The organism is Salinicola sp. RZ23 (assembly GCF_003206675.1).
Taxonomy (GTDB): Bacteria; Pseudomonadota; Gammaproteobacteria; order Pseudomonadales; family Halomonadaceae; genus Salinicola; species Salinicola endophyticus.
In genome coordinates this window covers 284,437-340,931 of record NZ_PZJK01000015.1, presented here as the reverse complement: position 1 = coordinate 340,931, position 56,495 = coordinate 284,437, and the positions used below count along the sequence as shown (strand labels likewise).

Annotated in this window: 51 protein-coding genes and 1 pseudogene (2 of these 52 only partly in view); 30 read left to right on the top strand and 22 right to left on the bottom strand. The window is 65.7% G+C overall.

What is annotated here, in order from left to right; translation table 11 throughout:
• From ruvB to DOM67_RS16370, 9 genes are all read left to right on the top strand, one after another.
• Positions 1-761: the 3' portion of a Holliday junction branch migration DNA helicase RuvB gene (gene ruvB / locus DOM67_RS16410; protein WP_110677858.1), read on the top strand. The gene continues 271 nt to the left of window position 1, outside the view; only the last 761 of its 1,032 coding nucleotides appear in the window; the start codon falls outside the window, past its left edge; it ends in the stop codon at positions 759-761.
• The gene (gene ybgC, locus DOM67_RS16405; RefSeq protein WP_280951072.1) at positions 758-1,168 is read left to right on the top strand and encodes a tol-pal system-associated acyl-CoA thioesterase; all 411 of its coding nucleotides are present in this window, start codon (positions 758-760) and stop codon (positions 1,166-1,168) included. Before ruvB ends, ybgC begins: the two co-directional genes overlap by 4 nt.
• Positions 1,169-1,193: 25 nt before the next feature.
• Positions 1,194-1,871 carry a protein TolQ gene (gene tolQ / locus DOM67_RS16400; RefSeq protein ID WP_188115125.1) on the top strand — a complete coding sequence of 226 codons (678 nt, stop codon included), beginning with the start codon at positions 1,194-1,196 and terminating at the stop codon, positions 1,869-1,871.
• 14 nt (positions 1,872-1,885) lie between these two features.
• Positions 1,886-2,329 (top strand): protein TolR, encoded by a 444-nt coding sequence (gene tolR, locus DOM67_RS16395; protein ID WP_110677854.1) that lies wholly within the window; start codon positions 1,886-1,888, stop codon positions 2,327-2,329.
• Between the two features lie 9 nt (positions 2,330-2,338).
• A complete protein-coding gene (gene tolA, locus DOM67_RS16390) occupies positions 2,339-3,367 on the top strand; it encodes a cell envelope integrity protein TolA (protein ID WP_110677852.1) in 1,029 nt (342 codons plus the stop codon).
• Between the two features lie 11 nt (positions 3,368-3,378).
• On the top strand, positions 3,379-4,689 hold the full coding sequence (gene tolB, locus DOM67_RS16385) for a Tol-Pal system beta propeller repeat protein TolB (protein ID WP_110677850.1): 1,311 nt from the start codon (positions 3,379-3,381) through the stop codon (positions 4,687-4,689).
• A gap of 48 nt (positions 4,690-4,737) precedes the next feature.
• Positions 4,738-5,253, top strand: coding sequence for a peptidoglycan-associated lipoprotein Pal (gene pal, locus DOM67_RS16380; protein WP_110677848.1), 516 nt, complete (start codon positions 4,738-4,740; stop codon positions 5,251-5,253).
• An 18-nt stretch (positions 5,254-5,271) separates the two neighbouring features.
• Entirely contained in the window at positions 5,272-6,135 is an 864-nt protein-coding gene (ybgF, locus tag DOM67_RS16375; protein ID WP_110677846.1) for a tol-pal system protein YbgF, read from the top strand.
• A 168-nt stretch (positions 6,136-6,303) separates the two neighbouring features.
• Positions 6,304-7,062, top strand: coding sequence for a YciK family oxidoreductase (locus DOM67_RS16370; RefSeq protein WP_110677844.1), 759 nt, complete (start codon positions 6,304-6,306; stop codon positions 7,060-7,062).
• A 25-nt stretch (positions 7,063-7,087) separates the two neighbouring features.
• Here the strand turns inward: DOM67_RS16370 and DOM67_RS16365 are convergent, their stop codons facing one another.
• The gene (locus DOM67_RS16365; RefSeq protein WP_110677842.1) at positions 7,088-8,101 is read right to left on the bottom strand and encodes an L-idonate 5-dehydrogenase; all 1,014 of its coding nucleotides are present in this window, start codon (positions 8,099-8,101) and stop codon (positions 7,088-7,090) included.
• Positions 8,102-8,218: 117 nt separating this feature from the next.
• Entirely contained in the window at positions 8,219-8,983 is a 765-nt protein-coding gene (locus tag DOM67_RS16360; protein ID WP_110677840.1) for a glucose 1-dehydrogenase, read from the bottom strand.
• A gap of 299 nt (positions 8,984-9,282) precedes the next feature.
• On the opposite strand from DOM67_RS16360, the gene DOM67_RS16355 reads away from it, so the two are divergent.
• Genes DOM67_RS16355 through DOM67_RS16330 form a run of 6 tightly spaced genes read left to right on the top strand, consistent with a single transcriptional unit; the run spans position 9,283 to position 15,068 of the window.
• Positions 9,283-10,383: a D-2-hydroxyacid dehydrogenase gene (locus DOM67_RS16355; protein WP_110677838.1), complete on the top strand. Its 1,101-nt coding sequence runs from the start codon at positions 9,283-9,285 to the stop codon at positions 10,381-10,383.
• A complete protein-coding gene (locus DOM67_RS16350) occupies positions 10,383-11,201 on the top strand; it encodes an IclR family transcriptional regulator (RefSeq protein ID WP_110677836.1) in 819 nt (272 codons plus the stop codon). The genes DOM67_RS16355 and DOM67_RS16350 overlap by 1 nt, the downstream gene beginning before the upstream one ends.
• 27 nt (positions 11,202-11,228) lie before the next feature.
• Positions 11,229-12,206 (top strand): NAD(P)-dependent oxidoreductase, encoded by a 978-nt coding sequence (locus tag DOM67_RS16345; RefSeq protein WP_110677834.1) that lies wholly within the window; start codon positions 11,229-11,231, stop codon positions 12,204-12,206.
• Positions 12,207-12,245: 39 nt separating this feature from the next.
• Complete coding sequence (locus DOM67_RS16340) at positions 12,246-12,764, top strand: TRAP transporter small permease (RefSeq protein ID WP_110677832.1); 519 nt, start codon at positions 12,246-12,248, stop codon at positions 12,762-12,764.
• Positions 12,761-14,041: a TRAP transporter large permease subunit gene (locus tag DOM67_RS16335; RefSeq protein WP_110677830.1), complete on the top strand. Its 1,281-nt coding sequence runs from the start codon at positions 12,761-12,763 to the stop codon at positions 14,039-14,041. Before DOM67_RS16340 ends, DOM67_RS16335 begins: the two co-directional genes overlap by 4 nt.
• 22 nt (positions 14,042-14,063) lie before the next feature.
• On the top strand, positions 14,064-15,068 hold the full coding sequence (locus DOM67_RS16330; protein ID WP_110677828.1) for a DctP family TRAP transporter solute-binding subunit: 1,005 nt from the start codon (positions 14,064-14,066) through the stop codon (positions 15,066-15,068).
• Positions 15,069-15,150: 82 nt separating this feature from the next.
• On the opposite strand, the gene DOM67_RS16325 is transcribed toward DOM67_RS16330, so the two are convergent.
• Together DOM67_RS16325 and ubiG are read right to left on the bottom strand one after the other, a co-directional pair.
• On the bottom strand, positions 15,151-15,816 hold the full coding sequence (locus DOM67_RS16325; protein ID WP_110677826.1) for an HAD-IA family hydrolase: 666 nt from the start codon (positions 15,814-15,816) through the stop codon (positions 15,151-15,153).
• The gene (ubiG, locus tag DOM67_RS16320; RefSeq protein ID WP_110677824.1) at positions 15,813-16,598 is read right to left on the bottom strand and encodes a bifunctional 2-polyprenyl-6-hydroxyphenol methylase/3-demethylubiquinol 3-O-methyltransferase UbiG; all 786 of its coding nucleotides are present in this window, start codon (positions 16,596-16,598) and stop codon (positions 15,813-15,815) included. The genes DOM67_RS16325 and ubiG overlap by 4 nt, the downstream gene beginning before the upstream one ends.
• Positions 16,599-16,935: 337 nt before the next feature.
• Between ubiG and galU the strand changes: the two genes are divergently transcribed.
• The gene (gene galU / locus DOM67_RS16315; protein WP_110677822.1) at positions 16,936-17,823 is read left to right on the top strand and encodes a UTP--glucose-1-phosphate uridylyltransferase GalU; all 888 of its coding nucleotides are present in this window, start codon (positions 16,936-16,938) and stop codon (positions 17,821-17,823) included.
• Positions 17,824-17,827: 4 nt separating this feature from the next.
• Positions 17,828-19,108, top strand: a complete 1,281-nt coding sequence (locus DOM67_RS16310; RefSeq protein ID WP_110677821.1) for a nucleotide sugar dehydrogenase — start codon at positions 17,828-17,830, stop codon at positions 19,106-19,108.
• Positions 19,109-19,141: 33 nt separating this feature from the next.
• On the opposite strand, the gene DOM67_RS16305 is transcribed toward DOM67_RS16310, so the two are convergent.
• Positions 19,142-19,771, bottom strand: a complete 630-nt coding sequence (locus tag DOM67_RS16305) for a Fe-Mn family superoxide dismutase (RefSeq protein WP_198651843.1) — start codon at positions 19,769-19,771, stop codon at positions 19,142-19,144.
• A gap of 195 nt (positions 19,772-19,966) precedes the next feature.
• On the opposite strand from DOM67_RS16305, the gene DOM67_RS16300 reads away from it, so the two are divergent.
• From DOM67_RS16300 to msrA, 4 genes are all read left to right on the top strand, one after another.
• Positions 19,967-20,986, top strand: coding sequence for an ATP-binding protein (locus DOM67_RS16300; protein ID WP_110677817.1), 1,020 nt, complete (start codon positions 19,967-19,969; stop codon positions 20,984-20,986).
• A 3-nt stretch (positions 20,987-20,989) separates the two neighbouring features.
• Positions 20,990-22,831, top strand: a complete 1,842-nt coding sequence (locus tag DOM67_RS16295) for an autotransporter assembly complex family protein (RefSeq protein ID WP_110677815.1) — start codon at positions 20,990-20,992, stop codon at positions 22,829-22,831.
• Positions 22,795-27,015 carry a translocation/assembly module TamB domain-containing protein gene (locus DOM67_RS16290; RefSeq protein WP_157958887.1) on the top strand — a complete coding sequence of 1,407 codons (4,221 nt, stop codon included), beginning with the start codon at positions 22,795-22,797 and terminating at the stop codon, positions 27,013-27,015. Before DOM67_RS16295 ends, DOM67_RS16290 begins: the two co-directional genes overlap by 37 nt.
• 74 nt (positions 27,016-27,089) lie before the next feature.
• Positions 27,090-27,728: a peptide-methionine (S)-S-oxide reductase MsrA gene (gene msrA / locus DOM67_RS16285; protein ID WP_110677811.1), complete on the top strand. Its 639-nt coding sequence runs from the start codon at positions 27,090-27,092 to the stop codon at positions 27,726-27,728.
• Positions 27,729-27,839: 111 nt separating this feature from the next.
• Here msrA and DOM67_RS16280 read toward each other — a convergent pair whose 3' ends face one another.
• The 9 genes from DOM67_RS16280 to can form a co-directional block, all read right to left on the bottom strand.
• Positions 27,840-28,889 carry a hydrolase gene (locus DOM67_RS16280; protein ID WP_110677809.1) on the bottom strand — a complete coding sequence of 350 codons (1,050 nt, stop codon included), beginning with the start codon at positions 28,887-28,889 and terminating at the stop codon, positions 27,840-27,842.
• Positions 28,889-30,220, bottom strand: coding sequence for a Xaa-Pro dipeptidase (gene pepQ / locus DOM67_RS16275; RefSeq protein ID WP_110677807.1), 1,332 nt, complete (start codon positions 30,218-30,220; stop codon positions 28,889-28,891). Before pepQ ends, DOM67_RS16280 begins: the two co-directional genes overlap by 1 nt.
• Positions 30,198-31,127 carry a LysR family transcriptional regulator gene (locus DOM67_RS16270; protein ID WP_110677805.1) on the bottom strand — a complete coding sequence of 310 codons (930 nt, stop codon included), beginning with the start codon at positions 31,125-31,127 and terminating at the stop codon, positions 30,198-30,200. The genes pepQ and DOM67_RS16270 overlap by 23 nt, the downstream gene beginning before the upstream one ends.
• A gap of 41 nt (positions 31,128-31,168) precedes the next feature.
• Positions 31,169-32,239 carry an oligopeptide/dipeptide ABC transporter ATP-binding protein gene (locus tag DOM67_RS16265; RefSeq protein ID WP_110677803.1) on the bottom strand — a complete coding sequence of 357 codons (1,071 nt, stop codon included), beginning with the start codon at positions 32,237-32,239 and terminating at the stop codon, positions 31,169-31,171.
• Positions 32,223-33,257, bottom strand: coding sequence for an ABC transporter ATP-binding protein (locus DOM67_RS16260; RefSeq protein WP_110677801.1), 1,035 nt, complete (start codon positions 33,255-33,257; stop codon positions 32,223-32,225). The genes DOM67_RS16265 and DOM67_RS16260 overlap by 17 nt, the downstream gene beginning before the upstream one ends.
• Before the next feature lie 6 nt (positions 33,258-33,263).
• A complete protein-coding gene (locus DOM67_RS16255) occupies positions 33,264-34,157 on the bottom strand; it encodes an ABC transporter permease (RefSeq protein WP_232825293.1) in 894 nt (297 codons plus the stop codon).
• Between the two features lie 53 nt (positions 34,158-34,210).
• Positions 34,211-35,179, bottom strand: coding sequence for an ABC transporter permease (locus tag DOM67_RS16250; RefSeq protein WP_110678017.1), 969 nt, complete (start codon positions 35,177-35,179; stop codon positions 34,211-34,213).
• Positions 35,180-35,212: 33 nt separating this feature from the next.
• The gene (locus DOM67_RS16245; RefSeq protein WP_110677799.1) at positions 35,213-36,871 is read right to left on the bottom strand and encodes an ABC transporter substrate-binding protein; all 1,659 of its coding nucleotides are present in this window, start codon (positions 36,869-36,871) and stop codon (positions 35,213-35,215) included.
• 177 nt (positions 36,872-37,048) lie between these two features.
• Complete coding sequence (can, locus tag DOM67_RS16240) at positions 37,049-37,681, bottom strand: carbonate dehydratase (protein WP_110677797.1); 633 nt, start codon at positions 37,679-37,681, stop codon at positions 37,049-37,051.
• Positions 37,682-38,023: 342 nt separating this feature from the next.
• On the opposite strand from can, the gene gorA reads away from it, so the two are divergent.
• The 4 genes from gorA to DOM67_RS16220 all read left to right on the top strand — a co-directional run bounded on the left by gorA (position 38,024) and on the right by DOM67_RS16220 (position 42,139).
• The gene (gene gorA / locus DOM67_RS16235; protein ID WP_110677795.1) at positions 38,024-39,397 is read left to right on the top strand and encodes a glutathione-disulfide reductase; all 1,374 of its coding nucleotides are present in this window, start codon (positions 38,024-38,026) and stop codon (positions 39,395-39,397) included.
• 277 nt (positions 39,398-39,674) lie between these two features.
• Positions 39,675-40,253, top strand: a complete 579-nt coding sequence (gene ectA / locus DOM67_RS16230) for a diaminobutyrate acetyltransferase (RefSeq protein ID WP_106420690.1) — start codon at positions 39,675-39,677, stop codon at positions 40,251-40,253.
• Between the two features lie 86 nt (positions 40,254-40,339).
• Positions 40,340-41,605, top strand: coding sequence for a diaminobutyrate--2-oxoglutarate transaminase (gene ectB / locus DOM67_RS16225; protein ID WP_110677792.1), 1,266 nt, complete (start codon positions 40,340-40,342; stop codon positions 41,603-41,605).
• A 138-nt stretch (positions 41,606-41,743) separates the two neighbouring features.
• Positions 41,744-42,139, top strand: coding sequence for an ectoine synthase (locus DOM67_RS16220; protein ID WP_035473384.1), 396 nt, complete (start codon positions 41,744-41,746; stop codon positions 42,137-42,139).
• 235 nt (positions 42,140-42,374) lie between these two features.
• Here the strand turns inward: DOM67_RS16220 and cyoE are convergent, their stop codons facing one another.
• The 5 genes from cyoE to cyoA are packed head-to-tail and all read right to left on the bottom strand — an operon-like array spanning position 42,375 to position 47,112.
• On the bottom strand, positions 42,375-43,268 hold the full coding sequence (gene cyoE, locus DOM67_RS16215; RefSeq protein WP_110677790.1) for a heme o synthase: 894 nt from the start codon (positions 43,266-43,268) through the stop codon (positions 42,375-42,377).
• Positions 43,269-43,276: 8 nt separating this feature from the next.
• Positions 43,277-43,609, bottom strand: coding sequence for a cytochrome o ubiquinol oxidase subunit IV (cyoD, locus tag DOM67_RS16210; RefSeq protein ID WP_110677788.1), 333 nt, complete (start codon positions 43,607-43,609; stop codon positions 43,277-43,279).
• A 2-nt stretch (positions 43,610-43,611) separates the two neighbouring features.
• Positions 43,612-44,229 (bottom strand): cytochrome o ubiquinol oxidase subunit III, encoded by a 618-nt coding sequence (cyoC, locus tag DOM67_RS16205; protein ID WP_106420190.1) that lies wholly within the window; start codon positions 44,227-44,229, stop codon positions 43,612-43,614.
• A 2-nt stretch (positions 44,230-44,231) separates the two neighbouring features.
• Positions 44,232-46,214 (bottom strand): cytochrome o ubiquinol oxidase subunit I, encoded by a 1,983-nt coding sequence (gene cyoB, locus DOM67_RS16200; protein ID WP_110677786.1) that lies wholly within the window; start codon positions 46,212-46,214, stop codon positions 44,232-44,234.
• Positions 46,215-46,218: 4 nt separating this feature from the next.
• Positions 46,219-47,112, bottom strand: coding sequence for a ubiquinol oxidase subunit II (cyoA, locus tag DOM67_RS16195; RefSeq protein WP_232825286.1), 894 nt, complete (start codon positions 47,110-47,112; stop codon positions 46,219-46,221).
• A gap of 931 nt (positions 47,113-48,043) precedes the next feature.
• On the opposite strand from cyoA, the gene DOM67_RS16190 reads away from it, so the two are divergent.
• The 3 genes and pseudogenes from DOM67_RS16190 to yidD all read left to right on the top strand — a co-directional run.
• Entirely contained in the window at positions 48,044-48,487 is a 444-nt protein-coding gene (locus DOM67_RS16190) for a transcriptional repressor (RefSeq protein WP_110677782.1), read from the top strand.
• A 67-nt stretch (positions 48,488-48,554) separates the two neighbouring features.
• Complete coding sequence (hisI, locus tag DOM67_RS16185; protein ID WP_198651842.1) at positions 48,555-48,998, top strand: phosphoribosyl-AMP cyclohydrolase; 444 nt, start codon at positions 48,555-48,557, stop codon at positions 48,996-48,998.
• 4 nt (positions 48,999-49,002) lie between these two features.
• Positions 49,003-49,227: pseudogene (yidD, locus tag DOM67_RS20180) on the top strand (membrane protein insertion efficiency factor YidD); the annotation flags it as partial.
• A 195-nt stretch (positions 49,228-49,422) separates the two neighbouring features.
• Here the strand turns inward: yidD and DOM67_RS16175 are convergent.
• Positions 49,423-49,839: a SufE family protein gene (locus DOM67_RS16175; protein ID WP_110677778.1), complete on the bottom strand. Its 417-nt coding sequence runs from the start codon at positions 49,837-49,839 to the stop codon at positions 49,423-49,425.
• Positions 49,840-50,081: 242 nt separating this feature from the next.
• Here DOM67_RS16175 and DOM67_RS16170 point away from each other — a divergent pair, with 242 nt between their 5' ends.
• On the top strand, positions 50,082-51,053 hold the full coding sequence (locus DOM67_RS16170) for a DNA-binding protein (RefSeq protein WP_110677776.1): 972 nt from the start codon (positions 50,082-50,084) through the stop codon (positions 51,051-51,053).
• A gap of 36 nt (positions 51,054-51,089) precedes the next feature.
• Here the strand turns inward: DOM67_RS16170 and DOM67_RS16165 are convergent, their stop codons facing one another.
• Together DOM67_RS16165 and nfuA are read right to left on the bottom strand one after the other, a co-directional pair.
• Positions 51,090-52,091, bottom strand: a complete 1,002-nt coding sequence (locus DOM67_RS16165) for a TAXI family TRAP transporter solute-binding subunit (RefSeq protein ID WP_110677774.1) — start codon at positions 52,089-52,091, stop codon at positions 51,090-51,092.
• A gap of 266 nt (positions 52,092-52,357) precedes the next feature.
• On the bottom strand, positions 52,358-52,945 hold the full coding sequence (gene nfuA, locus DOM67_RS16160) for a Fe-S biogenesis protein NfuA (protein ID WP_110677772.1): 588 nt from the start codon (positions 52,943-52,945) through the stop codon (positions 52,358-52,360).
• A gap of 280 nt (positions 52,946-53,225) precedes the next feature.
• Between nfuA and metH the strand changes: the two genes are divergently transcribed.
• A protein-coding gene (gene metH / locus DOM67_RS16155) for a methionine synthase (protein WP_110677770.1) crosses the window boundary here: on the top strand, positions 53,226-56,495 show its 5' portion. Its footprint extends 480 nt past the window's final position; only the first 3,270 of its 3,750 coding nucleotides appear in the window; the start codon lies at positions 53,226-53,228; the stop codon falls past the right edge of the window.

The following is a 56,495-nucleotide window of genomic DNA, read 5'->3' as shown; positions in this document are numbered from 1 at the left end:
TGGAGCGTGCCGGCGATCTCGCCGCCATGCTGACCAACCTGCAGCCGGGCGACGTGCTCTTCATCGACGAGATCCACCGTCTGTCGGCCGCGGTCGAGGAGGTGCTCTATCCGGCGATGGAGGATTTCCAGCTCGACATCATGATCGGCGATGGACCCGCGGCGCGGTCTATCAAGCTCGACCTGCCTCCGTTCACGCTGGTTGGCGCCACCACTCGCGCGGGGCTGCTGACCTCGCCGCTGCGTGATCGCTTCGGCATCGTCCAGCGCCTGGAGTTCTATGCCATCGACGAGCTGAGCGAAATCGTCGCCCGCTCGGCGCGGCTGCTCGGGGTGACTGCCGATGCCCAGGGCGCCCGCGAGATTGCGCGGCGCGCCCGCGGCACACCGCGTATCGCTAATCGTCTACTCCGGCGCGTGCGCGATTTCGCCGAAGTGAAGGGCGACGGCACGCTGAGTGCGGAGATCGCCGATCAGGCCCTGAACATGCTCAACGTCGACAGTCACGGCCTCGATCACATGGATCGCCGGCTGCTGCTGGCGATGATCGAGAAGTTCGACGGCGGGCCGGTGGGGGTAGACAGCCTGGCGGCGGCGATCAGCGAGGAGCGCGACACCATCGAGGATGTCATCGAGCCCTATCTGATCCAGCAGGGGCTCATGATGCGCACCGCCCGGGGGCGGGTGGTGACCCGCTCGGCCTATACCCACTTCGGCCTGGCGGTGCATGATCAGGCGCCCGAGGGAGGCGAGAGCGGGTGAGTGAATTTCATCTGCCACTCAAGGTATACATCGAAGATACCGACGCCGGCGGCATCGTATACTACGTTAACTACCTGAAATTCATGGAGCGTGCCCGCAGCGAGTGGCTGAATGCTCAGGGCTTTGCCCAGCACGAGCTGCTCGAACAGGGCGTACAACTGGTGGTCCATAGCCTCAGTTGCCAATATGCACGCCCGGCGCGGCTCGACGATCGGCTGGAAGTGAGCGCCGCCGTCGAGAAGCTTGCCGCCTGCTCGGTGCGATTCACCCAGGCGGTACGGCATCGCGGGGAAACATTATGCGAAGCGGTGGTCGATATAGCATGCGTCGACGCGCAGCACCTGAAACCCAGGCGGTGGCCCGCAGCGCTTCGCGCGGTGCTGACGCCAGACATTCAAAGCCAGTGATTCGAGGATTCACGTGAACGACTCCATGTCCATCCCCCATCTGATCATGAACGCCAGCCTGGTCGTCCAGGTGGTCATGCTGCTGCTGCTGGCCGCTTCCGTCGCCTCCTGGGTGGTGATCTTCCAGCGCAGCTTTGCACTGGCGCGGGCCAAGAAGGCGCAGCGCGAGTTCGACGAGCGCTTCTGGTCCGGCATCGATCTCAACGAACTCTACCAGGATGTGCCGGAGAACCACGACGCCCAGGGTGCCGAACATGTCTTCCGCGCCGGCTTTCGCGAGTTCAACCGGCTGATGCCCAAGACCCGCAGCAGCGAGGCGGTGCTCGATGGCGTGCAGCGCTCGCAGCGTGTGGCACTGTCGCGGGAAGAGGATCGTCTCAACGCCAATCTGACGCTGCTGGCCACGGTGGCCTCGGCAAGCCCCTACATCGGCCTGTTCGGCACCGTTTGGGGCATCATGGGATCGTTCCAGAGTCTCTCCATGGCCCAGCAGGCCACGCTCTCCACGGTTGCGCCGTGGATCGCCGAGGCGCTGGTGGCAACCGCCATGGGTCTGTTCGCGGCCATCCCCGCGGTGATCTTCTACAACCGTCTCTCTTCCATCGCCAGCCGTCTGCTCGGCGAGTACGAAGATTTCGCCGAAGAGTTCCACTCGATCCTGCATCGCAATCTGCAGGGTCGCGGCAACAGTCAGTCGGCCTGAGCCGGAGGTGAGTCATGGGTGGACCCTATAGCCGACATCAGCGGCGCAAGCCGATGGGCGAAATCAACGTCGTGCCCTTTATCGACGTCATGCTGGTGCTGTTGGTGATCTTCATGATCACCGCACCCATGCTGACCCAGGGTGTCAAGGTCGATCTGCCGCAGGTCACCTCGGAGCCCATCGATACTCAGGAGCAAGAGCCGATCATCGTCTCCGTCGACAGCAAAGGTGAGTACTACATCTCACTGGGTGACAAGGACAAACCGGTGACCCTGCAGACCGTGGGTGATCAGGTCGTGGCGATTCTCGAGCGCAAGCCCAACACGCCGGTCATGGTGCGGGGCGACAAGAACGCTTCCTACGGTCAGGTGGTGACGTTGATGAGCACGTTGCAGATGGCCGGCGTGGCGAACGTCGGATTGATTTCCGAACCGCCCTCGGGTGACAACAAGGGGTAAGGAGTCAGCATGGCGAAGCGAACGCGCCGTGTCGGCTACGGCTTGCCCGTTGTCCTGGCGATCGGGGTGCACATTGTGGCCCTGCTGTTGACGATGCTGCGCCTGCCGGAGAGCGAGCCGATCCCGAGCTCCTCGTCGGTGGTGCAGGCGACGCTGGTCAGCGATGTGACCGCGACCGACAAGGCTCAATACGCCAAGGAGGCCAAAGCGCGTACTGCCAAGCGTCAGGCCGAGGAGGCCGCGCAGCAGGCCGCCGAGCAGCAGGCGCAGGAAGCTGCCCGCGAACAGGCCGAACAGCAGGCCGCCCAGGCACAAGCCGAACAGCAGGCAGCGGCCGACGCCGCCCGGGCCGAGGCCCAGCGGCGTCAGCAGGCGGCCGAACAGGCAGCCGCGGAGCGTGCCGAAGCGGCACGTCAGCAGAAGGCCGCAGAAGCCGAGCAGCAGCGGCAGGTGCAGGTCCAGAAGCAGAAGGCCGAGGCAGCCAAGAAACAGGCCGAAGCGGAAAAACAGCGTCAGGCCGAAGAGGCCAAGAAGCAAGCCGAGGCGGAGAAGAAACGCGAGGCGGAAGAGGCCAGGAAGAAGGCTGAAGCAGAGAAGAAGCGCAAGGCGGAAGAAGCCAAGAAGAAGGCGGCTGCGGAGGCCAAGAAAAAGGCCGAAGCGGCAGCCAAGGCGGCGAGCCAGAATGCGCTCAACGATTCGATTGCCAACGAGCAGGAGCGCATCGCCAACGCTCAGCAGTCGAACCAGGCTTCCAACAGCTTCATCAACCTGGTCAAGAGTGCGGTCGAGGCGCAGTGGCACTTGCCGCCCAATGCCGATGGCGCGCTGGTGACACAGGTGCGGGTGCGGCTGGGGCCGTCGGGGGAACTGCTCGCGGCGACCGTGACGCGCAGCAGCGGCAACCCCAGTTTCGACCGCTCGGCGACGCAGGCGGTAGAGGCGGCGGCACCGTTCCGTGAGCTGCAGCAGCTGGATGCCGGACTGCAGCGACGGTTCCGCGATTTCAATCTCAAGTTCACACCCGGGGATATACAGTGATGAAACAACGGATGTCTCAAAGCTTGCGACGACTGGCGGCTGCCTGGCTGGCCTCGCTCGTCGCGCTGTGTCTGACGGCGAACGCCCAGGCTCAGAATCTCACCATCGAGATCAACCGCGGCAGCGACCAGGCGATTCCGATTGCCGTCGTGCCGTTCGAGTCCCAGGCGCCGGGCGGGCTGCCCCAGGATGTGGCACAGATCGTCAGCGACGACCTCGAGCACAGCGGCCAGTTCGATCCGCTCAGCCGCAGTGCGCTGATCTCGCTGCCGAGCAGCAGCAAGGACGTGTTCTACGATGACTGGAAGCGCGTCAACGCGCGTTATCTGGTGGTCGGCAAGATCGAGCCCCAGGGTAGCGACTATCGCATCCAGTACGAACTGATGGACGTTGCCGGTGGCAAGCGCATGCTCGGCGAAACGCTGACTTCCAGCGCCAGCGATCTACGTGCCAGCGCCCACTACATCAGCGACCAGATCTTCGAAGCGATCACCGGTATTCGCGGTGCCTTCTCGACCCGTATCGCCTATGTCGCTGCCTCGGGCAGCGGTGACAACGCGCGCTATGCGCTCTACGTCGCCGACGCCGATGGCCACAACGCCCAGCAGATTCTGTCTTCCGACGATCCGCTCCTGTCGCCGGCCTGGTCGCCGGATGGCACCAAACTGGCCTACGTCTCCTTCGAGTCCGGCAACTCCGCCATCTATGTGCAGAACGTGGCCACCGGCGAGCGCCTGCGCCTGACCTCTTTCCCCGGTATCAACGGTGCCCCGGCGTGGTCGCCGGACGGACGTAAGATGGCGATGTCACTGTCCAAGGATGGCCAGCCGGAGATCTACGTGATGGATCTGGCCTCGCGCCAGCTCACTCGGCTGACCAACAACCGCGCCATCGAGACCGAGCCCGACTGGTCGCCGGACGGGCGCTCGCTGATCTTTACCTCCGACCGTAGCGGGGCGCCCCAGCTCTATCGCATGCCAGCCAGTGGCGGTCAGGCAGAGCGGGTCACCTTTACGGGCAGCTACAACTCTGACGGGCGTTTTTCGCCGGACGGTAAAACGCTGTTCATGATCACCCGTGACGATACCGGTTTTCATGTCGCAAAACAGGATCTGGACACCAGCCGTGTAACAGTCTTGACTGATACACGATGGGATGAATCACCCAGTGTCGCGCCGAACGGCGCCATGGTAATCTTCGCTACCCAGCAAGGGTCGCAAGGGGTGCTGGGGGCAGTCTCTTCAGATGGACGCGCGTCCTTCCGACTGCCCTCGCAACAAGGTGACGTGCGGGAACCCGCATGGTCGCCATATTTGAACTAAACGACGAAAGTCGACAGTGTCATTCGACATCTGAGCAAGGAGATGACAATGCAATTCAAGACTTACGCCAAGACGCTAACGGTCGCGCTGTCACTGGCAGTGGTCGCGGGCTGTTCTAGCAGCGGCGGCACCCAGGAAGGGAACATGGATGGCACCTCCGGTAACATGTCCGGTCAGGGCATGACTTCCGGCCAGGGCGCAAACGGTTCGCAGATGAACGCCAACCAGCAGCGTCCCAGCGTCGACACGATCTACTTCGCGTTCGACAGCGACGAAATCCGCCCGGAATTCGAGTCCGTCCTGCGCGGTCACGCTCAGTACCTGATGGCCAACCCGAGCGTCAACGTGACGCTGCAAGGCTACGCCGACGAGCGCGGCACGCGTGAATACAACCTGGGCCTCGGCGAGCGTCGTGCGCAGTCGGTCGAGCAGTACCTGACCGTCCAGGGCGTGTCCCCGTCGCAGATCTCCATTGTCAGCTACGGTGAAGAGCGTCCTGCCGTTCAGGGCCACACCGAAGAAGCCTACGCGAAGAATCGTCGCGTCGTGTTCGACTACAAGTAATAGTCGACGGAGATCAGCATGAAACACGGTCTGAAAAGACTGTGCGGCGCGGGAGCCCTGGTGCTCCCGCTGTCCGTATGGGCTCAGCAGCCGGTCGTGGATGACCTCACGGGTCAGTCGTCGGGCGGTTTCTACAGTCAGACGCAGGCCCGCGAAAGCGGCGGCGGCACCCTGACGATCCTCAACGAATTGCAGGACAACCGCCAGCAGATACAGCAGCTGCGCGGCCAGGTCGAGGAGCTGCGCTATCAGCTGGAGCAGCTGAAGCAGCAGACTCAGAAGCAGTATCTCGATCTCGATGACCGTCTCTCGGGTAGCGGGAGCGGCAGTAGCGGTGACATGTCGAGTGGCAGCGTCGATAGCGGCGCGGCGAGCCAGGTTGCCGGAAACAGTGGGGCCGGAAATAGCGGTGCCGCGGGCAGCGGTGCTGGAGACAGCAGCGCCGGTGCAGCCAGTGCGACGACCGCTGACAGCGGTGGCAGCGCGCCGGCAGCGGGTGGTAGCGGCGATGGCCGCGACGCCTACCAGGCTGCATTCCAGCAGGTACAGGCGCGGCAGTTCGACGCCGCCGTCAGTTCGTTCAAACGCTTCATCGCCGATTACCCGCAGTCGAGCCTGATCCCCAATGCCCACTACTGGCTCGGCGAACTCTACTCGGCGCAGTCGCAGCTCGACGCCGCCGCCAAGGCCTTCAATACCGTCATCGACGATTACCCGCAGAGCAGCAAGGTGCCCGATGCGCTCTACAAGCTGGGTCTGTTGAAGGCACGCCAGGGCGATACCTCGGGCAGCCGCGAACTGCTCAAGCGCGTGCAGAGCGACTACCCTGACAGTAGCGCGGCGCAGATGGCGAAGGACTTCCTCAATCAGTTGGGCAACTGAGACTGAAGCTGAGCGAGGGATAGAGACAGGACGCGAGACCGCGTCCCGTCCAGCCGGATGAGGGCCGACCACCAAAGGCGGTCGGCCTCAGCGCGTTGTGGCTGACGCCCACGCTGCTGGCGTGGAGAAGACGATGCTCTAGTACCACCCGCACAGGAGGAGGTGAGCATGCCTTGCCAAAGCGACTATCAGCCGCCCGTGGACCTGCTCGCGGGGAAGGTGATTCTGGTGACCGGGGCGAGCGCCGGCATCGGTCGCGCAGCGGCCATGGCCTACGCCCGGCACGGTGCCACCGTGGTGCTGCTGGGGCGTAGCCTGAGCCGGCTGGAGACGGTCTATGACGCGATCGAGGCGGCCAAGGCGCCGCAGCCGGCGATCTTCCCGCTCAATCTCGAAAGTGCCACGGCGCAGGATTTCGGCGTCGTCGCGGCCAAGCTCGAGCAGGCCTTCGGGCGTCTCGACGGCCTATTGCACAACGCCAGCATGCTGGGGGAGCGCAAGTCGGTCGCGGCCTCCGATCTCGAGGTGTGGGCGCGGGTGATGCAGGTCAACTTCACCGCCAGTCTCGGTTTGACCCAGGCCTTGTTGCCGCTGCTCGAAGCGTCCACCAACGCCTCGGTGGTGTTCACCTCGTCCAGCGTGGGGCGGCGCGGGCGCGCCGAGTGGGGTGCCTACTCGACCTCCAAGTTCGCCACCGAGGGCCTGATGCAGATTCTCGCCGACGAGTATCGCGACTCGACGCTGCGCTTCAATTCGATCAACCCCGGTGGCACGCGCACCGCCATGCGGCGCGCGGCCTACCCCCAGGAAGATCCGCAGCGGGTTCCCACACCGGAGTCGATCATGCCCACCTATCTCTGGCTGATGGGCCGCGACAGCCGCGGCACCACCGGCGAAGCCTTCGACGCCCAACCGCCGCGGCAGTGAGCCGCGGCGGTGGCCAGGCGTGATCTCATGCCGGCCACAGTCGCACCAGCACCTTGCCCGACACCTGGGCATCCTTGGCCACATCGAACGCCTCGACCGCGTCGTCGGCGGCGATCTCGTGGGTGATCACCTGATCGAAACGCGCATCCCGATCGAGGAGTTCGATCGCTTCGTCGACCTCGTCGTTGAAGCGGAAACAGCCACGCAGCTGAATCTCCTTGGAGATCAGTGTCGCCAGTTCCAGTGGCTGGGCGCCGGCACCCATCATGCCGATCTGGGCGATCACGCCGGCACGCCGCACGGCGCGGATCGCGACGTCGATCGAGGCGGGTACGCCTGAGCACTCCAGCGCCACATCGAACGCCTCGGCCGCCGGTTCCGCCTCGCCGATGCGCACGGTGGCGTGCACGCCAAGTGCCCGGGCGCGCGCCAGCGGCCCCTCGAACACGTCGGTGGCGGTCACCTCGCTCGCGCCCTTGGCCAGCGCCGCGGCGGCCACCAGCAGACCGATCGGCCCCGAGCCGCAGACCAGTACACGCTTGCCCTCGACGCCGCCGGCGATACGGATGCCGTGCAGCGCCACGGCCAGCGGCTCGGTCAGTGCCGCGCGCTTGAGCGGCAGCGTCGACGGCAGGGTGCGGATCATGCCGCGCTTGACCACCAGATACTCGCTCATGCCGCCCTGGGTGTGCGGCGTGGTCGAGGCTGACCCCAGATAGCCGCCGCGTGGCCACAGATGCGGATGTTGCTCCAGCCCCGGCTGGCACTCGCCGAAGGTTGCCGGGTGAAAGGTCACCGGGGTTCCCGGGGCCAGCTCCCCGGCGGGATCCAGATCCACCGTGCCGGAGAGTTCATGTCCCGGAATCAGCGGCTCACGCACCACGAAGGCGCCGTTGGCACCCTCGTGGTAGTAGTGCAGGTCAGAGCCGCAGATGCCGCCCCAGGCGATGCGCACGCGCACCTCATCGGCGGCCGGCTCGGGGGTTTCCCAGGTCTGCGCGCGCAGATCCTGCTTGCCATGTATCACCAGCGCTTTCATGCCCTTGTTGCTCCTGTGTGACGCCGCCAGGCATAGGCGCGATCATGCCCGCTATCCGGCGGTGATGAATGAATCAGGCCTTCGACAGCCAGCTCGTCGGTCCCAGGCCGTCGAGGCTCAAACCACCGAGGTCATGCCGCCGTCGACGAAGATGTTCTGACCCGAGACGAAGGCGGAGGCGTCCGAGCAGAGATAGATCAGCGTACCCACCAGCTCTTCGACATTACCCCAGCGCTGGGCCGGGGTGCGCGACTCCACCCAGCTGTTGAAGGCTTCGTCCTGCCACAGGGCCGTGTTCATGTCGGTCTTGAAGTAGCCCGGCGAGATGCAGTTGACCTGAATGTCGAAGCGCGCCAGATCGGCGGCCATGCCCTTGGTCAGCATCACCACACCGCCCTTGGAAGCGGCATAGGGGGCGATGGTCTGGCGTGCCAGCTGCGACTGCACCGAACCGATATTGACGATCTTGCCCGATCCGCGCTGGGACATGCGCTCGGCCAGCGCGCGCGAGACGTAGAAGGCGCTGGAGAGATTGGTGGCGAGCACCGCATCCCAGTCTTCGGGATCGAACTCGGCGAAGGGGGCGCGACGCTGGAGTCCGGCATTGTTGACCAGGATGTCCGGTGTTCCCAGGCGCGCGGTCAGCGCATCCAGCGCCTCGCGCACCGCCGCGCTGTCGGTGACATCGAAAGTCACGCTGTCGACCTCGGCACCGGTTTCTGCGCGGATCGCCTCGGCGGCGCGGGCCACCGCTTCGGCTTGGCGTCCGTGCACGATCACGCGTGCCCCCTGACGCGCCAGTCCCTGGGCCAGGGTGAATCCCAGCCCCCGCGACGAGCCGGTCACCAGGGCCAGGCGGCCACTGATATCGAAAAGCTTCATGCATTGTCTCCCGATGCGGTGTTTATCGACGTGTACAGACATCCTGTGATCCGCCATCAGACCCGGATTGCGCCCGCGGTTTCAAGCGTCGGGGACGGACTGCCGGTGATGAGGTGGTGGCGCCCGACCACGACCAAAGGCGGGGTTACGTCTACAGCCTAGCATTGTACAGTCCGCTGAACGACGTTCAGCTCATTGGACAATGGTCGCGCTCACGGCATCCGGACAGAGGCCTTGGCGCCATGCATCGAAGACCGCTGACCGAAGCCTGCGAACCGACAAGACACGAGGATCGAGCCATGCATCAGACACCGTCGCCGGCCGACGCGGAAAAGCGCCAGGCAGCATCGCCGAAGGGCAAGCTGAGGGTGGCGGTGGCCACCCCGCTGAGCGAGGCGCTATGCGCCATGATCGAAGCCCGCGAGCCGCGCCTCGAGATGGTCCGTGACCAGTCGCTGCTGCCGCCCATGCGCCACCCCGCGGACTTCGCCGGCGACCCCGCCTTCCGTCGCAGCGCCGAGGCGCAGGCGCGTTTCGAGGCGCTGATCGCCGATGCCGAGGTGCTGTACGGCATTCCCGACCTCGACCCGGCAGCGCTGGCGCGCGCGGTCGCGGCCAACCCCGGGCTGCGCTGGGTCCATCTGATGGCCGCGGGGGGTGGCGGCCAGGTGAAGGCGGCGCAACTCTCCCGCGAGCAGCTCGAGCGGGTCGCCTTCACCACCTCCGCGGGGGTGCATGGCGGGCCACTGGCGGAGTACGCGCTGTTCGGCGTGCTTGCCGGTGCCAAGCAGCTGCCGCGGGTCCAGGCTCAACAGCGGGCGCACCACTGGAGCGGGCGCTGGGCGATGGGGCAGGTCAGTGAACAGACCGTGCTGCTGCTGGGGCTCGGCGGGATCGGCCGTGAGGTGGCGCGCAAGCTCTCGCTGCTGGGCGCGCGGGTGATCGGCGTCTCGCGTCACGGCCGAGCGGTCGACCACGTCGACGAGGTCGTGCCGCCGGAGGCGCTGCACGCGGCAGCGGCACGCGCCGATGCCGTGGTCTGTTCGCTGCCGGGAACCGCCGCCACCGACAAGCTGGTGGATGCGGCCTTTCTCGCGGCGCTGCGTCCCGGGGCCACCTTCGTCAACGTCGGCCGCGGCACGGCGGTCGACGAGCCGGCGCTGATCGAGGCCCTGCGCACCGAGCATCTCGGCCTAGCCGTGCTGGATGTCACGGCCAGCGAGCCGCTGGCTGGTGACTCGCCGCTATGGGATCTGCCCAACGTACTGCTGACCCCGCATACCGCGGCACTCAACGCCGCTGAAGACCGCCTGATTGCCGAGCTGTTCGTGGACAACGCCCGGCGCTATCTCGACGGGGAGCCGCTGCGCAATCGCGTCGATACGGTGGAGTTCTACTGATGGCGGGGGAGGCCGAGCGTAGCCCGGCGGTGACCCGATCGATCCGCGTGCTGGGGCTGCTGGAGCAGGCGGGCGACACCGCACTGGGGGTCAGCGAGATGGCGCGTCAGCTCTCTGTGGCGCGCTCGTCACTGTTCAACATCTGTCTGGCGCTGGAAGCCGAGGGTCTGATCGCTCGCAGCGCCGGCGGCTACCGCCTGGGGCGGCGTCTGGTCGAACTGGGCGGGGCCTATCTGCGCGGAGTCGATCCGGTCCAGGCGTTCTACCAGGCATGCAACGAGACCCCGCTGTTGCACGACGAGATCTGCCAGCTGGCGGTGCTCGACGGCACCGATGTGCTCTATCTCGCCGCCCATGCCGGGCGCATGCCGCTGCGCATGACCGCGAGCATCGGCAGCCGCTTTCCGGCCTCGATCACCGCGGTGGGCAATGCGCTGCTGGCGCGCCTCGACGACGCCGAGATCCGGCGGCGATTCGCTGACCCGGCGACCCGCCCGGGCTGGACCGAGCGCTCGGTCACCGACCTCGACGCGCTGGTGGCCAAGATCGCCCGGGTCCGCGAACGCGGCTATGGCCGTGACCTGGGCGAGGTCTTCCCCGGGGTCCGTGGGCTGGCGCTGGTGGTGGCGCCGCAGTACAGCGGCGAGCAGGCCTATGCCCTCGGTACCTCGCTGATGGAGGAGCGCTGCGACGATGCACTGGAGGCGCGCGCCGTGGCGGCACTCGATGCCATGGCGCGACGTATCGCCAACCCCATGAACCTGGCCGCCGATCCCCACGATACGGCCATGCGCGATGCCCGTGATGCCGGGCGCTGAACATCCACTGATCGAGGAGTGAACGAGATGTCGTCTGCCATCGATGACGCCTCCGTCGAGAGGCCCAATGACACTGCGGCGGCCAGCTTCGAGCGCGTCTTTGCCCATCCCGGCAAGCGCCGGGTTGGCATGATTGGCCTCGGCAACATGGGTATGCCGATGGCGCACAACCTGCTGGCTGCCGAGGTGGCGGCGCAGGTGAGCGTGTACGGACGCTCAGCGCAGAAACTGGCCCCGGTGATCGACGCCGGTGCAGCGCTGGCGGAGACACCGCGGGCGCTGGCCGCTGCCAGCGACGTGCTGATCACGGTGCTGCCCGATCTCGATCCGCTGCGCGAGCTGCTGTGGGGCGAACAGGGGATCGTTGCCGGTGTGGGTGACGCGCTGCTGATCGTAATCTGCTCCACCTCATCGCCCCAGGGCGTACGCGAGCTGGCCGCTGAGCTCGAGCAGGCGAGCGCAGGGCGCATCCGGCTGCTCGATGCACCGCTCTCCGGAGGGACCGACGGCGCCGAAGCCGGCCGGCTGTCGATCATGGTCGGCGGTGACGCGCAGGCCTTCACGGTCGCGCAGCCGCTGCTGGCCAGTATGGGCAATCCCGTGCATCTGGGCTCGCTGGGGGCGGGCGAGGTGGCCAAGGCGTGCAACCAGATGGTGGTGGCCTCGACCATGGTGGCGCTGTCGGAGGCGACGGTGATCGCCGAGCGCGCCGGCCTCGATGTCGCTCGCCTGCTCGAGTGCCTGGGTGGTGGTTACGCCGGCGGGCGCCTGCTGGAAGCGCGCAAGCAGCGCTTGATCGACAAGGATTACACCCCCACCGGCGTCGCTCGCTACATGATCAAGGATCTGGCTTTCGCCCGTGACGAGGCAGCTCGCGGTGGGGTGATGACGCCACAACTGGCGACACTCTCGCGGCTGTTCGACGACCTCGGCGATCGCGGGCTGGGGGAGCATGACCTCTGCGTCACCCAGCGCTACATCGACGAACTGGACCGCCTGCCCTGAAGGCGAGCGCCGCGTTCGCACGTGGCGGGAGGAGCTGAGATGACGACACTGAAGGCGTTCTGGCGTGGTATCGAGTGGCTCATCGCGCTGTTGATGTTACTCACCATGGTGCTGGTCTTCGTCAATGTGGTGCTGCGCTATGGTTTCGCCTCGGGGTTGCGCTCGGGGATCGAGCTGTCGCGGCTGGGCTTCGTCTGGATCGTGATGCTCGGCGCCTCGCTGTGTCTCAAGGAGGGCGAGCACCTGGCGGTGTCCGAGCTGTTCGACCGCCTGCCGCGGGTGGTGCGCAGCGTGCTGGGGCGGCTCGCGTGGCTGGCGATCCTGGTCGCCTCGCTGATGCTGCTGATCGGCTGCTGGCGCCAGACTCTGTCCAACTGGCACAACATCTCGCCGCTCACCGGGTTGCCCACGGCACTGTTCTATCTCGCCGGCGTGGTCTCGGGGGCACTGATGAGCGTGACCGCCGCCCTCGGCGCCGTACTGCCCGGCGGCCCTGATGCGCCGGGGGCAGCGGAAGCCCACCACCACGCCAGCGCATCCGAGGAGACACGACCATGACCCTGGGGCTGTTCCTGGCGGTGCTGATCGGCACCATCCTGCTGCGCCTGCCGGTGGCGTTCGCACTGCTCGCGGCGGCGGTGGCGCTGATGCTGCACATGGGGATGTTCAGTGCCGACATCCTGGCCCAGTCGCTGATCAACGGGGTCGACAACTTCGCCCTGCTGGCGATCCCGTTCTTCATGGTCGCTGGCGAGGTGATGGCGGTCGGCGGACTCTCAGACCGCATCGTGCGCCTGGCGATGACGCTGGTCGGCCACTGGCGTGGTGGCCTCGGCTATGTCGCCATTCTCACCTCGCTGCTGCTGGCCGGGCTCTCCGGCTCGGCGGTGGCGGATGCCGCGGCGCTGGTCAGCATCCTCTATCCGATGATGCGTAAGAGTGGCTATCCGGCCTCGCGGTCGGTGGGGCTGCTGGCCGCCGGCGGCATCATCGCCCCGGTCATTCCGCCGTCGCTGCCGCTGATCATCCTCGGGGTGGCGGGCAACCTGTCGATCGCCAAGCTGTTCATCGGCGGCATTGTGCCGGGGCTGTTCATGGGGCTGGCACTGATGATCACCTGGCGCGTGATGATGCGCCGCTCGGACCTGGCCCCCCAGCCCCGTGCCAGTCGCGGCGAGCGTCTCAAGGCGCTGAGGGAGAGCGTGTGGGCGCTGCTGCTGCCGCTGATCATCATCGTCGGCATTCGCTTCGGCGTGTTCACCCCGACCGAAGCCGCGGTGGTCGCCGCGGTCTACGCCATCCTGGTCTCGGCGCTGGTCTACCGCGAGCTGAGCCCGCGCAAGCTGCTCGGCGTGCTGATCCGGGCCGGGCGCTCGACGGCGCTGGTGATGTTCCTGGTAGGCGCGGCGATGGCCGCCTCCTGGGTGATCACCATCGCCCAGCTGCCGCAGCAACTCGCCGCCATGCTCGGGCCGCTGGTCGAGCATCCGATTCTGCTGATGTCGGCGATCATGCTGGTGGTGCTGCTGGTGGGCATGGTCATGGATCTGGCCCCGGCGATCCTGATTCTGGTGCCGCTGTTCATGCCGCTGGTGATACAGGCCGGAATCGACCCGATCTATTTCGGCCTGATGTTCGTGATCAACTGCTGCATCGGCTTGATCACGCCGCCGGTGGGCACCGTGCTCAACGTGGTCTGCGGGGTGGGCAACACCTCGATGACCGAAGCCGTGCGCGGCGTCTACCCCTTCGTACTGGTGTATATCGGTCTGCTGGCGCTGTTCGTGCTGGTGCCGCAGATCATCACGGTGCCGATGCATTGGCTGATCGGCTAGGGAAGAGCAAGGAGACGATGACATGAACAAGAAACTGCTGGGACTGGCCTCGATGCTGTGCGGTTTGGCACTGCTGTCGACCACGGCCACTGCGGCCACCACGCTGCGCTTCGCCCATCCTGCGCCGCAGAGCGATCTGCAGCAGGTGCTGGCCGAAGCCTTCAAGAAGGAGGTCGAGCGCGAGAGTGACGGCGAGCTCCAGGTTCAGATCTTTCCCAACGGCCAGCTCGGCAACGATGCCCAGATGATCGACGGTACCCGCTCGGGAATCATCGATATCACCCTCTCGGGGCTCAACAATTTCACGGGTCTGGTGCCGGAGGCGGCGGCCTTCACACTACCGTTCATGTTCCCGGATCACGAGGCCGCCTACCGCGCGCTGGATGGCAAGCCGGGGCAGCAGGTGATGGCCAAGCTCGGAGAGTTCGGCCTCGAGGGGCTGGCATTTCCCGAGAACGGGTTTCGCGAGATGACCAACAACCGTGGCCCGATCCGTGAGCCCAAGGATCTTCAGGGCCTGCGCATGCGCGTCAATAACTCCATCGCGCTCAACGACATGTTCGAGCTGCTCGGCGCCAACCCGCAGCAGATCCCGGTCAACGAGCTCTACACCGCGCTCGAGACCGGTGTGGTAGACGCCCAGGACCATCCGCTGGGGATCGTGGTGTCGTTCAACTTCAACGAGGTGCAGAAGTACCTGTCGCTCACCAATCACGCCTATGCCGCGCTGGCGTTGGTGATGAACAAGCAGCGCTTCGACAGCCTGACCCCAGCGCAGCAGCAGATCGTGCGCAACGCGGCAGCGGACGCCACTCGCATGCAGCGGTCGATGAACATCCAGCGCAGCGAGTCGATGGTCCAGCAGCTCAAGCAGAAGGGCATGCAGGTCAACCGTGACGTCGACACTGCGGCCTTCCAGCAGGCGGTACAGCCGGTGTGGGACAAGTTCATCGAAGCGCATGGCAAAGCGATGATCGACGCCATTCAGCAGGCCTCGGCCAAAGATTCGGCTGAGCCCCAGAGCTGAGGCCGGGCCTACGGCAAGACAGCGGCCGTCCAATGATGGGCGGCCGTTGAGCACTGAACCCTCGGTTTCAGACTGTGCCTGCTCAGATATCGACCAGGGCGGCAGCCAGCGCCGACCCACTCTCGAACCAGCGATCCGCCGGCCAGTCGGCGGTGGATTCGTCCTCGGGGATATAGCCATAGCGCACAGCCACGGCGGTCATGCCGGCGTGGTGTGCCGCTTCCATATCGCGTCGATGATCGCCGACATACCAGCACGCTGCGGGGGCGACGCCCAGCTCGCGGGCTGCGAACCACAGCGGCTCCGGGTCGGGCTTGCGTACCGGCAGGTCATCGGCGCACACCAGAACACCGGGGTTCAGCGCCAACGCTTCCACCAGCGGCGCGGCATAGCGGCGCGGCTTGTTGGTGACGATCCCCCAGGGGCGCCCGGCTTGCTGCCACGCTTTAAGCAGCGGCGTCAGCCCCTCGAACACGCGGCTGTGCTCGGCGACCGCCTCACCGTAGCGTGCGAGCAGGTAGTCGCGCGCTGCGGCGTGACCGGGGTGGTCCAGTGCCAGCCCCAGCGCCAGGGTCACCAGCGCGCTGCCGCCGTTGGAGACCTGAGCGCGAAGGGTTTCATAGGGCAGGGGGGCCAGGCCGTGGTGCTGGCGCAGACGGTTGGTCGCCGCCGCCAGATCCGGCGCGGTATCGACCAGCGTACCGTCGAGATCGAACAGCAGGCCAGCGGGCAGCGCCGGCTGGCTCATGCCGAGGTCTCCCCGCCGCGTGCGCCTTCGTCATCGCCCGCTGCTGGCTCATGTTGCGTATTGCCGCCCCACTCGGGGGTCACGTGCACCATGTAGTTGACCGAGACATCGTCCGGGTCGAGGCGGTAGTGGCGGGTGATGGGGTTGTAGGTGAGCCCGGTCTGGTCGCGCAGGCGCAGTCCGTGCTCGCGGCACCAGGCCGAGAGTTCGGAGGGACGGATCAACTTGTGGTAGTCGTGGGTACCGCGCGGCAGCAGCCTGAGCACGTACTCGGCGCCGATGATGGCGAAGACGTAGGATTTGGGATTGCGGTTGATGGTCGAGAAGAAGAGGTGGCCGCCGGGCTTCACCAGCTTGGCGCAGGCCGCCACGACCGCGCCCGGGTCGGGCACGTGCTCGAGCATTTCGAGACAGGTGACGACGTCGAACTCGCCCGGGTGGGACTCGGCCATCGACTCCACGCTGACGTGGCGGTAGTCGACCTCGACCCCGGACTCCTGCTGGTGCAGGCGGGCCACCGCCAGCGGCGCCTCACCGAGATCGATACCGATCACATCGGCACCGCGCTGGGCCATGGCCTCGCTGAGGATGCCACCACCGCAGCCGACGTCCAGGACGCGCTTGCCGGCCAGCGCCACGTGGCGATCGATGAAGCCCAGACGCAGCGGATTGATATCGTGCAGCGGCTTGAAGTCGCCTTCTCGATCCCACCACCGGCTCGCCAGCGCGTCGAACTTGGCGATTTCGGCGTGATCGACGTTGTCGTGTTGCGATTGTGCCATGCAGAGATTCCTTGCACTCGAGAGACTGACGTTGCCCCGGGCCGGGGGCAGCATGGACAGCGTCGCCACCCTCCTGGCGGCGACGCCTGGCAAATTGGAGGCATAGTCTACTATGGACGCAGACGTTGCTGGGCGCCATGCGGGGATAAAACCCCGTGGCCGCCCGCCCGAGGGACGCCGCGACGCGACACCGGGTGTCGACATTCTGCGACTGTGCTTTCGGCGCCTGCGCCGTTAAGCTACGGCGATAGGGGTCATGCGACCCGATACTGATTGTCACGCTTTTACACGCGGCGCAAAGCTGGTTATCACACCCAGGAAGGGAAGGAATAATACGATGATTCGCAAGGCTGTATTGCCCGTTGCCGGCTTCGGCACCCGCTGTCTGCCGGCGTCCAAGGCGATCCCCAAGGAGATGATCACCATCGTCGACAAGCCGGTGATCCAGTACGTGGTGAGCGAGGCGGTCAAGGCGGGGATCAAGGAGATCGTGCTCGTCACCCATTCGTCCAAGAGCGCCATCGAGAACCACTTCGACAAGCATTTCGAGCTCGAGACCCAGCTCGAGGCCAAGGGCAAGCAGGCGCTGCTCGATGAGCTGCGCAATATCATCCCCGACGACGTCAAGATCATCAGCGTACGTCAGCCGGAAGCGCTCGGCCTGGGCCACGCCATCCTGTGCGCCCGCCCGGTGGTCGGCGACGAGCCCTTCGCGGTGCTGCTGCCGGACGTGCTGATCGATGACGACAACGCGCCGCAGAACGACCTCTCCGGGATGATCGCCGCCTATGAGGCGAGCGGCAAGGCGCAGATCATGGTCGAGACCGTGCCCCACGAACTGACCTACAAGTACGGCATCGTGGCGCTCGAGGGCGATGAGCCGGCTGCCGGGCATAGCGCGCCGCTGACCGGCGTGGTCGAGAAGCCCAAGGTCGAGGAAGCACCGTCGACGCTGGCGGTGATCGGCCGCTATCTGCTGCCCGGCGAGATCTTCCCGCTGCTGGCCGAGACCCGGCCGGGCGCGGGCAACGAGATCCAGCTGACCGACGCCATCGAGGCGCTGCGCCGTGAATCCGGGGCCGAGGCCTACCGCATGCAAGGGCAGACCTACGACTGCGGCAGCCAGCTGGGCTATCTGGAGGCCACCCTGGCGCTGGGGCGCAAGCACCCGACGCTGGGCGAGGGTTTCCGCGAGTTGGTCAAGCAATACGCAGCCGAGGAATAACGCCATGCGGGTGGTCGTACACGGTAGCGAACTGGCAGCGGCCACCGCCGCTGCGGCGCTCTGCTCGGTAGGGCATCAGGTGACCTGGATGCCCCACGCCGACTTCCCCTGGGAGAGCCTCTCCCGGGCGGACTGGCTGATCAGCGAGCCGGGCCTGAAGGATCAGATTCTCGCGGGTGAGGCCTCCGGGCAGCTCGCCATCGTCGATCGAGTGACGGCGGAAAGTGATGCCGAGGTGCACTGGCTGGCGCTGTCGCCGGATCAGCGCGAGGCCGCCGAGCGCTATGTCGAAGAGGTGCCGGGGCGGCAGACGACGCCGCTGGTGATCGTCAACAACTCGACCTTCCCCGTGGGGCAGACCGAGAAGCTGGAAGCGCAGCTGGGCCACGCCAGTCAGATCGCGGTGGCCCTGCCGGACCGGCTCGAGGAGGGGCGCGCCTGGGACACCTTCACCCGGCCGGCACACTGGCTGCTGGGTAGCGAGGATGAGTGGGCGACCCAGCAGATCCGTGAACTGCTGCGCGCCTTCAGTCGGCGCCACGAGGTCTATCAACTGATGCCGCGCAAGGCCGCCGAGCTGACCAAGCTGGCGATCAACGGCATGCTGGCCACGCGTATCAGCTTCATGAACGAGCTGGCGGGGCTCGCCGACTCCCTGGGGGTCGACGTCGAGTACGTGCGTCAGGGCATGGGGGCCGATACCCGTATCGGTTTCGAGTATCTCTATCCCGGCTGCGGCTTCGGCGGACCCAACTTCTCCCGTGACCTGATGCGGCTGGCCGATGTGCAGCACTCCACCGGCCGCGAGTCGCATCTGCTCGAGCATGTGCTCGACATCAACGAGAGCAAGAAGGAGACGCTGTTCCGCAAGCTGTGGAATCACTTCCAGGGCGAGCTGGAAGGGCGCACGATCGCCATCTGGGGCGCGGCCTTCAAGCCGGGCACGGCGCGTATCGACCAGGCCCCGGTGCTGACCATTCTCGAGGCGCTGTGGGCCCAGGGCGTCAAGGTCAAGATTCACGACCCGGCCGCGCTCCATGCGCTGGCTGAACTCTACCCGGCCCATCCGCAGCTCGAACTCGTCGAGGGCGATTTCTACGCCGCCTGCGAAGGGGCCGACGCGCTGATGCTGGTCACCGAGTGGAAGTGCTACTGGAACCCGGACTGGCGCCGTCTGCTGCAGGCGTTGAAGACGCCGCTGATCCTCGATGGGCGCAACATCTTCGATCCCACCTACGTCGCCTCGCGCGGTTTCGTCTATCGCGGTATCGGCCGGCGCGCCTGACGCCATCGCTGACCACCGCCGCCGGCGGTGGTCTCACTCGGCGTGTGGCGGCATCGCCTGTGGGTGCTCGGGCGGCAGGCCGAGCAGCAGCATGACCGTCTCCCAGTTGAGTCGCGACCATAGCGCCGAGAAGTAGGCGCCACGGTCGTGGCCGAAGTCGATGCGATAGGCCTCCTCGCACAAGGGTATGGCCACCAGCGGTCGTATCCCTGGCGGCAGTTCGCCCACAGGTGTCTCCACTAGTGTCAGGGTGTCCTCCGGGGTCAGACCCAGCCAACTGAAGCCCCCCGGAGCCGCCGAGATCACGCGCTGTTTCCAGTTCGCCTCGAACGCCCCCCAATCGCCGACATCACGCGCCACGCGTTGCCCGAGCGCCGTCTCCGGCGGCGCCGGACGCGCGCACAGGCCGTGCCAGAACAGCGTCATCCCCCAGGCCTGGGCCGCGGCCGGGCGCAGGTGCGCGGGGCCTTCGGCGGCGAGCGTCGCCAGGGAGCGTGGGTCGTCGGCGGCGAGGGCCGCGTTCAGCGTCGTCAACTGATGGCGGTGGTAGTGACTGTAGAGCAGATCGATCTGGGCCCGCGACAGCGCAGGTTCCAGCGAGTGGCGCTCGAAGGGAAGCGCGGGGAGTTCGAATCGGACGCCTGGCGTCGCTGTCGTTGGCATGGGACTCCTGATATCGGTGAAGAGTGTGGCTGTGACGCCTGATTCCGGTCCGGCTAGCATGCCTGGCACGGGCTGCCAAGCCTAGGCTTGAAGGGCGGTTTCACGTAACGTGACGCAGTGAGCGCTGGCGTCGGCTGCCCGGCGCTCATCCCCGGTCTCAAGCCTGCATCTTCATCGGTAAGGTACACGACGGCAATGCCTCCCAATTCCGACGACCCACGCACCGCGCAGACGATTGTTCCCGATCGCAGTGACATGAGCATGCGCCGCTCCGGCGCGCGTGGCGGCCACGCCGCTGGCCCGACGCCTGGACGCCGGCCTCCGCGGGTGTGGCCCCTGTGGTGCCTGATACTTCTACTCGGCGGTGCGCTCGCCGCCGGTGGCTGGCAGTACTGGCAGGATCGGCACGCCTTCGAGGCGCGACTTGCCAAGCTCAACCAGCGCCTGGACGCCACCGGTAATACCCTCGACGCCTCGGGTGAGAGCCTGCGTGGTGAGTTCGACCGTCTGCGCGGTCAGCTCGAAGCCACTCGGGCCGCCGTCGGCAGTCTCGAAACCCGGGTCGCCAAGGGGCAGAACGACGACCTCGATACGCGCCTGGCCGCAGTGAAGGCCAGCGTGGACGATCAGCAGGGCGTCATCACGGCGCTGCAGACGTCGCTATCGGCGCTGGAAAGCACCGCCAAGGATGCCCGGGCAACGCTCGCCACCCGCCTGCAGACGCTGAACGACACCCAGCAGCAGCAGGCGACGCAGCTTGCCGAGCAGGATCAGGCCCTGGCCGCCAACGACAAGGCGGCCCAGGCGCTGGTGGCGCGAGTGGACACACTGGCCCAGACTCAGAAGGCGCAGGCCCAGGCACTCGAGGCGGCCCCCAGCGCCGATCTTCAGAAGCGCGTCGATCAAGTGACCACGCGGCTGTCGAGCCTCGACCAGCGGGTCGACGATCTGGCCGCACGCAAGGTGCCCTCGGCGCAATCGCTCGAGCAGTTGCGCAGCGCCGTAGCGGAACTTCGCCAGGGTCAGACCGCTCTTAGTGCAGGGGTCGAATCACTGCAGGCACGACTCGCCAATCTGCCCAAGGGGGTGAGCAGCGCTCAGGTGAAGGCGTTGAGCGAGCGCATCGACTCTCTGGAGGCGAGCCGCGCCCAGCTGACCCGGCGTGTCACCGGCCTGATTACCGACGTTTCTCAACTGCAGCGCCGCGGAGGCTGATGCATGCCCCAGCTCAAGGTCCTACGGACGGGACTGACGCTACTCACACTTCCCCTTGCGAGCCATGCCTGGGCGCTGGATGTCGAGGTGAACGGCATCAGCGGTGCCCCCGCCGAGAACATCGTCAATATCCTCTCCGACCTGGAGGGCGACAGTCAGGCCACCCGTGAGCGCCTCGATGGGGTCGTGCGGCAACGCGCCGAGCAGGCGCTGCAGGCGTTCGGCTACTACGGCGCGACCCTGGCCACCCACTATCCGGACAAGGACAACGCCCGGGTGGTGATCGACGTCAAGCCCGGGAAGCGCACCCGAATCACCAAGGTCGATGCCGGGCTCGAGGGCGATGCCCGCCATGACGACGCCTTCACCCAGGCGATGGCGGACAACCCGCTCAAGGTCGGTGACCCCCTGGTGCAGTCACGCTATGAAGGCTTCAAGGGGCGGCTCTCGACGCTGGCCCTCGAGCGCGGCTATTTCGATGCGCGGTTCAGCCAGCAGCGCATCGAGGTGCGCCCGTGGGAGGAGAGCGCGCGCATCTATCTCGAGCTCGACAGCGGCACTCGCTACCGCTTCGGCCACGTGCACTTCCGCGGTAGCCAGATCGAACCGGAACGGCTGCGCAACATGGTGCCGTTCGCCCCGGGCGATCCCTATCTCGCCGGCGATCTCGCCACCCTCAACCAGAACCTCGGCCAGACCGACTGGTTCCGCGGTGTCGCGGTGCGCCCGCGGGTCAACGAGGATAGCCCCTCGTTCGCGCCCAGCCTGTGGTGGCAGGAGGCGACCGGGCGCGAGACCACCGCGGACAATTCGCGGGTGCTCGGTGGCCCGGGACTGCGCGCTGCGCGCGAGCTGACCGACAGCCAGCCCAAGGTGGTGCCGGTGGATGTCGAGGTGACCCCGGCCGATCGTCATCAGTTCGAGGTGGGGATCGGTTACGCCACCGACGTGGGGCCGCGCACCCAGTTTTCGTGGACCATGCCGTGGCTCAACCGCTACGGCCACAGCCTGACCAACTCACTCTACCTGTCGTCGCCGGAGCAGCGCCTCTCAGGCGAGTACACCATCCCCCTGGCCAATCCGCTGCGCGACAGCTATCACCTGCGCTACGGCCTGGAGAGCGTCGACAACGAGGATACCAAGAGCTTCGAGAGCTCGGTGCAGCTGGCACGGCACTGGGAGTTCGCCAACGGCTGGAGCCAGGATCTCTACTGGCAGACCACCTACGAGGACTTCACCCAGGCCGATCAGAAAGATGCGGTGCTGCTGCTCTATCCCGGGATCAGCTGGTCGCGCACACGCAAGCGTAATCCGACCTTCCCCAGTTGGGGGGATCGGCAGCAGCTCACGCTGGAGTGGTCGGACCCCGCCTGGGGCTCGGATGCACGCTTCGTGCGTACCACCTTCAGCACCCAGTGGATTCGTATGCTGGGCAGCGAGAACCGCTTCCTGTGGCGCCTCGGTGGGGGTGCCATGGCTACCGATACCTTCGACCAGGTACCACCGTCGCTGCGCTTCTTCGCCGGTGGCGATCAGAGCATCCGCGGTTACGGTTACGAGAGCCTGTCGCCGGAGAACGCCGACGGCAAGCTGCTCGGCGGCCAGCAAATGCTCACCGGCAGCCTCGAATACCAGCGTCACCTGAGCGGCAATTTCTGGGGCGCGAGCTTCATCGACAGCGGCAACGCCTTCGACGACTGGTGGCCGAACACGCTCAAGACCGGTGCCGGCCTGGGCATTCGCTGGATATCACCCGTGGGGCCGATTCGTTTCGACATCGCCCATCCGTTTGACGACGAGGAGGACTCTTGGCGTCTCCATTTCTCCATCGGACCGGAGTTCTGATTCGGCTCGCGGTGTGGCTGCTGCTATGGCTGCTGGGACTGGTATTGCTGCTCGCGGGGTTGGCGCTGTCGCCCTGGGGGTCGCACTGGCTGTTCGAGCAGGCGCAGTCGCGTGGCTGGGTTCAGGCGACGCGCTTCGAGGGCGCGCCGCTCGACGAGTTGACCATCGACGATCTGGCGCTCGACGCCGGTCCTCTGTCGCTGCGGGTGGCCCACCTGCACCTCGCCTGGGGCGACGACTGCCTGTTGAAAGGGCGGCTGTGCCTCGACGACCTCACGATCTCCGGGGCGCGCATTCAACTGGCGGCCAGCGATGCGCAGACGCCGCCCCCCGCAGAGGATGACAGCGGTGGGGCGCTGGGGCCGATAGCCGTGCCACTGCCGATCGAGATCCGTCAGGTACGTCTGGACGACGTGGGGGTCGAACTCGCCGAGGGTACCGCGCTGCACTGGGACCACTTTGAGACCGGTGCCAGCCTGCATGGCAATCGGCTGACGCTGTCGCCGACGACCCTGGCGGGTGTCGATATCACACTGCCCGACGCCACCAGTAATGGCCTGGATCAGGCGCTGGCGCAGGCGTCGCTGGGCGATGGCGTGATCAGCCCCGCGGCGCTTGCGGCGGCCGAGAGCCTGTACCCGTCGGCAAACCCGACGCACGCCGCCATCGCGGCGGCCAATACACCCGGGGCACCCAGCGGACAGACGCCCGCGACGGCCAGCACCGAGGTCAAGGCGGCCGATGCTCCGTCAGCGAAGACGCTGCCCCCGCTCGTGCTGTCGCCGCTGACTCTGGCCGCGGCGGCCAACGTGGCCGCTGCGACGGACGCTGCCGACCCGCGGGTCGCAGCGATCGAGCAACAGCTCCAGACGCTGCGCCAGCGGTTGCCCGACTTGTCTCTGCCGCTGCAGCTGGAGGTGCCCAGCCTGACGCTCCGCGACGTGACCCTGAACGGGCCCACGCCGCAGCGGCTCGACCGCCTGACGTTATCGCTGGCGGCGGTCGATCGTCAGCTGGAGATTCGTCGCCTGACCCTCGATGCCCCGGATGGCCACGCCGAGCTCAGCGCCCGGATCGAGCTCAACGGCGACGTGCCGATCGCGCTCTCGCTGCACAGCCGCATCACCCGCGCGCCACTCTATGGTCAGCAGACTAGCCTCGACGTGTCCGGCACGCTGGCCGATCTAAAGCTGACGCTGCACACCAGCGGCACAGCCGATGCCACGCTGAAGGCACGGCTGCAAGCCTTTGCGCCGGGGCTGCCCTTTGATCTCGAGCTGCACGGCGAGGACCTGCGCTGGCCGCTCGCCGCGCAGCCCTTTGCCGCGTTCCGCGCGCTCCCCGGGGGGCTCGACGCCACCGCCATCCGCAGCGCCCGCGCTATTGCCGGTGTCGCGCCGCCGCCGACGTCGACGCCGCAGTACCGGCTCGGCAAGCTGGCACTGTCGCTGTCGGGGTCGCTGGCGGCCTACCAGGCAAGGCTCGATCTTGCCGGGCAGGGCCAGGGCCTGCCGCCGGTGACACTGGGCGTGCGTGGCGAAGGCGACCTGCAGGGGTTCCACTGGCAGCCGCTCGACATCGCCAGCGACGGCGGTCAACTGCGCAGTCAGGGCAGCGTGCGCTGGACGCCGCTGCTCTCGGCCAACCTCAAGCTCGATCTCAGCCGACTGCCGCTGGAGGCCTTCACCCAGGCGGTCACCGGGCAGCTCAATGGTCAGGCCCGGGCGGCTTTTGCCATGGGCCACGACGGCGGCTGGCAGCTGGCACTGCCGCAGCTCGACATCGACGGTCGCCTGCAGCAGCGCGAGCTGCGCCTGGCGGCGAGCCTCGACGGCAACAGCGACATGGCCTGGCACATTCGCCAGCTCGACCTGCGCCAGGGGCGCAACCGGGTGACCGCGACCGGCAGTGTCGACCAGGCCTTGAACATCGACGGGCGCATCGATGCCCCCGCACTGGGCACGATTCTGCCCCAACTGGCCGGGGCACTGCGTGGTCAGTTCCAGGGCCGTGGCACGCTGAAGAAGCCCAGCGTGACGGTCGATCTCGATGGCAGCGGCGTTGCCTTCGGCGACAATCGCGTGGGGCAGCTGGCGCTGAAGGCCAGCAGTACCGGCACCGCGGACCCGCAGTTCGACGTCGACCTGCAAGCGTCGGATATCGCCGCCGCCAATCAGCAGATTCGACGTCTCGAACTGGGTCTCGACGGGCGGCTGTCGCAGCATAAGCTGTCGCTCGATGTGGCCGGTGGCGACGGCCTGCCGGCATCGCAACTCTCACTGCGCCTGCGTGGCGGCCTGGATGACGCTTATCGCCACTATCGTGGCACCCTGGCGTCGCTGTCGGCGGCCACCGACTATGGCGATCTCGCGCTGCGTGACGCCCTCGATTTCAGCGCTGACCTCCAGGCTTCCAGCGTGACCCTGGCGCCATTCTGCCTCGACCGCCGCCAGGGCGGCGCGCTTTGCCTGACCGAACGCATGACCGCCTCGGCCGATCAGGGGCGGGCGGCGCTGGCGCTGGACGACATTCCGATGGCACTGCTCGATGACTTCATGCCCGATGGCTGGCGGGTCGCCGGCAGCACCGCCGGCAAGCTCATCGCCAGCTGGTCCCGCGGTGGTCAGGCCTGGACCGCCAAGGCCGATATCGATGCCCAGGCCCAGGTCTCCGGGGTCGATGCCCGCGGCGCGCCGTGGCAGGTGCCGGAGACCCGGATGGCGTTGACGCTCGACGCCGATCAGCGCCGCGCTCGCACCGATGTCACGCTGGCCCTTGCCGATGCCGGCCAGGTGCATCTGCAAGCACAGGTGGACGATCCCGCCGGGGCGGGGCGCCTGCAGGGACAGCTCGCCATCGATGATCTGCGGTTCGCGCCGTATCGCCCCCTGGTCGCCGGTCTCAGCCAGCTGGAGGGCGCCATCAATGGCGACGTGGAACTCGGCGGCAGCATCACCATGCCGGCGTTGAACGGCAACGTGGTGATCGACGGGGTCAAGGTCAAGGGTGGCGTCTCGCCGGTGGCGGTGACCGATGCCCGGCTGACGCTGGCGCTGGCCGGACAGTCATCGACCCTCGACGGCTACGTGCAGAGTGAGGATGGCCGCCTGGCACTGAGTGGCGATGCCGACTGGCAGAACCCCGCCGAATGGCGCGCCAACGTCAATATCGACGGGCAGAAGCAGCCGATTCTGGTAGCCATGCCGGCGTACGGCCGCCTGCGCATCGCGCCGGATATACAGGTTCGCGCCACCCCGCAGCGCTTGCAGGTGCGCGGCGACGTCAGCGTGCCCTGGGCGCGCCTGGAGATCGGTCAGCTACCGGCCTCGGCGCAGGTGCCCAGCAGCGATACCGTGATCATCACCGAGGAAGAGGATCGCCGGCAGCAGACTGCCGCCGAGTCGCGTGCCAACGACGAGGGGGCGGGCACCGCCCAGGCCCTGGCCGACGCCGGTATGCAGCTCGATATCCGCGTCAAGCTGCACCTGGGGCCGGATCTGAAGCTCGCAGCCTACGGGTTGAAGTCCGGGCTGCGTGGCGAGCTGGAGATTCGCCAGGGCACTGGTCCAGTCCAGCTCTACGGCGACGTCAATCTGATCGGCGGCACCTATACCTCCTTCGGCCAGGATCTGATCATTCGCCAGGGGGAGGTGATCTTCAGCGGGCCGGCATCGCAGCCGAACCTGCAATTCGAGGCGATCCGCAATCCCGATACCACCGAAGACAACGTGGTCGCCGGGCTGCGGGTGACCGGCCCGGCCTCGGCGCCACGGCTGACCATCTTCTCCGAACCGGCGATGAGCGAGAGCCGTGCGCTCTCCTACATTCTGCGCGGACGCGGGCCGGACGACAGTGGCGGCGGTGACGACGCCCTGACCTCGGCGCTGATCGGGCTGTCGCTGTCGCAGACCGGCAGTGCCGTGGGCAAGGTGGGTGAGAGTTTCGGGGTTCAGGATCTGAGCCTCGACGCCTCGGGTTCCGGCGACGACAGCCAGGTCGTGGTCAGTGGCTATGTCTTCGATGACTTGAAGGTGAGCTACGGCGTCGGCATATTCTCTCCCATCGCCGAGCTGACCCTGCGCTACCGCCTGATCCAGAATCTCTATCTGCAGGCGGTATCGGGGGCGGCTCAGGCGCTGGACCTCATCTACACCTTCAGTCTGGGCCGCAGCGGCGGCCCCTGAGGATCGGCCACGCGCCGGCGCGGGTGGGCAGCTTTTGGATACGCCAGCCGCCCGCGACCACCAGGAGACACACCATGTTCAAGCAACGTCCCGACACGCTTCCCGACGCCAGCCAGGCCCTGCCGGGCCGCGATACCCCGCTGACCCCGAGCGGCGTGCATCGGGTCAACGGTGCCTCGATGCTGCCGCCATTCCCCGCTGGCAGTCAGGAGATCGTGCTGGGTCTGGGCTGTTTCTGGGGCGCCGAGCGGCTGTTCTGGGAGCTGGACGGCGTGCTGGTCACGGCGGTGGGCTACGCCGGTGGCGTCACGCCCAATCCGACCTACGACGAGACCTGCACCGGGTTGACCGGCCACGCTGAGGTGGTGCGGGTGGTGTTCGACCCCGAGCGGCTGTCGCTCGAGCAGCTATTGTCGGTGTTCTGGGAGGCCCACGACCCGACCCAGGGCATGCGTCAGGGCAACGATCTCGGCACCCAGTATCGCTCGGCGATCTACACCCTCGACGCCGACCAGCGCGAGATCGCCGAGGCGAGCCGCGACGACTACGCGGCGGCGCTGGCCGCACGCGGCCTGGGGCCGATCACCACCGAGATCGCGCCGCTGGAGACGTTCTACTACGCCGAGGAGTACCACCAGCAGTATCTGGCCAAGAACCCCAACGGCTACTGCGGACTGAAAGGTACCGGCGTGACTTGCCCGATCTCGGCCTGAGGCGCGCCTGACCCCAAGTCTGCTCCCACACCAGATCAAGCCCCAACGAGGCATGGGGCCGGTTCCACCGGCCCCGCTCAGTGTGCCAGTACTGGCCTCAGCGCATCGCTCTCAACGATCCTCCAGCGCCGAATGCGGCGCTGCCTTCCTCGTCGTTTCCCGCTCCGGTATCCACGCCAGCAGTTGTTGGCCCACGCGATGCGATAGCCATGAACTGAAGCGGCCACCACGCCGCTCGACATAGCCTACGTGACCGCCGTGGCTCGCCACCTCCAGACGTGTGCTCGCCGAGGGCATGGCGATCCGCGCGAGCAGATCGCCGGGCATGAAAGGGTCGTCGCTGGCATGCAGGATCAGCGTGGGGAGTTCGATCTCGCCCAGCAGCGGGCCGGCCGAGGCGCGGCGATAGTAGTCGCTGGCCGAGGTGAAGCCGTGCAGCGGGGCGGTCACCGCGTCGTCGTAGTCCCAGAAGGTGTGCAGAGCGGCGAGCCGCTTGTGTGTCAGCGCCAGCGGGAAGGGGGCGCTGGCCATGCGCATCGCTACCTTGCGCTTGAGTTGGGCCAGTAGATAGCGCTGGTAGAGCCGCGCGGCGCCACGATCCAGGGCATCGGCGCAGGCGGCGAGATCGAGCGGGGCGTTGATGGCGATGGCCCCGCGCAGCGGCAGGCCGTCGCTGCCCTGTTCGGCGATCAGCTTGAGCAGCATATTGGCGCCCAGCGAGACCCCGGCGGCGACCATGGCGGCGCGCGGATACCGCTGGGCGAGCAGGCCGATGAGCCAGTAGGCGTCGGCGGTATCGCCGGAGTGATAGGCGCGGGGCAGGCGGTTGGGGGCTGCCCCGCAGCCGCGAAAGTGCATCAGTAGCGGACGAAAGCCGAGCGTGCTTGCCTGGTGCAGCAGTTCGCGCGCATAGGGCGAATCGAACGATCCCTCCAGGCCGTGGAACAGTAGAAAGATCGGCGCCTGTGGGTCCCGCGGGGCCGGCTCCGCCCAGGCCAGCTCGACGAAATCGCCGTCGGGGAGATTGACCACCTCGGTGCGCCTGGCCAGCGCTCGTTTGGGCAGCAGGCGCGGCAGCAGGGTCTGCAGATGACGGTTGCGCAGTGCGGCCGGCGGGTCGAACGCCGCGGCGAATGCCCACGGCTGCCTGTCGGACGCCATCACCGCGGGTCGTTCGCCGGGGCCGAGGTCAGGTTGGCGTGCCCCTCGGCGGTGATCAACACGTTGTCCTCGATCCGGATGCCGCCGTGGTCGGCGAGCCGGTCGACCCGATCCCAGTCGACCGCCTGGCGCTCGCTACCGTCGCGGAAGGGCGCGAGCAGGAACGGGATGATGTAGAGCCCGGGCTCGATCGTCACCACCATGCCGGGTGCCAGCGTGCGGGTCAGGCGCAGGGCCGGATCGGCCGTCGGCGGGGGCAGCGGGGCGCCGCTGGCGTCGCGCTGACGGCCACCGACATCGTGTACCTGCACGCCGAGACTGTGGCCCAGCCCGTGAGGGCAGAAGGCCCGCGTCAGACCGCTGGCCACCGCGGCTTCGGCGCTCATGCGCAGCACACCCGTGTCGGCCAGCAGCGCCCCCAGGTAGTGATGCATGCGTTGGTGCAGGGCGACGAAATCGACCCCCGGTGCCAGCTCGGCGATCAGCCGCTGCTGAAATGCGGTCACCCCTTCGATCAGCGGCGCGAACAGCGGATCGGCGTCGAGTGCCGCCCAGGTGCGGGTGATGTCGGCGCAGTAACCGGCGTGGCGGTGCCCGGCATCCACCAGCAGTGAGCGCAAGGTATCCGGAGCGGTGGTGGCGTAGTGCTGGTAGTGCAGGGTACCGGCGTGGGCGTTGATGCCGACGATGTTCTGGTAGGCCAGCTCGCTCTCGCGCTGGCGCGTGGCCGCCAGGTAGGCGAGCTGGATATCCAGCTCGCTGGCACCGTCGGCAAACGCTTCGCGGGCCGCGGCGTGACCGGCCAGGGCGTAGCGATTGGCCAGGCGCAGGCAGTCGCTCTCGTAGTCATCCTTGTAGAGCCGCAGCTCGTCGAGCGCGTGCAGCAGAGTGGGCGGATTGAGCGTGGCGGTGGCGGGTACGGCGTCCGCTGGGACATCGCCGAGCACCGCCACTCGGGGGTGGGCGCCGATCAGCGCTGCTGCCGTGGTCGGCTGGGCGAGCGGCGTCGGATCGAGACACTCGGCGCGCACGCCCTGCGGTGGGGGTGTCGGCAGGTGCCAGAAATCGGTCGGCGCGTAGTAGAACCAGCGCGGCGTGGTGCCGGGGGCGATCCACAGCCAATCATGCTGCTGGTGCGGGGCACCGGTCCAGTGCACGAAATGGCCGAAAGCGCTGAAACTACTCTCCTGATCGTCGCCATGGTGAGTACGGGCGTGGCCGCTGTAGAGCAGTACGGCATCGAAACCGCTGCGTTCGAGAAGCTCGGCGTAGGCTTGCTGCAGGCGGTCGAGGTGAGCCCGGTGGGCGCTATCGCGATCGGTGGAGGTCATCGAGTCCTTCCTGAAGTTGAGCCAGTGTGTCATGGAGTGCCGGATGGCGGCCGTCATGACGAAAATAGAGGCGGATCGACAGCGGCACGTCCCAGCGGCGGTCTCCGGCCCGGGTCAGTTCGCCCTGGGCCAGCGCCTGGCGCACGGTGCGAAAGGGCAGCCAGCCCAGGCCATAGCCCTGCAGCACCAGTTCGCGGATGTTGGAGGTCTGTACGCTCTCGTTGAGGGTGCTCAGATGGACCTCCTGGCGCGAACGATCCCAATGTGCCCTGAGCGCCGCCGCGATCAATCCACTGGCATGATAGGCGATATGCGGCAGCGGACGGCGCTTGTCGCCGGGCAGGGCAAAACGAGGCGTGCCGTCGGCGTCGGCGGCGCTCACCGGCACCAGCAGCTCCTCGCCCAGCGTCAGATAGCGCAGGCCGCTCAGCTCCAGATCCAGGGCGATGCGTCCCTCGGGCCAATAGCATAGCGCCAGATCCACCTCGCCGCGCTCGAGCGCTTCGACGTAGTCCCCGATCAGCCAACTGGTGGCACGCAGGTAGGGTTCGATCTGGGGGTGTAGGGCGTGCTGCTCGAGCCACCCCGGGACGAAGTGGGTGAGCAGGCTCTGCGGCGCTGCCAGTCTGAGGCGCCGGGTGGCGTCGTGATGCAGATGTTGCAAGCGCTCGCGGGTCACTCTCACCCGCTCGGTGATCTGCTTGCATAGCGTCAGGAACTCTTCACCCGCGGGGGTCAGGCTCAGCGGCATCGTCTGGCGGTTGACCAGGGTCGCGTCCATCGCCTCCTCGAGCAGCTTGATGCGGCGCGAGAAGGTCGGCTGCGTCACGTTCTGCTGTTCGGCAGCCCGGGAGAAGTGGCGGGTTTCGGCCAAGACGATGAAGTCTTCCAGCCAACGTAGTTCCATGCGGCTCTCTGTGATGAATCGAATTCAAGAACGTGACGCAGTCATGATCCCTGGCGCGTGTACGTGTCGACGGCGCGCTCGTCGACGGCATGGCAGGCGACCGCATGCCCGTTGCCGAGTGTCTGCAGGCGTGGCGGCTCACGCGCACAGCGCGGCATGGCCAGGGGGCAGTGCTGGCGATAGACGCAGCCCGGGGTGGCCGGCATGCCGGTGGGCGTGGCGGCGCTGCTGGCGATACGCCCGGCGCCAGCATCGTCGAAACGCGGCCGCGCCGCCAGCAGCGCCCGGGTGTAGGGGTGGCGGGCAGCGGCAAAAATCTGCGCCGCCGGCCCGGTCTCGCACAGCGTGCCGCGGTAGAGTACGGCGACATGGGTTGCCAGGTACTCGACCACGGCGAGGTCATGGCTGATGAACAGATAGGTCAGCCGGCGGGCGAGCTGGGTGTCGACGAGCAGATTGAGCACCTGAGCCTGAACCGAGAGATCCAGCGCCGACAGCGGCTCGTCGGCGACGATCAGCTCCGGTGAGACGCTCAGTGCCCGAGCGATGGCGACCCGCTGGCGCTGCCCGCCGGAGAGCTCGTGGGGGTAGCGTTCGCCCCAGGCGCGGTCGAGTCCGACGTCGGCCAACAGGGTGTCGACCCGTTCGTGCACCTGCTGCCGCGACCCGTTCGGGAAGTGCACGCGGATCGGCTCGGCCAGGGCCTGGGCGACCCGCAGGCGCGGATTGAGCGAGGCGTAGGGGTCCTGAAAGATCATCTGCATGCGCCGGCGGTAGCGTTGGCGTTGGCGGGCGGAGAGGTGATCGATACGCGTACCTGCGTAAACCACCTCGCCGGCATCGGGATCCAGCAGGCCCATGATCAGGCGTGCCAGGGTCGATTTGCCGCTGCCCGACTCGCCCACCACACAGAGCGCGTCGCCGCGCCAGAGCGTCAGGCTGACCGCGTCCAGAGCCTGGATCTGGGCATGTCGGTGCCGGCCGAACCCGCGCCGCGGCAGGCGATAGCGGTGGCTCAGGTCGCGCACCTCGAGCAGTGGCGTCGCCACATCGGCGGGCTGGCCGAGGGCGCCGAGCGCCGGCGTGGGAGGTGCATCAGTCGAGCGGTTCATCGTGCACCTGTGCGGAGTGGATCATCTCGTGGTCGATCAATTGCGCCACCCAGTGGCAGGCGACCTCGCTCCCGCTGCTGGGGATGAGCGCGGGTGGATGGCCCTCACAACGCCGCCGCAGATCGTCATCCGCGGCAACACGGTAGCGGCAGCGCGGATGAAAGGCACAGCCGGTGGGGCGTACGCCGGGCGCGGGTGGGCTGCCAGGGACCGGACGCAGCGGCGCCCGCGGCGGATACATCTGCGGCAGGGCATCGATCAGCGCCTGAGTGTAGGGATGCTGGGGGTCGTTGATCACTTCACGCGTCGGTCCGCTCTCGACCACCCGGCCGGCATACATCACCAGCACGCGCTGGGTCAGTTGCTGGATCACCGCGAGGTCGTGGGAGATCACGATCAGGCTCAGGTCGTGGGTCCGGCACAGGGCGATGAGCAGGGCGACGAGTTCCGCCTGGGTGGTGACGTCCAGCGCGGTGGTGGGCTCGTCGGCGATGATGACGTCCGGGTCTAGCAGCAGTGCCATGGCGATCACCACACGCTGGCACTGGCCGCCGGAGAGCTGATGCGGATAGCGCTCGAGCTGGCGCTCCGGCTCGTCGAGACCCACCTGATGCAGCTGGTGCAGCACCATCTTGCGCGCCAGACGCCGGGAGAGACGTCGATGGGCGCGCAGGGTCTCGCGCATCTGCTGGCCCACGGTGAGCACGGGATTGAGGGTCGCGCGCGGGTCCTGGAACACCATCGCCATACGCTTGCCGCGGATGCCGCGCCAGCGTCGTTCGGAGAGCGCAGTCAGTTCGCGCCCCTCGAGCCGGATGCGGCCGCTGGCGATGTGCCCCGGTGGCGCCAGCAGATTGACCAGACTGAAACCGAGTACCGACTTGCCGGCGCCGGATTCGCCGACGATGCCCAGGCATTCGCCGCGCCCGAGCCGGAAACTCACCCCGGCCACCGCCTCCAGCGTCGCCCCGGGCAGGGTGAAGCGCACGCTGAGATCCTCGACTTCCAGGAGTGCCATGACGCGCTATCCTCCCTTCGCGGTGGGTGAGACGGGAGCGTGGCGGGTGTCGAGCCGCTCTCGCCAGGCGTCACCCAGCAGATTGACTGCCAGCACGGTGAGCACCAGATAGGCCCCGGGCAGCAGGGTGATCCACCAGGCCCCGGACTGCAGGTAGTCGAACCCGGATTTGATCAGCGACCCCAGCGATGGCTGGGTCTCGGGCATGCCCAGGCCCAGGAAGGAGAGCGCTGCCTCGGCCATGATCGCCTGGCCGATCTGGGCCCCCGAGATCACCAGCAGCGCCGGCAGGGTATTGGGCAGCAGATGGCGCAGCACGACCCGCGGCGCGGAGAAGCCCAGCACCCGCGCCGCCTCGATGTACTCCTTGCGCTTTTCCGCCATCACGCTGGCGCGCACCGTGCGCGCATAGAGCGGCCACTCGCTGAGGCCGATGATCAGGATCAGCAGCCAGATGCCGTAGTGGCCGTAGAAAGCCCCGCCGAAAGCCGCCTTGACCACGGCGCTGATCACGATCGCCATCATCAGGGTGGAAAACGCCAGTTGGACGTCTGCCCAGCGCATCAGCAGGGCATCGAGGCGCCCGCCGCGATAGCCCGCGAGCAGCCCGAGGGTCACGCCCAGCAGCAGCTGCAGCAGCACCGCACCGAAGCCGATCGCCAGCGACACCCGTGCGCCGTAGAGCATCAGCGAGAGCAGGTCGCGCCCCTGGACATCGGTACCCAACGGGTGGCCGGGCAGGCTGTCGGCGAGCCACCACGGCGGGCGCAGGGAGTCGCGCAGCTCGACCTGGGCCAGATCGTAGGGATCGCTGGGCGCGAGCCAGGGTGCCATCAGCGCTGCGCCCGCCAGGAGCAGGAGCATCCCCAGGTACAGCCAGAGTCGGCGACGCCGCGCCAGGTGGCCGAGGGCGCTCGCCAGCGGGCCACGCGACGCCGGGGTGGGAGCGGGATTCACTGGATACCTCCCGGCGCCACGACCCGAGGATCGAGCAGCCGGCAGCAGAGATCGACCAGGGTATTGATCAGCAGAAACAGCACCCCGGCCACCAGCAGATAGGTCACGATCAGCGGGCGGTCGCCGCGCTCTACCGCATCGAGGAACATCAGCCCCACGCCGGGCCACTGGAACACGCTCTCGACCAGCAGGGTGTAGGCCATCAGCGAGCCCAGCTGGATGCCGCCCAGGGTCACCACCGGCAGCAGCGCATTCTTGAGCGCGTGCCAGGCGTAGATGCGCAGCGGTGACAGCCCACGGGCGCGGGCGAAGCGGATATAGTCGCTCGCCAGCACGCGGCGCATCTCGGTGTGGATCAGGCGCACGAACAGCGGCAGCATGCCCGCGGTCAGCGATAGCGCCGGCAGGGTGAGATAGGCGAGCCCCTGCCACGAGGCGAAGTTGGTCGCCCAGTCGCCCCACACCGGTACCGGATTGCCGCGGCCATAGGCGGGCATGCCGCCGAGGCCGGCCAGCCAGCCCGCCGCGGCCCCGGATGCAGCGCTGGACGGGCCCAGCGAGAACACCTGGATCAGCAGGATGGCCGTCAGGAACACCGGTAGCGAAACCCCCAGGGCGGCCAGGCGCAGGATCAGACGCGATCCCGGCGCGTGCGGCTTGATCGCGCTGTAGACCCCCAAGGGTAGGGCAAGCAGGGCGGTGAGAACGCTGCCGGCCAGCACCAACTCCAGGGTCGCCGGCAGATAGCCGAGCACGACCTCGAGCGCCGGGCGATGGAAAAAGCTCGAGGTACCGAAATCCAGTCGCAACAACTCGCCCAGAAACTGCGGATAGCCACCCCAGGCGGCGCCACTGCTGGCCCCGTCCGCGCCGGGCAGGGCGTCGCGTAGCACGAAAGCGATCAGGCTGATCGCCAGCAGCACGCCCAGGGCCTGCAGCAAGCGCTTGAACAGAAAGCGCGTAATCGACATCCAGCGTCTCCTCTCCACAGCGCACGATCAGCGGCTGTGGGTCTCCCCGGCGCGGGGTGTCACCACCACGTCGCCCAGGTAGGGCATGTTCATCACGTTGAGTACCGGTTCGATGGCGACCCGATCGGACGCCGCCCAGGCCAGGTTCTGCCAGTAGAGCGGAATGAACGGAGCGTCGGCGTAAACCATCGCCTCGGCCTGTCGCAGCATGCTGGTACGCCGACGCATGTCGGTCTCGCTGTTGGCCAGCGCGACCAGTGAGTCGAGCTCCGGGTTGCAGTACTCGCTGGCGTTGTACTGGCCGGTGCCGCTGCGACTGTCGGGGCAGAAGGTAAGATATTCGAAGAAGTTGGCCGAGTCGCCGGTATCCGAGTACCACCCCATCATCATGATATCGGCAGCGCGGCGATCGTACTCCGTCCAGTACTGATTCTTCGGCAGCGTCTTGAACTCGACCCGGATATGGATCTTGGCCAGCATCGCCGCCACGGCCAGCGCCACCTGCGCGGTCTGGGCGTCGTTGACGTAGCGGTTGTTGGGCGCCATCAGGGTGACCTCGAAACCGTCGGCATAACCGGCCTCGCGCATCAGCCGCCGGGCCTTGGCCAGGTCGTAGCGCGGGGTGAGCTGGTCGTCGTGCCCGGCATACCCTTCGGGTGACATCTGCGCCGCCGGGGTGACGAACCCTTCGAGCAGGTGCTTGGCGATCGCCCGCTGGTCAACGGCGTAGTTCATTGCCAGGCGCACGCGACGATCGCGGAAGGCCGGTACCCGGCGCTGATTCAGCTGCAGCAGGGTGATGCGCACCCCGGGCATGGTGACCAGATCGATCCCCGGGTTGTGTTCGAGGCGTGTCAGGGCGGTGGTCGGCACCGGCGCGATGAAGTCGACGTCGCCGGCCAGCAGGGCGGCCACTCGGGTCGCACTCTCGCCGATCGCCACCTCGGAGAGGTGATCGACGTTGCCTGGCGAGGTGTGGTCCCAATAGTCGGGGAAGCGGGTCAGCTCGATCCGTGCACCGGGTTGGAAGCGGGTGATCTCGAACGGCCCGGTGCCCGAGTGGTGGCGCGAGGCGAAGGTATTGCCGCCCTTGACGATCGCCGCCTTGTCCTGGCCCTGGCGATCGCCGGCTTCGGCGGGGAGCCGGCCGCTGTAGAAGCGGCTATCCAGGGGGAAGATGTAGGTCGCCAGGTTGAGCAGCAGCGGGAAGGGGCGTCGGGTATGCAGGTCCACGGTGGCATCGTCGACCACCGTGACGCCGACGATGGGGGCGAAGATCGCCTTGAAGTCGGGGCTACGCTTGAGCCGTGCCACGGTCCAGGCGACGTCGCGGGCAGTAAACAGATTGCCGCTGTGGAAGTGCACGCCACGGCGCAGATGCAGGCGCATGGTGGTGTCGTTCACGCGCTCCCAGGCGGTGGCGAGACGCGGCTCGAGCCCCAGGTGGCGGTCCCAGCGTACCAGGGGGTCGAACGCCAGGTGAGCCAGCCTGAGCACGCCCACCGAGAGCTGCTCATGGATATCCAGGGAGACCGGCAGGGTGTCGTAGGCGACGTTGAGGGTGACATCGTCGGCGCGGGCCGTCAGGGGGAGCGCGCTGACGCAGAGCAGGAGCAGGCTCAGGAGTCGCGGTCGCGCCGCGGAAAGAGCGGCCAGCCGGAACTTGAACCGGTTGCTGTCGCGCATGCGTGCCTCGTCGAAGTGTTTGTCTGTTGTTATCGATCGGCGACGTGGGGGCAATCCAGGGATGCCGGTTCGAGCCATGCGGGACGCGCCAGTCCGGTCGCTGTCATCGCTGGCCGACATCGATCAACGCCGGGGGGCGCCCGGCGGCGGGCCACAAGACGTCGAGTCGCGCGGCGCTCAGCAGGCCCCGGGCATGATGCGGATGGTGCCGGTCTGGTCGGCGCGTGACACGGTGCAACCGAGATCGTTGACGCGGCCATCCTTGAGGCCGTAGACCCAGCCGTGCACCGATAGCGGCTGCTCGCGCCGCCAGGCGCGCTGGATGATCTTGGTACGGCACAAATTGGCGACCTGCAGGCGAACGTTGTGCTCGCACATGCGGTCGACCTGCTCGTCCAGCGGCAGCGCTTCGAGCTCGCTGCGGTGCTGCTGGTAGAGCTCGCTGACGCTGTGCAGCCAGTAGTCGACGATACCGTGCTCGCCGCCGGTGATCGAGGCCTTGACCCCGCCACAGCCATAGTGGCCGACCACCATGATGTGCTTGACCTTGAGCACGTCGACCGCGAACTGCACCACTGAGAGCGAGTTCATGTCGTTGTGATAGATCAGATTGGCGACGTTGCGGTGGACGAAGACCTCGCCCGGCGGCAGATCGACGATCTGGTTGGCGGGTACACGGCTATCGGAGCAGCCGATCCACAGATAGTCGGGATTCTGCTGCTGGGAAAGACGCGTGAAGAACCCCGGGTCCTGCTGCTGAATGCTGTCCGCCCACTGACGGTTCTGCTTGAGGAGCGTGTCGATGCTCATGGAGGTCACCTGAAAACCTGAAGAGAGACGGACGCTGGACGCCGCGCGAAGGGGAGAATTCTAGGCTATTACGCCCAGGATGCGTAGTGAGATGCCTGGGGAGGTGGGTATGGGGACACCCGGAGAGAGGCTTGTGGCGATCTCTAGAGACCAGCCTGGTGAGGCGCCCGGTGAAAGAGTCCGTGAGCCGGCTATGCGGGAGAGCGGCCCGTGTTGCGTCGTGGCGACCGGGCTCGTGAGCGGGGCGCATTGGCTGGGTATATAACGCTGATAGGGAAGGTCTTTCCCGCCCCCCGAACTGGGCTGGTATGATCGCGGCAACATTTTCCAAGGAGTCAAACAGTGGCGAGTTACGATTACGACCTGTTCGTCATCGGCGCCGGTTCCGGCGGCGTGCGTGCCGCGAGAACCGCGGCGGCAAACGGAGCACGGGTCGGGGTGGCCGAAGATCGCTACCTCGGCGGTACCTGTGTCAACGTCGGCTGCGTGCCGAAGAAGCTCTACTCCTACGCCGCGCACTTCCATGACGCCTTCGAGGATAGCGCCGGCTTCGGCTGGACCCTGCCGCAGGCACCCAGCTTCGACTGGGCCACCTTGCGCGACAACAAGGTGGCGGAGATCTCGCGCCTCAACGGAATCTATGGGCGTCTGCTCGACAACGCCGGCGTGACCCTGATCAACGGCCGCGCCAAGGTCGTGGACGCCCACACCCTGGAGATCGGCGGCGAACGTGTCAGTGCCGAGAAGATCCTGGTGGCGGTGGGCGGCTGGCCCTGGATTCCGCCGTTCGAAGGTAGCGATCTCGCCATCAGCTCCAATCAGGTGTTCGATCTCGAGCGCTTCCCCGAGCGCTTCCTGGTCCTGGGCGGCGGCTATATTGCGGTGGAGTTCGCCAGTATCTTCAACGGTCTGGGGGCCGATACCCATCTGGTCTACCGGGGTGACCTGTTCCTGCGCGGATTCGACCAGGAGGTGCGTCAATTCACCCGCGACGAGATGGCCAAGAAGGGCGTCAACCTTCACTTCGAGGCCAATATCGAGCGGATACGCCAGGTCGACAGCGGTCTGGAAGTGACCCTGACCAATGGCGAGCAGCTCGAGGTCGATGCGGTACTGTCGGCCACCGGCCGCCGCCCGCACCTGGAAGGGCTGGGTCTCGATGCCCTCGGCGTCGCGCTGAACGACGACGGCACGCTCAAGGTCAATGAGCGTTTCGAGACCTCGGTACCCTCGATCCTGGCCATTGGCGACGTCACCGGCGGCCCGGAGCTGACGCCCGTGGCGCTGGCGGAGGCGATGCATCTGGTGGCGCACCACTTCGTCGACCACTCGGATGGCAGCACGCCGGGGGCGCTCGACTACGACGACATTGCCACCGCGGTCTTCTGTCACCCCAATATCGGGACCGTCGGACTCTCCGAAGAGGAAGCCCGCGCGCGCTATGCGGCGATCCGTGTCTACAGCGCCGACTTCCGGCCGATGAAGCACACCCTTTCCGGCAGTGACGAGCGCTGCCTGATGAAGCTGATCGTCGATGACGAGAGCGATTGCGTGGTAGGCGCCCACATGGTCGGCGAGGAGGCCGGCGAGATCATCCAGGGGCTGGCCATTGCCGTCCGCGCACGGCTGACCAAAAGTGACTTCGACGCCACCGTGGGCATTCATCCGACCGCGGCGGAAGAGTTTGTCACCATGCGTAGCGTCACCCGCCGCTGAGCCTGTGCACAGCGTCCCTCGACGGCCACCTTCGGGTGGCCGTTTGCGTTGGCGGGTAGTCTCCCGCCGGATACTTCAGCAGCGCTCCTCGATCCTGCGGCGCGCGTTTTTTCCGTGCTGGTCTAGACTGAGAGCCGCGACAGGCGCTGTCGTGACGGCGCTCGCGAATATGGCATAACCATTGTTTATTGAAATCGGATGGGTGGATAACCTGCCGTTTGAAGCAGGCGCAACACCTTGTTATCCTGTTAAGACATTAGTCATAGCGATGGACAAGATGACCAATCCCAACCCGGCATTCACCCCTTCGGCGGATCTGGCAAGACCTACGGTGGCAGACGCGGTGGTCGGTAAGCCCGACATGCCGCTGTTCATCCGCAAGCCGACCACGGAGGACGGCTGGGGCATCTACGAGCTGGTCAAGGCGTGCCCGCCGCTCGATGTGAACTCCGGCTACGCCTATCTGCTGCTGGCCACGCAGTTCCGTGACAGCTGCGCCGTGGCGACCACCGAGGAGGGCGAGATCGTCGGCTTCGTCTCCGGCTACGTCAAAGCCGCGGCGCCCGACATCTACTTTCTATGGCAAGTCGCGGTGGGCGAGAAGGCGCGTGGTACGGGACTGGCACGCCGCTTGGTGGAGGCGGTACTGAGCCGCCCTGAGCTGGCAGGCGTCAACCATCTCGAGACCACCATCACCCCGGACAACCAGGCGTCCTGGGGGCTGTTCAAACGGCTGGCGGATCGCTGGCAGGCGCCACTGATCAGTCGCGAATACTTCTCCACCGATCAGCTCGGCGGCGAACACGACCCGGAAAATCTCGTCCGCATCGGCCCGTTCGACCCGCAGCACATCTGACTTTCGGCGCCGGCAGCTGGTGACACGACGCTGCCGGGCCATCTTCAAACTCCATCATTGACACATCCATCAACCAGGGAGGTTGCATGCAGACCCAGATTCTCGAACGTATGGAGTCCGAGGTACGGACTTATTCGCGCTCTTTCCCGACCGTCTTCACCACGGCCAAGGGCGCGCGTCTGACCGATGAGGCCGGGCGCGAATACATCGACTTTCTCGCCGGTGCCGGCACCCTCAACTACGGCCACAACCACCCCAAGCTGCAGGAAGCGCTGGTCGACTACATCACCAGTGACGGCATCACCCATGGGCTCGACATGTGGTCCCAGGCCAAGCGCGATTACCTGGAGACGCTGGAAGAGGTGATCCTCAAGCCGCGCGGACTCGACTACAAGGTGCATCTGCCGGGGCCGACCGGTACCAACGCCGTCGAAGCGGCGATCCGTCTTGCGCGTGTCGCCAAGGGCCGCCATAACATCGTCACCTTCACCAATGGCTTCCACGGCGTGACCATGGGGGCGCTGGCGACCACTGGTAATCGCAAGTTCCGTGAAGCCACCGGTGGCATCCCCACCCAGGGCGCGAGCTTCATGCCGTTCGACGGCTATCTCGGCGAAGGCAATGACACCCTCGACTACTTCGAGAAGCTGCTGGGTGACAAATCCGGCGGCCTCGACCTGCCCGCGGGTGTCATCATCGAGACCGTGCAGGGCGAGGGCGGCATCAACCCCGCCGGCCTCGACTGGCTGAAGCGTCTGGAGAGCATCTGCCGGGCCCACGATATCCTGCTGATCGTCGATGACATCCAGGCTGGCTGCGGGCGTACCGGCAAGTTCTTCAGCTTCGAGCACGCCGGTATCGTGCCGGACATCGTGACCAACTCCAAGTCGCTCTCCGCCTATGGTCTGCCGTTCGCCCATGTGCTGATGCGCCCCGAGTTGGACAAATGGAAACCGGGCCAGTACAACGGCACCTTCCGCGGCTTCAACATGGCCTTCGTCACCGCTGCCGCCGCCTTCAAGCACTTCTGGAGTGATGACAAGCTGGAGCGTGACGTTCAGCGCAAGGGCCGTATCGTCGAAGAGCGCTTCACCAAGATCGCTGCCTGGCTGACCGAGCGCGGCCATGAAGCCAGCGAGCGCGGCCGTGGTCTGATGCGCGGCATCGACGTGCGCAAGGGCGAGATCGCCGACAAGATCACTGCCAAGGCGTTCGAGAACGGCCTGATCATCGAGACCGCCGGCCAGGATGGCCAGGTGATCAAATGCCTCTGCCCGCTGGTGATCAGCGACGAAGACCTGCTCGAAGGTCTCGATATCCTCGAGCGCAGCGTGGAAGAAGCGCTGGCCTGAGGTCCATGACTTCGCCCGGGGGCGGTCGACATGAGCGCTCCCGGTAATCAGCAAGAACGTTCAGCGAAGCAGATAGCAAGGGCGTTTTGGCCCTGACTGTGACAGCCCTGGCGTTTATCCTCTCAAGGAGCAGAATCGATGATCGTACGTAACCTGGAAGAGTGCCGGAAGACCGAGCGTTTCGTCGAAGCCGAGAACGGCAACTGGGACAGCACTCGCCTGATGCTGGCCGACGACAACTGCGGTTTCTCGTTCAACATCACCCGTATCCACCCGGGCACGGAAACCCATATCCACTACAAGAACCATATCGAGGCGGTGTTCTGCTACGAGGGCGAAGGGGAAGTCGAGACCATCGCCGATGGCAAGATTCACACCATCAAGGCTGGCGATATGTATCTGCTCGATCAGCACGACGAGCATTGGCTGCGCGGCAAGGAGAAGGGCATGACCGTCGCTTGTGTCTTCCTGCCGGCGCTGACGGGGCGCGAAGTGCACCGCGAAGATGGCTCCTACGCACCGCCGGAAGCATGATCTGCGCGCCTCCCTATGCTGTCACTGTGGCTTCGTCACCCCTCGGGGCCGAGACTGACGCGATAGTGACAGGCACAGGGGCCGTGCGACAGTAGCGACAAAAGAAAGCCGTACGATAAAAGCCGTAAGCAAGAAAAAAGACGGGCAGCNNGCTGCCCGTCTTTTTATGGATGCCACTCTGGATGCCTTCATGGCTGCTGCCAGTGACGTCACGCCGTGTCACTGGCGGCAAAGGTCATCCCAGTGCCAGCGACACGATCGACTCCGCCATTGGCAGGCGGCTGTCGACCGACATCATCACGCTCAGCGCGGTGACCACCATGATCGAGAACCCGAACACCTTGCGGGCCCAGGCCTGATCGTCCTTTGCGCGATAGCCACGCAGGGTGATCCACAGCCAGTAGAGGCCCACTGCCGTGGCCACGATGGCATAGATCCAGCCCGTATAGCCGGCCACGCTCAGCATTACAGACGCCACCACGAACAGCGCCGTGTAGATCACGATATGCCGTTTGGCCACACCGATACCACACTTGACCGGCAGCACCGGAATCGACGCCGAGGCATAATCGTTGAAGCGGAAAATCGCGATCGCGTAGGAGTGGGGCATCTGCCAGATGCTGAAGATGATCAGCAACAGCAGGGCGCCCAAGTCGAACTGACCGCTCACGGCACAGTAGCCGATCACCGGCGGCGAGGCCCCGGAGAGGCTGCCGATCAGCGTGCCGTAGACCGAATTGCGCTTCAGGTAGAGGCTGTAGGCACCGACGTAGATCGCGAACCCGAAGGCAGCGAAGCCGGTGGCCAGCGGCGTGGTCTGCCACGCCAGCAGGCCGAAACCGAGCGTTCCGAGAATGCAGCCCACCACCAGCGCGACCGGAATCGAAACCTGTCCGGTGACCATGGCGCGCGACTTTGTGCGCGCCATGTGCCGGTCGATGTCCCGATCGATCACGTTGTTGAAGACGCAGCCGGAGGCCACGACCAGCGAAGTGCCGATCACCGCAGCAAAGAACAGCAGGGGGTCGAAACGGCCACCGGCGGCCAAGAAATAGCCGCCGATGACTGTCACGAGATTGCCGAAGATGATGCCGGGCTTGGTCAGCAGCAAATAGGGCTTGAGGGCCATTTGCGTGCTTAGTTCAGCATCATGTTGACGTGGATGTTGTGCATGATCCATAGGGAACCACCAATGATCAGCCCCAGAATACCGACCGTGAAGACGATGGCGATGAAGTTCCAGCCGCCTTCGGCCTTGGTATTCAGGTGCATGAATAGGACCAGCTGCACCAGCACCTGTGCGATGGCGGTGACCACTACGGTCACCATCATCACCGGCACGCTGAAGCCACCGGTCATGACCACACCGAACGCGATCAGCGTCAGCACGATCGAGATGATCAGACCAATGAAGTACGACTTGTAGCTGCCATGGCTGGCGCCGTCATGAGAGGTATGAATATCGCTCATGGTTACATGGCTCCAAACAGGTAGACGAAGGAGAAGACGCAGATCCAGACGATGTCCAGGAAGTGCCAGAACAGGCTCAGGCACAGCATGCGCGGCTTGGTGACGCTGTCGAGACCACGACGCGAGATCTGGATGAACATGGTCGCGATCCAGATCAGGCCGAAGGTCACGTGCAGGCCGTGGGTGCCGACCAGCGTGAAGAAGGCCGACAGGAAGGCGCTGCGATCCGGACCATGGCCCTGGGCGATGAGGTGATGGAATTCGTACACTTCCATCGCGACAAAGCCGAAGCCGAGCAGGAAGGTCACGGCCAGCCACTTGAGCACGGCGCCGCGATCACCGGCGTTCTGCGCCAGCACGGCGAGACCGAAGGTGAAACTACTCACCAGCAGCAGGAACGTCTCGACCAGCACGAAGGGCAGTTCGAAGATCTCCTGAGAGGTCGGGCCGCCGGCGGTGGCGGTACCCAGGACCCCGAAGGTGGCGAACAGGGATCCGAAGATCACCAGGTCGCTCATCAGGTAGATCCAGAAGCCGAACACCTTCATCGCGCCGGCGTCGTGGTGCTCATGCCCGTCGTGGGCATGAGCGTCGTGGTTAGTCAGGGTATCGGTTGCCATGGTTACGCCTGCATCTCCAACCGTTTGTGGTATTCACGCTCGGTCTTTTCGACCTCGGCAGCGGGGATGTGGTAGTCCACGTCATCGTTGTGGATACGCACCATGAAGGTCACGAACATCCCGATGGCGCCAACCGCGACCAGCCACCAGATGTGCCACACCAGAGCGAAGCCGAAGATCAGGCTGAACAGCCCCAGGATCGGACCTTCGTTGGTGTTCTTGGGCATGTGCACGTCTTCGAAGTGGGTCGACAGCTCACGCTTGAAGCCACCCGGCTGCTGCTTCATCTCCCAGTAGCTGTCGATGGAGTGCACCGTCGGCAGATGGGCGAAGTTGTAGTTCGGGGGCGGCGAAGAAGTGGACCACTCCAGGGTACGGGCATCCCACGGATCGCCAGTCACGTCGCGGTTCTTCTCGCGGTCGCGAATACTCACCACCAGCTGGATCACGATGCAGGCAATACCCATGGCGATGACCACGGCGCCGAACCAGGCGACGATCATCAGCGGCTGCCACTCGGTCTGCTCGTAGGACTGCATGCGACGCATGGCACCGAAGAAGCTCAGCGCGTAGAGCGGCATGAAGGCCAGGTAGAAGCCGACCAGCCAGCACCAGAAGGAGCGCTTGCCCCATTTTTCGCTCAGGGTGAAACCGAACGCTTTCGGGAACCAGTAGGTGAAGCCGGCCATCATGCCGAAGACCACGCCGCCGATGATGACGTTGTGGAAGTGGGCAATGACGAACAGGCTGTTGTGCAGCACGAAGTTGGCACCCGGTACCGCCAGCATGACGCCGGTCATACCACCCAGGGTAAAGGTGATGATGAAACCGATGGTCCACAGCACCGGGGCGGTGAACTCGAGACGGCCGCGGTACATGGTGAACAGCCAGTTGAAGATCTTCACGCCCGTGGGTATCGCGATGATCATCGTCGTGATGCCGAAGAAGGCGTTGACGTTGGCACCGGCACCCATGGTGAAGAAGTGGTGCAGCCAGACGATGAACGACAGGAAGGTGATCGCCACCGTGGCCCAGACCATGGTCTTGTAGCCGAACAGACGCTTCTTGGTGAAGGTCGAGATGACCTCGGAGAAGACACCGAACGCTGGCAGGATCAGGATGTACACCTCAGGGTGGCCCCAGGCCCAGATGAGGTTGACGTACATCATCTGGCTGCCGCCCATGTCGTTGGTGAAGAAGTGCATCCCCAGGTAGCGATCCAGCGTGAGCAGGGCGATGGTCGCGGTCAGGATCGGGAACGACAGGATGATCAGGACGTTGGTGCACAGTGCCGTCCAGGTGAAGATCGGCATGCGGAACAGCGACATGCCCTTGGTGCGCATCTTCAGGATGGTCACGAAGAAGTTGATGCCGGTCAGGGTCGTCCCGATACCCGATATCTGCAGTGACCATATCCAGTAGTCGACCCCGACATCGGGACTGTACTTCAACTCCGATAGTGGCGCGTAGGCCAGCCAGCCGGTCTTGGCGAATTCACCGATGACCAGCGAGACGTTGACCAGAATGACGCCGGCAGCGAAGAGCCAGAAGCTGACGTTGTTCATGAACGGGAAGGCAACGTCGCGAGCACCGATCTGCAGCGGCACCACCAGGTTCATCAGACCGATGACCATGGGCATGGCGACGAAGAAGATCATGATCACACCGTGAGCGGTGAAGATCTGATCGTAGTGGTGGGGCGGTAGGTACCCCTCGGCGCCACCAGCCGCTATGGCCTGCTGGGTACGCATCATGATCGCGTCGGCAAAGCCGCGGACCAGCATTACCAGGGCGACCAGGAAGTACATGATCCCGATCTTCTTGTGGTCGATGGAAGTGATCCAGTCGCGCCACAGATAGCCCCACTTGCGATAGTAGGTAATGAGCCCGACAACCAGGGCGCCGACGATTCCGATGACCGTCGCCGTGACCATGATGATCGGCTCATGGTAGGGAATCGAATCTAAGCTGAGTTTTCCGAACATGACGTTACTCCGCTGCCTGCGCACTCATGGGCATTGAAGGCTCCTGTGCTTGGTTGTGCTCGCCATGACTCTGCGGACCACCGTGACCAGACTTGTAGCTTCTGATCAGGTCGCCGTAGAAGTCGGGCGAAACCTGCGAGAAATACTGCACCGGCGCACCGATGCTCGGCTGTGCCAGCTTGTCGTAGTCGGCCGGGAACATCATCGTCTTGGGCGACTGCTTGACCTTGTCGACCCAGGCCTGGAAATCGGCTTGCGACGTCACATGGGCGTCGAACAGCATTTCCGAGAAACCTTCGCCGCTGTAGTGGGTCGAACGACCACGGAAGGTGCCGATCTCACTGCCTTCGAGATAGACGTCGTTGTTCATCCCGGCCATGGCATAGATCTGGCTGCCAAGGTTGGGAATCATGAACGAGTTCATCACCGTGCCCGAGGTAACCCGGAAATGCACAGGCGTGTTGACCGGCATGGCCAGCTCGTTGACCGTGGCGATGCCCTGTTCGGGATAGATGAACAGCCATTTCCAGTCGAGCGAGATCGCGTCGATGGTCATGGTTTCATCTTCACTGGCGATCGGCTTGTGCGGATCGTAAGTGTGCGACGTCTGCCAGGTGAGAATCCCCAGGAAGAGGATGATGACGCATGGGATGGCCCATACGAACAGCTCGATGACGTTGGAGTGCTCCCAGTTCGGCGTGTACTTGGCCGCCAGGTTGGTGCCGCGATACTTCCAGGCGAACAGGATGGTCATCACGATGACCGGAATGACCACGATCAGCATCAAACCGAAAGCGGTGATGATCAGCGACTTGAGCCCCTGACCGATAGGACCGCTAGGGTCCATCAGTGCCGAACCGCAACCGCTCAACAGCAGTGGCACGGTCAGCCACGTCATCACACTCAAATACTTGAGGGAGTTCCTTTTTCTCATCTCACGACCCCAGTGGAGGAAAGCTTTTGGCCCTGCAACATCGGCTAGCGGCCTGCATCATACGCCGCTCGCCAGGGCTGACAACTCGAATGACGAGGACCGCCGTTGCGATCGGCCTCGACAAGTCGCCAACGAAGTAGGGATTTCGCGGACGACATTGTACCTAAAAAAACCTTGCCCAGCAGGCCGGCGGCGGCAAAGTGCCGCGTGTGTGGCGATTTGTCGCACTGCCTGTCGCACCCTCTGACGTTGGTCGTCGCGCGGGCGCTTGGCGATCGTGTTACGACGCCATCCAGACTAGTTCATCGGCTTGCAGTGTGCGCTCTGAAGGCATAGCGCCTTCGACGTGATGGTCACGCGAGTCCGCTACTGAAAACGACGGCGCCCATCATGCTGATACCCGGGAGCGCATGCCAGACCGGGGTTCGGTGCGACCTGCGGTGCCGAGGCACAATCCAGCCAGCACATCCCAAGAGAAAGCGCATCTCAGGAGAGAAAAAGCGCATCGACAAGCATCTCAGACTGGCTGAATCAGAGAGCCCGGGGCGGCCGAACAGAAGGTATGGACGCATGGACGGCGGATCCGGATGACACGATGACAGGCTGACCAACGACCGGCCCAAAGTTCGCATAATATATATTATGTTAAATATGATGTGCGGAGAACCGATGCAAGACAGCCTGGGCTGACCCGAGTCGATATGCCAGCCGCTTGTCTGGCCTGTCTCCTTCACTCGTCAGCGTATCTCGAGGCAGCCCGCTAGCCAGCCTTCTTCCTTTCTTTACCTTTGCCACGCGTGCGTGGCCGCTCGGTTCCCGGCCAGTCGTCTGGTGGCTCTGCTTACGGTGAGCGCGTAGAATGGCCAATTCTTTGAACAACGGCTCGGGATTGTCGATGATCGACTCGGATGCCCTGCTCAGACAGGCAGACCAACAGTGCCAGGAACGCGGTGTGCGCTTCACACCGATCCGGCGCCGCGTGCTCGAACTGATCTCCACCACACCCGGTGGGCTCAAGGCTTACGATCTACTCGACCGGCTCTCCGACGAACATGCCGCAGCGCGTCCGCCAACGGTCTATCGTGCGCTCGACTTTCTCATCGAGCAGGGTCTGGTGCACCGCATCGAATCGCTCAACGCCTATATTGCCTGCCCGTGCCCGGAGCACGTGCATCGTTTCCAGCTATTGATCTGTCGTCACTGCGGCCGTGTCGAGGAGCTGCATCAGGAAGCCGTTGGCGAATTACTGGCGAGTACGGCGCGTGAACGCGGCTTCACCATCCAGCGCCAGACCATCGAGCTGCTGGGTACTTGCGACACCTGTCGCGATAGCGCCTGAGCGCGCCTGAAGAACCCTCGGAACCTACCCGGCGAGAGCCTATTTTCCCCAGCCAACGAGAGACACCATGTCACGCCTGTTTCACGATCTGGAGAACGCTGCGGCCGGCACGCAAGTGTCGCTGGCCGAGCTCATCGAGAATGCCCGCTGGAACGCCGACGGTCTGATGCCGGCGATCGCGCAGCAGCACGATAGCGGCGAAGTGCTGATGATGGCCTGGATGAACGCCGCTGCCCTGCGCGAAACGCTGCAGACCGGCCAGGTCTGTTACTGGTCACGTTCACGCCAGACCTTCTGGCGCAAGGGCGAGACTTCGGGTCAACGCCAGCGTCTGATCGAGGCGCGCCTCGACTGTGATGGCGACACCCTGCTGCTCAAGGTCGAACAGACCGGCCCTGCCTGCCACACCGGGCGCCGCGACTGCTTCTACATTCGTCTTTCCGAAGAGACCGGCGAGGTCGATCGCGAACCGCTGATCGCGCCCGAGGAGCTCTACGGCACGCCGCGCTGATCCGATGCTGCGCCGCCTCGCCACGACACTCATGACCGGGATGATCCAGGGGTATCGTTACCTGATCAGCCCCCTGCTCGGCCCCCGCTGCCGCTTTTGGCCGACCTGTTCCAGCTATGCGCTGGAGGCGATCAAGCTGCACGGGCCGTGGCGTGGCGGCTGGCTGACGCTCAAGCGGTTGAGCAAGTGCCATCCGCTGCACCCGGGTGGCGTCGACCCGGTGCCCGAGCCACAGCATCGTTGCGGCTGCGCGGCTCGCGAGACGTCCCGCGACGGCGCTATCCACGACACTCCTGTCCACGACACCCACGATGGCACACGCGACGGCAGTTGCCAGAGAACAGCTGACGCCACGTCCGCCTCCGAACACGACAAAGACCGCGACTCGCGCTGACTAGTGCAGGCGATGTCGCGGCGCGGCGGTTCAGGCGGCCTGAGCGTCACGTGCGGTGGCGTGGATGCGCTCCAGCATGGCGTGCAGCCCGTTGCTGCGCGTGGGCGACAGGTGCTTGTCGAGCCCCAGTTCGGCGAGGAAGGTCGGCTGGCTGTCGAGAATCTCCTGCGGCTCCCGCGCGTCGTAAATGCGCAGCAGAATCGCGATCAGCCCGCTGACGATGGCCGCATCCGAGGTGGCGCGGAAACGTAACCGCCCTGCTTCCGGTGTCGCGGTCATCCACACGCTGGACTGACACCCTTCTATCTTGTGCGCCGGGGTACGCTCCGCTTCCGGGAACGGTGGCAACTGACGCCCCATGTCGATGATGTACTGATAGCGATCCATCCAGTTGTCGAACATCGAGAATTCGTCGAGCAGTTCGGCCTGGGCCTGTGCGATGCTCATGGGCTCTCCTTGGTTGGCGATCGCGCCATTATAGAGGCTCTTGGCGGCCTACCCCAGCCACACCGGTGGCATGCCCATGACGAATCGATTTTACGTATCGTTTTTACGTAAATGGCCTATGCTGTCAGCGAGGCCGTCAGGGTTCCCTACACCGACTCGACGGCAGAACGAAGGAAAGCGCCGCAGAAGCGCTTCCGAGAAGTGAACAAGATACGAAGTTATCAGAGCACAGGGAGCACCACATGGCTCGTAACGGCATCCGCTACGACGACGTCTGTCGCGCGATCGAGACCTTGAAACACCGCGGTGAAACGGTCAGCGTGCAGAAGATCCGCGATTTCCTCGGCACCGGCAGCTACACCACCATCAGCGACCACCTGCGCGAATGGCGCCTGCGCCAGGACACCAGCGCCGTCAGCAGCATTCCTCGCACCCAAGAGCGCCCGGAGCTGCTCGAGGGCTGGGTCGCCGACATCTGGGACAAGGCGCAGCAGGCGGCCTACGAAAAGCTTGCGGTCTATCGTCAGCAGGCCGACGAGCAGATTCTCGACGCCAACGAGGCCAGCCAGGCCGCGCAGCGCCAGTGCGAGGATGCCGAACAGCGACTCGCAGCGCTCAACGAGCACATGCTCAACGCCCAGGAGCGGCTCGAGAAAAAGACCAATGAAGCGGCGCATCTACAGGCGGAGCTGCAGGCGCTACAGGCGCAGCAGCAGCAGCAGCAGAAACGCCTGACCCAGCTGGAGCAGACCTGCCAGCGCCATCAGCAGGCGCTGGAACAGGCCGAACGGCAGCACCGCGAGGCGCTGGCCAAGCAGCAGCAGACCCATCAGACCAAGCTGGCCCAGGAAGAGAAGCGCCACGAGGCTGCCGAGAGCCGACTGATGACCCTGCTCGACGAGGCGCGCCAGGAACGACTCAAGCAGGAAAAGCAGTATGAGCAGCGCTTGTCGACGCTGGATCAGCGCAGCGAGCGACTGCAGATCGATCTCTCCGAGCAGCGCCGGCAGTACACCCAGCTGCAGGAGTCACTGCGCGCCGACAAGGCGCACACCGAGCAGCTCGAGAGCGAGCGCCGCCTGAGCGACGACCGTCAGCAGACGCTGCAGCAGGAGAAACAGCGCCTGGAGACCGAGCTGAAAAATCTGCGCGCCTCCAACCGCGAGCTGCATGATCGCCTCTCCCGCGCCGCCCTGCCCCCGACCGCTGTCTGAGCGCCGCTCCTGCGCGACCCCGCCCCGACTGACGGTCTAACGCGGATCGTCATGTTCGGGAAGCGGCAGCCCGGCTTCCTCGTAATAGCGCCGCGCCCCCTGATGCAGTGGCGCGGTCAACCCCGCGTTGCTCATCTCCTCGGGGTCGAGTGTCGCCAGTGAGGGGTGCCGTGACCGCAGCGCCTCGAGGTGCGCGAATACCGCCGCGACCAGGGCGTGAACGGTCTCCTCGTCGACGTCCGCGCGCGTCATCAGCGTCGCACGCACGCCGAAGGTGTGGATATCCTCGGGGGTGTGCGCATAGGTGCCACCGGGAATCGTGACCCGGGTGTAGTAGGGATGGCGCTCGAGCAACCGGTCCACGCCCACACCCTCGACGTTGACCAGATGGCCGTGGCAGTCGCGGGTCGCAGCCTCGATCGCCTGTACCGGAAACCCCACCACGTAGACAAAGGCGTCGAGGCGCCCTGCACAGAATACCTGCAGCATGTCTTCCGGGCGCAACTCACCGGCCAGGGCGAAGACGTTCTCGGATTGGCCCCGGGCCGCGAGCAGCGCATCCAGGGTGACCCGGTGGCCGGAGCCCGGGTTGCCGACATTGACTTGCCGCTCGCGCAGATCGCTGAAGCGCTGAATTCCGGGGTCCGTCGCCACCACGGTAAAGGCTTCCGATTGCAGCGAGAAGAGTGCACGCAGATCCGGCGCAGGGGCGCTGTCGTAGAAGAGGCCGCTACCGTTCAGCGCGGCGTATTGGATGTCCGACTGCACGATACCGAACGTCAGATCCCCATTGCGCACCGCGGTGGCGTTGTACTGCGAGCCGCCGGTGATGCGCGCCTGACACCGTTGCCCGGTCGCCGCCTCATACAAGTGGCAGATCTCCTGACCCGCGGGCCAGTAGACGCCGTAGGTATCGCCGGTACCGATGGTGATCGCCCCGACGGCCTGCGCCGGCATCGACACCGTCCACACGGCCGCCGCTGCCAGCCAGCCGGCCAGCGTCCGGCCCCCCACTCCACCTACTAACCCTGATCGCATGTTCGCCTGTTGCTGTTGTTATGGGATGACTACCTGTCTCTTGCCCAGCGGAAGGCGCGCCGCGCCCTGGGGCAATATTAGATTATGCCGAGGTAATTGACAGATTGTCAGGTCATAGGCGGTCGGGATCGCGGAGCCAGCGCTGCCGCCGCTGGGTCCAGGGGGAAACGAGCGGGCCCAAGGGGGAAACGAGCATGAAAAAAGCGCTCGGGCGAGCGCTTTTCGAGACGGGCAGTCGGGCCGGTGGCAACCACCGGCGCCTACGATCAGTAGTAGGCGTTGGTGGTGTCGGTGTGATCGGTGACGTCACGGATGCCGGCGAGTTCGGGGATACGCTCCATCAGGGTGCGCTCCACACCCTCTTTCAGCGTCAGGTCGACTGCGGCACATCCCTGGCAGCCGCCGCCGAACTGCAGCACGGCGACCTGCTCGTCGGTGAGCTGGATCAGGCGGATTTCGCCACCATGCGCGGCGAGCCCAGGGTTGATCTCGCTGTAAAGGATGTAATTGACACGATCTTCCAAGGGGCTGTCGGCGTTGACCTTGGGCATCTTGGCGTTGGGCGCCTTGATTGTCAGCTGCCCGCCCATGCGGTCCGGGTTGAAGTCGACCACGGCCTCTTCCAGGAACGGCACGCTGTTCTTGTCCAGAAAGACGTCGAACTTCTCCAGCGTGAGGCGCTCGTCGCTGGGCTCTTCTTCGCCCGGACGGCAGTAGGCCAGGCAGGTCTCGGCATAGGGCGTGCCCGGCTGGGTGATGAACACCCGCACCGCAATGCCCTCGACGTTCTGCTTGGCCAGCAGTTCGGCCAGGTACTCCTGTCCGCTTTCGGTGATCTGAATCGGTTGGCTCATGTCGCTGCGAACTCTGCTTGAGAAGTGGTGAAACGAGATGTCGTGACGCTAGGGGGCTCTGATCTCGTGGATGGTCACCATGGTAGAAAAAAGCGGCCTCCAAGACAATCCCGAGTGATTTAGTCAGGAAAGTGGCGGTATCCCTCCGACAGTCCCGGTGAGTCTCGCCTGCCCGCGCTTTCTGCTACTCTGTGGCCCCCACTGCGCTCGACTGAGCCTGGGGCCGCCTGAGTGCATCCACGCATCCTTTTACCGAGCCGTTCCGCCGCAGGAGATCCGCATGGCCGCTCACCGCAGACCGTCGATCGAGACCCTGACCCAGACCCTCGACGCGCGCATCGTGATTCTCGACGGCGGCATGGGCACCATGCTTCAGGAGTACCGCCTCGACGAGGCCGATTTCCGCGGCGAGCGCTTCGCCGACTGGCCCAGTGAACTCAAGGGTAACAACGACCTGCTGACCTTGACCCAACCAGCGGTGGTCGGCGCGATCCATCGCGCCTATCTGGAAGCGGGCGCCGATATCGTCGAGACCAACACCTTCAACGCCACCCGTCTGTCGCAGTCGGACTACGGCATGGAGGCGCTGGTGCCTGAACTCAATCGCGAGGCTGCCCGCCTGGCCCGTGAGGCCTGCGATGCGGTGGCCGCCGAGAGCGGCGTGCCGCGTTACGTGGCCGGCGTCCTCGGCCCGACCTCGCGCACGGCGTCGCTCTCCCCCGATGTCAACGATCCAGCCAAGCGTAACGTTACCTTCGACGCCCTGCGCGACAACTATACCGAAGCCGCGAGCGCGCTGATTGAGGGTGGTGCCGATCTGATCCTGATCGAGACCATCTTCGATACCCTCAACGCCAAGGCGGCGATCTACGCCCTGGAGGCGCTGTTCGAAGCCCGCGGCGAGCGGCTGCCGGTGATGATCTCCGGCACCATCACCGATGCCTCCGGGCGCACCCTGTCGGGACAGACCACCGAGGCGTTCTGGAACGCGGTACGTCACGCGCGACCGCTGGCGGTGGGGCTCAACTGCGCCCTGGGTGCGGAGGAGCTGCGCCCCTATCTCGAGGAGCTCTCCCACAAGGCCGACACCTTCGTCTCCGCTCACCCCAATGCCGGCCTGCCCAACGAGTTCGGCGAGTATGACCAGAGCGCCGAGGAGATGGCCGCGATCGTGCGCGAGTTCGCCGAGAGCGGCATGCTCAACGTGATCGGCGGCTGCTGCGGCACCACGCCTGAGCATATCGCCGCGGTCCGGCGGGCGGTCGACGGCCTGGCGCCGCGGCGCATCCCCGAGCGCCCTGCCGCCTGTCGCCTCTCCGGCCTCGAACCGTTCAACATCGAGGCGCAGTCGCTGTTCGTCAACGTCGGCGAGCGCACCAACGTCACCGGCTCGGCGCGCTTCAAGCGGCTGATCCAGGAGGAGGATTACACCACCGCCCTGGAAGTGGCGCTGGAGCAGGTCGAGAACGGTGCCCAGGTGATCGACATCAACATGGACGAGGGCATGCTGGAGTCGCAGGAGGCGATGGTGCGCTTCCTCAACCTGATCGCCGGCGAGCCCGACATCGCCCGGGTGCCGATCATGGTCGACTCCTCCAAGTGGGAGATCATCGAAGCCGGCCTCAAGTGCATCCAGGGCAAGGCGATCGTCAACTCGATCTCGCTCAAGGAAGGCGAAGCCTCGTTCCGCCACCAGGCCACCGAGTGCCGGCGTCACGGTGCCGCCATCGTGGTCATGGCGTTCGACGAGCAGGGCCAGGCCGACACCTTCACGCGCAAGACCGAGATCTGTGAACGCGCCTATCGGCTGCTGGTGGACGACATCGGCTTCCCCGCCGAGGACATCATCTTCGATCCCAACATCTTCGCCATCGCCACCGGGATCGAGGAGCACGACAACTACGCCGTCGATTTCATCGAGGCCACCCGCTGGATCCATGACCACCTGCCCCACGCGATGATCTCGGGCGGCGTCTCCAACGTGTCGTTCTCGTTCCGCGGCAACAATACCGTGCGTGAGGCGATCCACTCGGTCTTCCTTTATCACGCGGTCAAGGCGGGCCTCACCATGGGCATCGTCAATGCCGGCCAGCTGGCGGTCTACGACGACCTCCCGACGGCCCTGCGCGAGGCGGTCGAGGATGTCGTGCTCAACCGCCGCAGCGATGGCACCGAGCGCCTGCTCGAGATCGCCGAGCAGTATCGTGGCGACGCCACCGGTGGGCCGAAGAAGGAGGATCTCGAGTGGCGCGGCTGGGCGGTCGACAAGCGCATCGAGCACGCCCTGGTCAAGGGCATCACCGCCTACATCGAAGAGGATACCGAAGCCGCGCGGGCGGCGGCCGAGCGCCCCATCGAGGTGATCGAGGGGCCGCTGATGGATGGCATGAACGTGGTCGGCGATCTCTTTGGCGCCGGCAAGATGTTCCTGCCCCAGGTGGTCAAGTCGGCCCGCGTCATGAAGCAGGCGGTAGCCTATCTGATCCCCTATATCGAGGCGGAGAAGTCCGGCGAGAGCCAGTCCAAGGGCAAGATCGTGATGGCCACGGTCAAGGGCGATGTCCACGATATCGGCAAGAACATCGTCGGCGTGGTGCTGCAGTGCAACAACTACGAGGTGATCGATCTCGGCGTGATGGTCCCCACCGAGAAGATACTCAAGACCGCTCGCGACGAGGGCGCCGACATCATCGGGCTCTCGGGGCTGATCACCCCTTCACTCGACGAGATGGTTCACGTGGCCAAGGAGATGCAGCGCCAGGGCTTCACCCTGCCGCTGCTGATCGGCGGTGCCACCACCTCCAAGGCGCACACCGCGGTCAAGATCGCCCCGCAGTATGCCGAGCCGGTGATCTACGTCAGCGACGCCTCGCGCGCGGTGGGCGTGGCCAGCCGCCTGCTCTCGCCCACCCACAAGTCGGACTACGTTGCCGACATCCGGCGCGAGTACGACCAGGTGCGCGAGCGCAACGCCAAGCGCCGGCCCAAGGCGGCCGATCTGGACTACGCCGAGGCGCGCCAGCGGCGATTCCAGGCGGACTGGCAGAACTTCGCGCCGGTAACGCCCGCGCAACCCGGCCTGACGGTGTTCGACGACTACGACCTCGACGAGCTGGTCCCGCGCATCGACTGGACGCCGTTCTTCATGACTTGGCAGTTGGCGGGCAAGTATCCGCGCATCCTCGACGACGAGGTGGTCGGCGAGGCCGCGCGCAACCTGTTCCGCGATGCCCAGGCGATGCTGCGTCGGCTGATCGACGAGAAGCATCTGCGTGCCCGCGGGGTGATCGGGCTATGGCCGGCCAATAGCGTCGATGACGATGTCATCGAGGTTTATGCCGACCCGCAGCGCTCGCAGGTCGTCGAACGGCTACACCATGTGCGCCAGCAGAGCACCAAGGGGCGTGACGGACTCTGCTACAGCCTGGCCGACTTCATTGCCCCGCGCTACGACGCGGATGGCCAGGAGCGCGATCAGCTCGACTGGATCGGCGGTTTCGCCGTCACCACCGGCCATGGCGCGGACGAGCTGGCCAAGCGCTATGAGGCG

What these genes read in the sequence shown, in the direction of transcription:
- DOM67_RS16365 (WP_110677842.1), bottom strand. Translation starts at nt 8,101, where the DNA reads ATGAAAGCGCTGGTGATACATGGCAAGCAGGATCTGCGCGCGCAGACC.
- DOM67_RS16280 (WP_110677809.1), bottom strand. Translation starts at nt 28,889, where the DNA reads ATGGCGTCCGACAGGCAGCCGTGGGCATTCGCCGCGGCGTTCGACCCG.
- DOM67_RS16165 (WP_110677774.1), bottom strand. Translation starts at nt 52,091, where the DNA reads ATGCGATCAGGGTTAGTAGGTGGAGTGGGGGGCCGGACGCTGGCCGGC.
- DOM67_RS16245 (WP_110677799.1), bottom strand. Translation starts at nt 36,871, where the DNA reads ATGCGCGACAGCAACCGGTTCAAGTTCCGGCTGGCCGCTCTTTCCGCG.
- DOM67_RS16355 (WP_110677838.1), top strand. Translation starts at nt 9,283, where the DNA reads ATGCATCAGACACCGTCGCCGGCCGACGCGGAAAAGCGCCAGGCAGCA.
- cyoC (WP_106420190.1), bottom strand. Translation starts at nt 44,229, where the DNA reads ATGGCAACCGATACCCTGACTAACCACGACGCTCATGCCCACGACGGG.
- cyoA (WP_232825286.1), bottom strand. Translation starts at nt 47,112, where the DNA reads ATGACGTGGCTGACCGTGCCACTGCTGTTGAGCGGTTGCGGTTCGGCA.
- msrA (WP_110677811.1), top strand. Translation starts at nt 27,090, where the DNA reads ATGTTCAAGCAACGTCCCGACACGCTTCCCGACGCCAGCCAGGCCCTG.
- DOM67_RS16175 (WP_110677778.1), bottom strand. Translation starts at nt 49,839, where the DNA reads ATGAGCATCGCACAGGCCCAGGCCGAACTGCTCGACGAATTCTCGATG.
- DOM67_RS16190 (WP_110677782.1), top strand. Translation starts at nt 48,044, where the DNA reads ATGATCGACTCGGATGCCCTGCTCAGACAGGCAGACCAACAGTGCCAG.
- DOM67_RS16345 (WP_110677834.1), top strand. Translation starts at nt 11,229, where the DNA reads ATGTCGTCTGCCATCGATGACGCCTCCGTCGAGAGGCCCAATGACACT.
- tolQ (WP_188115125.1), top strand. Translation starts at nt 1,194, where the DNA reads ATGTCCATCCCCCATCTGATCATGAACGCCAGCCTGGTCGTCCAGGTG.
- tolB (WP_110677850.1), top strand. Translation starts at nt 3,379, where the DNA reads ATGTCTCAAAGCTTGCGACGACTGGCGGCTGCCTGGCTGGCCTCGCTC.
- can (WP_110677797.1), bottom strand. Translation starts at nt 37,681, where the DNA reads ATGAGCATCGACACGCTCCTCAAGCAGAACCGTCAGTGGGCGGACAGC.
- tolR (WP_110677854.1), top strand. Translation starts at nt 1,886, where the DNA reads ATGGGTGGACCCTATAGCCGACATCAGCGGCGCAAGCCGATGGGCGAA.
- DOM67_RS16220 (WP_035473384.1), top strand. Translation starts at nt 41,744, where the DNA reads ATGATCGTACGTAACCTGGAAGAGTGCCGGAAGACCGAGCGTTTCGTC.
- nfuA (WP_110677772.1), bottom strand. Translation starts at nt 52,945, where the DNA reads ATGAGCCAACCGATTCAGATCACCGAAAGCGGACAGGAGTACCTGGCC.
- DOM67_RS16300 (WP_110677817.1), top strand. Translation starts at nt 19,967, where the DNA reads ATGCCTCCCAATTCCGACGACCCACGCACCGCGCAGACGATTGTTCCC.
- cyoB (WP_110677786.1), bottom strand. Translation starts at nt 46,214, where the DNA reads ATGTTCGGAAAACTCAGCTTAGATTCGATTCCCTACCATGAGCCGATC.
- DOM67_RS16330 (WP_110677828.1), top strand. Translation starts at nt 14,064, where the DNA reads ATGAACAAGAAACTGCTGGGACTGGCCTCGATGCTGTGCGGTTTGGCA.
- DOM67_RS16295 (WP_110677815.1), top strand. Translation starts at nt 20,990, where the DNA reads ATGCCCCAGCTCAAGGTCCTACGGACGGGACTGACGCTACTCACACTT.
- ybgF (WP_110677846.1), top strand. Translation starts at nt 5,272, where the DNA reads ATGAAACACGGTCTGAAAAGACTGTGCGGCGCGGGAGCCCTGGTGCTC.
- ubiG (WP_110677824.1), bottom strand. Translation starts at nt 16,598, where the DNA reads ATGGCACAATCGCAACACGACAACGTCGATCACGCCGAAATCGCCAAG.
- pepQ (WP_110677807.1), bottom strand. Translation starts at nt 30,220, where the DNA reads ATGACCTCCACCGATCGCGATAGCGCCCACCGGGCTCACCTCGACCGC.
- DOM67_RS16340 (WP_110677832.1), top strand. Translation starts at nt 12,246, where the DNA reads ATGACGACACTGAAGGCGTTCTGGCGTGGTATCGAGTGGCTCATCGCG.
- DOM67_RS16270 (WP_110677805.1), bottom strand. Translation starts at nt 31,127, where the DNA reads ATGGAACTACGTTGGCTGGAAGACTTCATCGTCTTGGCCGAAACCCGC.
- galU (WP_110677822.1), top strand. Translation starts at nt 16,936, where the DNA reads ATGATTCGCAAGGCTGTATTGCCCGTTGCCGGCTTCGGCACCCGCTGT.
- DOM67_RS16370 (WP_110677844.1), top strand. Translation starts at nt 6,304, where the DNA reads ATGCCTTGCCAAAGCGACTATCAGCCGCCCGTGGACCTGCTCGCGGGG.
- DOM67_RS16265 (WP_110677803.1), bottom strand. Translation starts at nt 32,239, where the DNA reads ATGAACCGCTCGACTGATGCACCTCCCACGCCGGCGCTCGGCGCCCTC.
- pal (WP_110677848.1), top strand. Translation starts at nt 4,738, where the DNA reads ATGCAATTCAAGACTTACGCCAAGACGCTAACGGTCGCGCTGTCACTG.
- ectB (WP_110677792.1), top strand. Translation starts at nt 40,340, where the DNA reads ATGCAGACCCAGATTCTCGAACGTATGGAGTCCGAGGTACGGACTTAT.
- DOM67_RS16170 (WP_110677776.1), top strand. Translation starts at nt 50,082, where the DNA reads ATGGCTCGTAACGGCATCCGCTACGACGACGTCTGTCGCGCGATCGAG.
- DOM67_RS16325 (WP_110677826.1), bottom strand. Translation starts at nt 15,816, where the DNA reads ATGAGCCAGCCGGCGCTGCCCGCTGGCCTGCTGTTCGATCTCGACGGT.
- hisI (WP_198651842.1), top strand. Translation starts at nt 48,555, where the DNA reads ATGTCACGCCTGTTTCACGATCTGGAGAACGCTGCGGCCGGCACGCAA.
- DOM67_RS16310 (WP_110677821.1), top strand. Translation starts at nt 17,828, where the DNA reads ATGCGGGTGGTCGTACACGGTAGCGAACTGGCAGCGGCCACCGCCGCT.
- cyoE (WP_110677790.1), bottom strand. Translation starts at nt 43,268, where the DNA reads ATGGCCCTCAAGCCCTATTTGCTGCTGACCAAGCCCGGCATCATCTTC.
- DOM67_RS16360 (WP_110677840.1), bottom strand. Translation starts at nt 8,983, where the DNA reads ATGAAGCTTTTCGATATCAGTGGCCGCCTGGCCCTGGTGACCGGCTCG.
- ectA (WP_106420690.1), top strand. Translation starts at nt 39,675, where the DNA reads ATGACCAATCCCAACCCGGCATTCACCCCTTCGGCGGATCTGGCAAGA.
- DOM67_RS16350 (WP_110677836.1), top strand. Translation starts at nt 10,383, where the DNA reads ATGGCGGGGGAGGCCGAGCGTAGCCCGGCGGTGACCCGATCGATCCGC.
- cyoD (WP_110677788.1), bottom strand. Translation starts at nt 43,609, where the DNA reads ATGAGCGATATTCATACCTCTCATGACGGCGCCAGCCATGGCAGCTAC.
- DOM67_RS16335 (WP_110677830.1), top strand. Translation starts at nt 12,761, where the DNA reads ATGACCCTGGGGCTGTTCCTGGCGGTGCTGATCGGCACCATCCTGCTG.
- DOM67_RS16305 (WP_198651843.1), bottom strand. Translation starts at nt 19,771, where the DNA reads ATGCCAACGACAGCGACGCCAGGCGTCCGATTCGAACTCCCCGCGCTT.
- DOM67_RS16260 (WP_110677801.1), bottom strand. Translation starts at nt 33,257, where the DNA reads ATGGCACTCCTGGAAGTCGAGGATCTCAGCGTGCGCTTCACCCTGCCC.
- tolA (WP_110677852.1), top strand. Translation starts at nt 2,339, where the DNA reads ATGGCGAAGCGAACGCGCCGTGTCGGCTACGGCTTGCCCGTTGTCCTG.